Origin of the sequence: Hydrogenimonas sp. (genome assembly GCF_029932565.1) — a bacterium.
GTDB lineage: Bacteria > Campylobacterota > Campylobacteria > Campylobacterales > Hydrogenimonadaceae > Hydrogenimonas.
Genome location: NZ_JAOZPV010000002.1, coordinates 1 through 56565, shown reverse-complemented (window position 1 = coordinate 56565; position 56565 = coordinate 1). Strand labels below are relative to the sequence as shown.

The window sequence follows — 56565 nt, the reverse complement described above, 5'->3', positions numbered from 1 at the left end:
AATCCCAGCATTTCGCTGTAATTTCCATCCACATATTTCGCTACAGCGAGATCGTAGAGACCCTCACCCAGGTTGGCAAAGGCAAAGGCACCGTTTGCCATATCAACATCCGCTTTTGCGACCGCATTGTTGAAACGGGTCCCGTTCTCATCCGGAACCGGGGTGGTTTCGTCTGTCTCGTAGGTACCCTCTTCATAGGCGAAGACAACAAGTGCATCGCTCGTCGCATTGAAATCGCCGATATCGAGAATCTCTCCTTCGATGGCTCCCAGCGCCGCCATATCATCGAGATGGACGGTCGGTTTCAGCATCATTTTGCCATTCCCGGTCTCATGCAGTACATGGCAAAGATCGAAATCGGCTTTCAGGGTGACATTGGCATCGTGTGCGAGGTCGAAATCACCGGTCAGCTTGTATCCACTCTGTGCCCCACTCGGAACGAAGAGATTCTCTGTCGTATTGTCTTCGTACAGCACATAGGAGCCTTCATTGTATTGATGGCCCTGGTTATTTGCAACAGAATCGAGCAGCAGTCGAATCTGTGTATAGTGGCCGGCCGGAAGTGTCACGCCTGCAAGCCTCATACCTTCGTCGGTTCGCAGCTGAAGAAGATCGAAGGTGGCCGATCCGTTGAAATCCTGAGCGGTTATCCAGCCTGCCCCAGAGTGATGATACCTGATCTCACGAACATGCACGAAAATCCCCCGCACATCACGCATCTCCTCGCACTGACCTATCTCGCAGGACTCTTCCATGTCGGTCGTGTCAATCGAAACCTCATTGATACCATGGTGTACGGAGACGTTACATTTCATACCCAGTACTTCGGCGAAATCGTAGTCGATATACCTTGCCACGACCAAGTCGTATCGTCCCGCCGGAAGATAGGAGAGTGTGAAAGCCCCTGTATCCATATCGACCTTCGCACTGCTGACCGCTTCCGTAAAGAGCGAACCGTTTTCGTCGGGAATCGTCTCTTCGGGACGAAAATCGCCTCTTTCATAAATATAGACCACGACTCTTTCGAGTGCGGGGTCGAAATCGCCGATATTGGTGATATTCCCTTCGATCGACCCCGACAGGCTGTCATGGGCCACACGCAAAAAAGGCTTCAACAGATAACCGAATCCTGTACGCAGCACCGACTTGTGGAGATCAAAGTCGACCGTCGCTTCCACATGCCCGTCCGATATGATAACCGAACCTTTTACATCGATCTTTCCGCTGGGAACGAAAAGCGTTTCATTGTCATCGTTGTCGATCTCTATACGGCACTGCGAAGCATCGAGCCTGAAGCGCAGCTTATACGCACCATCCGGCAGTGTCGCATCGAGCAGTTTGATGCGCTTTCCGTCTTGAAGTTCGAGCAGATTCACCGTTCTGGGCCCGCTGAAATCCTCGAACTCCTGCCAACCACCTGTCCGTTTGTACTCGATGGAGTCGATCGTCACGTAAACAGCTGTCACATTCTCATCCAGGAGCGGCGCATCCGTCATATAGAGCGACACCGATCCGCTTCCGTCCGAGGAGCCGCCCCCGCCACCACACGCAACGAAAAAGAGTGCTGCCATAACCGAGAGCAGCGCCATCATCCATTTCCTCATACTCATCTCCTTTTACCGATTGCAGGATATCCTGTTTTGCCAATGCTATCACAAAACCGTTAGCGGAACGTTAGCGATAAAACGGTCCGGTCATTTGATGTATAATACGCTCAATATTTTTCCGAAAAGAGAGTCATGCCGATCAGGATCGTCGCCAAAAACAAGAAAGCCTTTCACGACTACGAAATCATCGAAAAACTCGAGGCGGGAATCGAACTGCTGGGAAGCGAAGTCAAATCGATCCGCATGGGACGCGTAAATCTGAAAGACAGCTATGTCCGCATCGTCAAAGGGGAGATGTGGGTTTTCGGCATGCACATCTCGTTTCTCGAAAGCACCAATCCGCACTACAAACCGGATGAAAAGCGGCCCAGGAAGCTGCTGCTGCATCGCAAACAGATCGACAAATGGTACGGCAGGGTCAAACAGGAGGGTCTGGCGATCGTTCCCCTGATGCTCTATTTCAACGAACGGAACAAAGCGAAACTGCAGATCGCACTGGCAAAAGGGAAAAAACTACACGATAAAAGAGAGGCATTGAAGAGAAAAACCGTCGAACGCGAAGCGCAGGCGGCGATGAAACAGAGATATTAGAAAATATCTCCAAACCAGCAGGTTTAATGTTTTTTCATCTGGAAAATTGTCCAGGTCGGTGCAATGCCAACAGCTGCGACAGCATATACGGTTGCGATAAGCTCCATCGGTGTCATATAACCACTCCTATTATAAAATTTTGTAATTGCATTATCTCTTCTCAAACCTTTATGTTCAATTAATTTTATCAATTCTTATCAATATTTTCAAAATTATTGTTTATTATAATTTTTAATAGAATATCAGCTTATGGAATGCCGACATTTCCACCACTGCCCTCTTCCAGACTGTATCGGGCCCGTTTTTATGTTTTTTTTTGGCACAATAAAGGAAGAGAGCGAAAACCTGTCTCAAGCAGCACCTGACACAGTGGGATGCTTGCATAGCGCCTGGTACGGCAGGGGAAGGAATGAGAGAGGTTCTATTGAAGGAGGTGAGATGTTTTCGACCATGCACAATCAAAAGAGGGCGGAAGAGCTGATAGAGGATGCGAAAGAGCTGATTGCCTCGATCGATGAAACATTCATCAATGCCAGAGAGCGGCTGAAAAAGAAGATCAGCGAGATCGATACAACACGCCTGCGGTTGATCAAACAGACGCTTGCAAAATTCCGTGAACGTTTCGAAACGATCGAAAACGAAAATCCTATCGAGCTGACCCCGGTATCCGAAAGGGCGCTCGCCGAACAGCTTCAGTCACTCTACGAAAAAGCCGATATCGAACCGGTGGAGATCAAAGAGGTGCGTAGAGGAAAGGGAGGGGCCTTTTTCGCTTCACTGATCGCCGTGGTTGTCATGGCTGCAGCAGCACTCATCATCGGAGCCGTCGGAACGGGCCAGCCTCTTGCACCGGAGACATTTATGGATATTTCCCGTCTGGAAAAGATTTTGACATGGCTCAGCGGTGGTGCCTTCGACCCGCAGATGGGCAGTCCGCTTTTCGGCGCGGTCGGTCTCGGTATCGCAGTTATCGCAGTCTGGATGATCACCTGGTCGATCATGATGGGCAAAGCGGCCAGACGCAATCTGGCTATAGCGGAAGAGGTTCATGCCGAAGCGGAAAAATATCATCAGAAAAAAGCCCATTATACCGATGCGATCGGCAGATTGCTCGAGGAACTCGATGCATTGGAGAACATTCTCTACACCTGCGATATCTATATGCAGGAGTTCAATGCCATTCTGCAGCGCATCATTCACACCGAAGGAAGGGACTTCGAAGCCTACAAAAACAGCTCGAAAGATATTGTCAAACGTGCCGCGGAATGTGAAGAATCCCTTGTACCGCTTCTTAACATCGCCATCGTAACCTCGGAAGGAACCCCTTCGAAGCAGCTTTCCATGGCCATCTCAAACGGTGAGCGTCTCGTTCTCGCATTGATTGAAGAGAGGCCCATCCCTGCGCCGGAGGAGCTGGTTTCGGTATCGGAGGAGCCCACCATGCCGGAATACGAAAAACCGGAAGAGGAAAAAGAGTCTCTAAAAATTGAAACGACAGATGCGTCACAGAAAATTGTCTGATGGCATGAAGAGAGAAGGCTTCTTTTTTTCCGAAGGCTCATCGCAGAAGAAGAGGAGTGATGTCTTTCGCCTTTCTGGGCTTGCTGAAATAGAAGCCCTGCATCTCGTCACATCCCATTTCGCTTAGAATCTTTTTCTGTGCAGCGGTTTCCACCCCTTCGGCAATCGTCGTCACACCAAGTGCATGTGCGAGTGCGATGGAAGCATTGACAATGGCGCGATCCGATTCGTTGGTTTCGATATCCATGACGAACGACCGGTCAATTTTGAGTTTGTCGACAGTGAACTGTTTGAGATTGGCCAGAGAGGAGTAGCCGGTACCGAAATCGTCAATGGAAAACTTGAATCCCATGTTCTGTAACTTTTCGATCGTCCGATAGCCCGATTTTTTCGAATGCATGAATGTGGTTTCGGTGATTTCGAACTCGATGGAAGCATGATCGATTCCATACTTTCCGATCATCTCCTCGACGAAACTGCTCCAATTTTCGTCCATCAGTTGTCGTCGTGAAAGATTGATCGCTACGAGTATATCTTTCACCCCTTTTTCGGTCCACTCCACTATCTGGCGGCAACACTCTTCGAATACCCATTTTCCGATTTTGATGATCAGGTCACTCTCTTCGGCAATCGGGATAAACTCCGCCGGAGGGATAAGGCCGATGATCGTCTCATTGACACGCAGAAGGGCTTCGACCCCGGTTACACGTTCCGTTTTCAGATCGAGTTGCGGCTGATAGAGTATATAGAAGTTCCCGTGACGCAATGCATCTTTCAGGGCACGTTCGATCATATAGTGACGCTTGACGTTGTTGTCGAGTGACCGGGAGTAGTATTGGAAGCGGTTTTTCCCCTTCTCTTTGGCCCGATACATCGCCATATCCGCAAACTGAATCAATTCATCCTTGTCGTTGCTGTCTTCGGGAAAGAGAGAAATACCGATACTCGCACCCAGTTCGTATACCTCATTGCCAACATGAAATGGCCGGTTGATTTCCTGGATGATTTTCTTCGCAATGTACATCGGTGCATCGATATGATCGACATTCTCGACAATCAGCAGGAACTCATCTCCGCCAAGCCGGCCAAAAATATCGCTCTCGCGCAGAATATTCTGAATACGCTGGGAACACTCCAGCAACACTTTGTCTCCTGCACTGTGGCCCGCCGTGTCGTTGATCTCTTTGAAGTTGTCGAGATCGATGAAAAAAAGCGCGCCGCCATACGCACTCCGCTTGCTCCGTTTCAGAGCCTCCTGAAGACGTTCGAAAAGCAGCATCCGGTTGGGCAGCTGTGTCAAGGCATCGTGGGTTGCAGTAAAATGAAGTTTTTCGCGTGATTTCTGCAACTCCGATATATCGGTCAGCATCGCGACACGGTGCGTTGCCTCCCCGCTCTCATTGAAGACGGTATCGATCGTCAGCCACGCAAGCAGATTCGGATGGTTTTCTCTCAATATCGTGACTTCACCATGGAAAAAATTTTTATTTTCAATCATTCTGACAATGTTGTTCATTGTCTCCTGGTCGAAAAAGCGGCTGAAATTCTCCATGCTGAAATCGGAAAGTTCGCCATCCTCGACACCGAGCATCCGGCTGAATGCATCGTTGACCTCAAAGTAGTTGCCATCGGTCGATGCGATCAGAATCCCTTCCGTTGCATCTTCGAAAATCTTCTTGATGACGTTGAGATAGTCGATCGATTTTTTCTCCGCCGTCATATCCCTGATGATTGTTATGGCCGTACGTTTGCCGCTCTCTTTCATATTGGTCGGCATGATACGGGCTTCGAAGAAGAGTCTTTCGTGTTTTACAATCATGGGATAGTTGATGATTTTCAACCGGTTTGTTTCGATCGCCTCTTTCGTCGCATCGAAAAACATCTTGGCGTACTCCGGCGGAAAGATTTCATCGATCTTTCTTCCGATCACCTCATCCCTGGGGAGGTAGAGAAGTTCGTCTCTTCCCTGCGAAAGGATATCGAGATATCTTCCATCTTCGTCAACGTAGAAAATTAGATCGGGAATCACTTTGATCAGTGCAGTGATACGCTGCTGATAACTCTCCTTCGATGCTTCGAGCAGTTCCTCCATCTCTTTTGACGAGATATCAAGAGAGCGTTCGAGCAGATAACGGTCTTCATCGTTGTTGACAAATGTATCGTCGAGTTTTTCGAGAAATTTGTGCCATTCGTCAATCGAAGGTGTCGTATCGGCCGCCAACCCGCTCTTTTTCAGGATTCGCCGAAGCAGTCGGTGCATATTATACTTCCCAGATCAGCGTCAGTGTCATCGTTTGGTTGTGCAGATCGCACTGCCCCGAATGCATCGGGGAAATTTCGCCATAGGAGTAAAAACCGATCTGACGTGTTCCTTCCGGAAGGACGTCGAGTGTCGCTTCCAGTTCCTCTTCCGTGCGTTGTTTCAGCAGCAGTTTTCTGCCGACGCAGCTGATTGCAATGCTGAGGGCATCCATTTTGACATCCTCTCCCTCCGCCATTGTTTCCGCCGCTTCGTATGCACCATCGATCAGCCGGTCGAAATTCGCCTTCATAAACGTCGCAAACCCTCCTTCCGGCATATCCCCGGCAAATGTAATCGACTGTTCCTCCTCGTTGACTGCCAGCACAGTACGCACCTTGATCTCTTCGCCATCCTTCGATTCACGTATCGCCAGGGGGAAAAGGAGTGCACTGGCCGGCAGTTCGTCGGCATGTTTTCCCAAATAGCGTTTGTACACTTCAAGTGCCGGTTCGTTGTTGAGTGTATAGAGAATATTTTTGTGAGAGGAGGTGATTTCCCGCTCGATTCCGAATTTGTCCCATCCTCCCTGATACCCGGATGCGATACGGAAGTGATCACCGTAAAAACCGATCGCACTGACCAGGCCCGATCTTGGATTACACTCGCTTTCAAGCACATAGGTGCGTTCGAATCGATCATCATCGCCGGCCAATCCTCCCGTCACAACGACATGTTCCGGCAGAACACTGTTCAGTCCCTGCGTCAGTTCCGTTCCATTGATCGTCAATCCTTCACTGATGATCAACACGGCTTTGAGGTCGTCGGCTGTGAGCGCCTGGGCAAGTTCCCTGCCGATTCTTTCGGATTCGTCCGGTGAAGCGATGGAGCGTTCGGCTTTTTTGACCCGGCTTTTCTCCAATTGAACGACCGCAACCACGAGTGAATCTTCAAAAAGTTCGTTGTCGAAAATTTCACCGGCACTCGAGCATCCGGCAACTTTTGATTTCGGATAGGCGCGGCATACTTCCCCGATGGCATCCTGTACACGCTCGTTGCGCCCCATTTCGCCAAACATCAGCACCATGGTCCGTTCGGAGTCGAGTGAGGTGTCGAACGGTTCGTTCCACCCATCCAGATAGCGATACATTCGGATTTTCATCTATTGTTCCTTCTCTACCAATCGATAATATTATTGTATTTTACAATATTGTGACAACTTACCGGCACAGCCCCACTCCGACTTCTCCTGTCCAATCTCGCATTTTGCACGACGCTGAAGCCGCAGACAGGGATATAGTGTATATATTTCAATAATATCGTATTTACCATTGAAATAGTTAAAATTCCTCTTCAAGCTTTACGGAGAAGGCAGAAGAAGGATTTTAACGATGGTTACCTTTTGGATAGGCATATCTCTCCTGTCCGTTGCCACTTTCGAAATGTTATATACCGTCTGCATACCCTCTTTGACATATCCGAAAATCGTGTAATGGCCATTGAGCCAGGGCGCCCTTCCGACAGTAATAAAAAACTGGCTGCGGTTGGTATTGGGTCCGGCATTGGCCATTGCAAGCATACCCGGACGGTCGAAAACGACATTGGGGGCAAATTCGTCTTTGAACGGTTTGTGCCAGATCGAATCGCCTCCCCGACCGCTTCCGGTGGGGTCCCCGCTCTGAATCATGAAGCCCCGGATAACCCGGTGAAAGGGTACACCATCGTAGTATCCCTCCTTCACATGTTTGAGAAAATTTTCACTCGCGAGGGGAGCCCAGTCGGGACGTATCTCCAGAACGATATCCCCCATCGTTGTCTGCATACGGACGAGAGGATGGTATTGGGATTCCGCTGGATCCGTCAGCGGGTTTGCCTGCAAAAAACAGACCGCAACAAGCAGTATGAAAAGAGTTCGTTTCATCAAAAACCTTACATTGTCTCAGTGAACATATTTTAGCAAAACTCATTGCGATATGGCATCTTGTCAATAGAGGTTAAAAAAGATAGTGTTGGGGAAACAGTGGAATATCCACCGTTCGTAAAAGGGAGAAAAAAAGAAGCCCCAAAGGGAATGGGGGCTTTTATTATTTGCGGCGAAGCTCTTTGATACGTGCCGCTTTGCCTCGGAGACTGCGGAGATAGTAGAGTTTTGCACGGCGCACACGACCGCGACGCACCACTTCGATACCTTCGATACTGTCACTGTAGAGTGGGAAGATACGCTCGACACCGATATTGTTCGCACCGATTTTCCGGACAATAAAAGTTTTGCCTGTTCCCTCTCCACGGATGGAGATACAGACACCTTCGAAATTCTGTACACGGGTTTTGTCACCCTCTTTGATGTTGACCGCGACGCGGACCGTATCGCCGGCTCGGAAATCCGGGATATTCTTGCTTGCCATCTGAGCTTGTTCGAAAGACTCAATATATCGATTTTTCATCACTTTCCCTTTGGGTAAATTTCAAATATCGTTCAGGTCGAAAATATTTTGTTTTGGCTAATGCCAGCCTTTTTTTCAGGGCGTTAATTTTACTATGGTTTCCCTTTAATAATTCTGAAGGAATACTTAAATTATGGAAACTTTTAGGTCGTGTGAACGACGGTGCCTCCAACAGGGTCGTTTCGAAACTTTCCGTCTCGAGCGACTCCACATTCCCAAGCACACCGGGAACGAGCCGGCAGACGGCATCGGCCATCACGAGCGACGGCAGTTCACCGCCGGTCAGTATATAGTCGCCGATCGAGAAAATCTCGTCGGCACACAGTTCAATCAGGCGCTCGTCGATACCTTCGTACCGTCCGCTCACAAAAGCCACGTGCCGCTTCTGCGAAGCCAGACGTCTTGCATCCGACTGCCTGAAAGGTTTGCCCACCGGGGACGTCACGATGATGTGCACGTCCGGTGACTCTTTTTTCAGATGGTTCAGCGTATCGTAGAGAGGCTGCGCCATCATGACCATTCCGGCCCCGCCTCCCGCTGCCGTATCATCGACTTTTCTGTGTTTGTCGGTCGTGAAATCGCGGGGGTTGAGGTAGTCAACCGAAATAAGCCCTTTCGCGATCGCCCGTTTCAGAATGGAGTCTTCAAAATAGCCCTCCATCAGCGGCTTGAAAAGCGTGACGAACGTAAACCGCATCAGCTCGCGTCCAGAATCGCTTTGGCTCCCTTTGTCAGAACCTTTTTCGCATCCAGATCGACCCGGTCAATGTAGCGATCGATATAGGGAATCAGAAAGCTTTTCGCAGCACCCTTTTCTACCAGTCTTGCCGCCGTCTCGACGACCAGATAATCGGTGCCGGCCAATCTTTCGATCTCATTTACGCTTCCCAGAAGTTCACCGGAATCCTCCACATCGAGGCCGATAATCTGATACCAGAAGTACTCGTCCTTTTTGAGTTTGCATGCCGCTTCGCCCATCTCTTTCGTCGTATAGAGATAGGCATTGGTCAGACTCTTCGCGTCGTCGACGGTATCGAAGCCTTCAAATCGCACGGTCCCGCGTTCCGCATTGTAAGAGCGGATGGTCAGATCGCCGCGGTCGCTCATGAATGTGGCACCCTTTTTGAACTGTTCCGGGAAATCGCACAGCAGATTGAGGCGCAGATCGCCGCGAAGGCCAACCGTTTTGCCGATTCGTGCAACCGGCAGTCTGTCGGCTTCCTTCACCTCTACTCTCCGGTCGTTCTGACGTTGACCCGATAGCTGATGCCGTCCTTCGCTTTGCAGCCACTGATCAGCGTTTTGAGCGCATTGATCATACGCCCCTCTTTTCCGATCAGCTTGCCGGCATCCTCTTTGTGCGCATAGATAATGATTTCATCGAAATTCTCACCGAGATTGTTGCGTTCGACAACGATATCTTCCGGATGAGAAGCGATCAGTTTCGCGAAATCACGCACAAAGATCTCGATCATCGCTTACTTGCCTGCGAGTTTCTTGACGCGCTCACTCGGCTGTGCACCGACGCTCAGCCAGTAGTTGTAGCGCTCTTCGTCGAGTTTGATCGTTTTCGGATCCGTCATCGGATCGTAGTATCCGATCGATTCGATCCAGCCGCTGTCGCGTCGCTTTCGGCTGTCCGTTACGACGATGCGGTAGAAGGGTCGTTTCTTGCGTCCCATGCGTGTCAATCTGATTACTGTCATTGTTTCTCCTTAAAATCTGTCTTTTTTCAATTGCTAAGAGGCACTGACCTAAACGAATGACGGGTTCGTTTAGGTCAGTGTCCCGAAGAGAACTAGCGTGGAAAACTGCCGCCCTGCATCTGGCTCATCATATTCTGCAGATCCTGCATCCCTTTTTTGCCCGAAAACTTTTTTGCCATTTTCGCCGCGTTTTTGAACTGTTTGAGCACCTTGTTCACTTCCATCTGGCTGAGCCCCGCACCCTGTGCCAAACGCCGCTTTCGGCTGTTGTTCAGCAGATCCGGATTCTCCCGCTCTTTCGGTGTCATCGAGCTGATCAGCGCTTTGATCTTTTTGATCTCTCCCGAATTTTCAAGATCGAGATCTTTGATGGCACCCGCCATTTTGTTCATGCCTGGAATCATGCCGATCAACGATTTCAAGGAGCCCAGCTTCTTCATCTGCTCGAGCTGTTCGAGGAAATCGTTGAAGTTGAACTGCCCTTTTTTGATCTTTTTGGCGACGCGCTTCGCCTCTTTTTCATCGATGACAGCCGATGCCTTTTCCGCCAGGGATTCGATATCGCCAGCGCCCATCAGGCGCCCAACGATCCGGTCGGGAATAAAAACTTCGAGATCAGGCATCTTCTCGCCCGATCCGATGAAGCGCAACGGCACACCGACCTGTTTGGCGATGCCAAGCGCAACACCCCCTTTGCTGTCACCGTCGTACTTGCTGAGAATGACACCGGTCAGTCCCAGCTCTTTGTTGAAGGCAGCGGCACTTCGCACGGCATCCTGGCCGGTCAGCGAGTCGGCGACATAGAAGATCTCGTCGGGCTGAAGAATCTCTTTGACCCGCTTGATCTCATCCATCAACTCCTGATCGATTGCCAGGCGTCCGGCGGTATCGACGATGAGAACGTCATAATTCCCCTCTTTCGCCTTCTCGAGAGCCCGCTTCGCCACTTCGACGGGATCGTTGATCGACTCATCGGCAAAAACGTCGACTTCGATCTGATCCGCAATCTGGCGAAGCTGTTCGACCGCCGCGAGACGCTGAAGGTCGGCAGCCGCCAGCAGCACTCTCTTTTTGCGGAGTTTGAGGTAGTAGGCGAGTTTTCCTGATGTCGTCGTTTTGCCCGACCCCTGAAGCCCCGCCATCATCACGACGGTCGGCGGCGTCGGGCTGTAGACGAACCCCTGTTTGCCGGGAGCTGTCAGAATTTCGGTCAGCTCTTTTTTCAGTGCTTTGAGAAAATTCTCTTTTCCGATTCCCTTGCGTTTTGTTTCACGTTCGACGACACTCAAAAGTTCCTTGACGACTTTATGGTGTACATCGGCCTTCAGCAACGACTTTTTCAGCTCGTCCAATGCACGCTTCAGGGCTTTTTCATCGTCTTTGAAGCGGATTTTGTTGATGGCATTCTGAAAACTGTTGCTCAGTGACTCAAACACGGGTTCTCCTACCTTTTATACAGGGTTCTACAAAGTGCGGAATTTTACCTTATAAAGACTTTAATTTTAATTAAATATAAGATTTTCCGCAATGCGGAAAATCTGTCATTTGTATATTGGTTATTGGTCATTAGGAGTGACTGAATCCTTTCCCAATGACAGCGTGCGAAGTGACCAATATTTTCTGTCAGCCTCCCGCCAGAACGTCGAATCCTTTGGGCTCGGGTGCGCGGAAATCGTAGCCCAGCAGCTTCATCTCCAGCGCATGCAGCAGCATCCGGTTGGTCTGGGCGCTCGTGACGCCGTACTGACGGTCACCGATGATCGGATGGCCGATGCTTTTGAGATGGACCCGTATCTGGTGGGTGCGACCCGTCTCGATGACGACCCGGAGTTTGGTTCTGTGCCCCGATATCATGACCGGCTCGATATGGGTGATCGCCTCCTTGCCTTTCCGGTCGACTTTGCTGTAGGCGTGGCCATTCTGTTTGATCGTCTTGAGCGGCTTGTCGATCGTCATCGGCTCGCTGACGATGCCGTCGACCCAACAGGTGTAGACTTTGTAGACGGCACGGGCTTTGAATGCCTCCGTGGCCTTCTTTTCGAACGCCTTGGTTTTGGCCAGAAGCAGCACTCCGCTCGTCTCCCGGTCGAGGCGATGAAGCAGCCTTCCGTCGGGAACCTCCCGCGCCGCTTCGTCACTGGTCAGAAAAGCCGGTTTGTTGAGTGCCGCCACTTCGTCATTCTCGTACAGTACATCGACTTTGTGAAGTTTCAGAACGCGGAACTTCGTGTCGACCGGCAATTCACCCCGGGCGATCGCCACCTTTTTGTTGCCTACATAGACGACGCCCCGGTCAATCAGCTCTTTTGCCTTTGAATTGGAGAGCCCCATCTGGACCGCCAACAGTTTATACGCTTTCTCTTTTTCCATCCTGTCCCATTTCCTCAACTTGCTTTTACAGCCATCTTGTGTTTCCGCTTTCGCATCGATAATATCCAGACTTCACCCATCCATCTCCCGGATGAACTGCATCAGCTTCTCCGTTTTCGGCAGACGGATACGCTTCCGTTTGGAGCTCTCCCCGGAAAGGAGAACGATGCCGCTTTTCGGTGCCTTGAAACATTTTCCCAGATATTTTACCAGCTCTTTGTTGGCTGCCCCTTCGACTGCCGGTGCCTTGACCTTCACCTTCAGCGTGTCGTCAAAAATACCGACGATTTCGTTTTTCGAGCTTCCCGGCCTGGCATTGATGAAAAGATCAATCCAACCATCCGTTTCATCATACCACATCGCGAATCCCTTTCAGAACCGGTTCGAGCGACAGAGGTGTCTTCAGTCGAAGCGGTTCGGCGGCAAGAGCCGCATCGAGCGCTTTTGTCAAATCATCCAAGTCGGAGAAGATCGCTCCCTCCACTGCGGAAAACATCGCCTGCTGATTGAAGATCTCATAGCCGCTGACAAGGCGGCAGCCGAACGGCAGAACCTCGGCAGGATTGTGTCCCCCGACCGGAGCGAAAGCACCACCCAGCACAACGATATCGCTGATCGCATACATATTTACCAGCTCGCCCATGACATCGACAAGCACGATATCGTACTCCAGCGAGGCCGTCTCGCTCCAGCGCCCGAATCGCAATCCGTGCTGACTCGATGCCTTCTCGAGCATCACGGCAACTCTATCGAACCGCTCCGGATGACGCGGCACGACAATAAGTTTCGCATCGGGATGGCGCTCTCTCCATGCGATGAAAGCCTTTACGATGCCCTCTTCTTCCCCTTCATGCGTACTGGCCGCCGTCACGACGATGCCCGCCGGCTTCGGATAGAGTTTTGTCGGTTTCGCCGGCTGGGCGAGTTTGATATTGCCCGTAACCTGTACGTTGACCGCACCAAGTTCCTCAAGACGTACCTTGTCCTTTTCACTCTGGGCGTACACTGCATCGATCTGGGAGAATATTTTTCTGTAAAACCAGCCGATACGCCGGTAGTTTCGATAGGAGCGGTCCGAAATTCTGGCATTGATCAGAAAGGTTTTGGCGCCACGCCGTTTCGCCAGATAGAAGAGAAGATACCAGAGTTCCGCCTCCATCACCACCAATGCTTTTTGCGGTTTTATCCAGAACCAGAGCAACGGTTCGAACGGAAGATAACGCACCGCTTTCGCCAATTTTTTCGCTTCCGAATATCCGGTCTGTGTCGTTGTCGTGAGTGCCGTTTCCTCTTCACCGAACGCCTCGATCAGCGGCTTCAGGGCACGCGTCTCTCCGAAACTGCAGGCGTGAAACCAGATTCTGTTTTCCGGAAGCGGCGGATTGCGCCAGAGAAAAAAGCGTGCCGGAATCGACTCGCGATACTTTTTTTTGAATGAGAAAAGGAGAATGAGGGGTAAAAAAACGAGATAGATCCCCCACACCAGAAGTGTGTAGAGGATTGTAAAGAGTGTGTTATTCAGCGGTCTCTTCTTCTTTCTGTACTTCGAGATAGAGTATGCGTCCGCAGTGCGGGCATGTCGTGATCTCTTCCCCTTTGATCACTTCGGCATAGGTCTTGTCGTTGATCTTCATGAAACATCCCATGCACGCCTGCTTGCGGACCGGCACGACAGCCGTGTTCTTCGCCCATCGGCGGATCTTGTCGTAGAACGCAAGAATTTTCTGGCTCATTTTCGAAACCAGCTCCTGCTTCTTCTTGAAAAACTCCTGCTTCTCCTTCTCGATTTCGGCAAGCTCTTTTTCGACCTCTTCCTTCAGCAAAGCGCTCTTCTCCTGCAGGGCCGCGAGTTCCGCCTTTTTCGTTTCGATCTCTTCGTTGCGCGTTTCGATCAGATTCTCGAGACGGCCGATCTCCTCATGGGCGAAATCGAGCTGCTCTCTGGCGATCTCCTCCTCGAGCTGCAGCGCTTTGATCTCTTTTTCCGTCTTCGCTTCGGCACTCTTCTTTTTGTTGGCATCCAGTTTGTCGGTCAGTTCCTGGATGTGCAGGTCGTTTTTCGCCTTTTTGAGTTCGGCATCCCGAATATCCTCTTCGAGTTCGAGAATCTCACGTTCGACACCGCTCTCCTGCTCTTCGACTTCGGCCAGTTTGGCACGCGCCTCCGCGATTCTTGGCTCGAACGCATCAATGGCCTGATCGATTTTGGATAGTTCTATAAGCTCTTCAAGATGCTTGTTCATGGATTGTGTTTCCTTATCAGATGTAGGTGAAGGGGTTGATTGATTGCGCAATTATAACCGGAATCGGCAAATTTTTCAAATGGGGTGCCATCGCATCGGCAAAAAACTTTTCACTTTCGAAATGGCCGATATCGGCCATCATGAGCCTTTTGGAGAGCGCTTTCATCGCGTCGTGAAACTTGATGTCGCCGGTCAGGAAGAGATCGGCATCGATGCTATCCATCAGGCTTGCACCCGCGCCTGTCGTCAACGCAATGCTGTGTATTCGCTCTTTCGTTCCGACAATCCGCATCGTGTCGAGACCGAGCCTCTCTTTGACCCTTTTGAGCAGTGTTTCGGTATGCCAGTCACCTTTTGCCGTGCAGACAAAACCCTCGCAGCCGGCCACGTCGAAGCCCAGAACGGTTTCGAAAACATACCGGTTCAGATGGGTCTGGTCGAAATTGGTGTGCATTGCGATCATCGTATGGCTCTTTTGTATCATGATACGCAGAAGATTGGCGGGGTATTCGCTCCAGACAAGCCGCTTGAGTCCCGAAAAGATCAATGGATGATGGAGAATGAAAAGCGTATGCTCTTCCGCCTCTTCGATCATCTGCAGATCGATGTCGACACTCAGTACAATGCGGCTTACCTCATCGCGTTCGCTTCCAAGAAGCAGACCGCTGTTGTCCCACGCCTCCTGCAGCTCGAAAGGGCTCAGTTCGTCGAGAATGCCGTAAATTTCACCGACCGTCACGCCGTTACACCTTTGATACGCGTTTCGCGTTCGGACTCCTGTGCCTTGTAGAGTTCCGCACACCCTTTGGCCAGATCGCGGATTTTCAGAATGTAGTTGGCGCGTTCGGTCACCGAAATCGCCTTTCGCGCATCAAGGGTGTTGAAGAGGTGCGACGCAATCATGCACTGGTCGTACGCCGGCAGCGGCAAACCCGCATCGAGACACCGCCGACACTCGTTCGCCGCCTCGTCGAAGTGACGAAACAGCATGGCGGTGTCGGCAATTTCGAAATTGTATTTGCTGAATTCGTATTCGCTCTCCTTGTGCACGTCGGCATAGGTGGTCACCTCCCCATCCTTCTCGTTCCAGACGATGTCAAAAACCGATTCGACACCCTGCAGATACATCGCCAGCCGCTCCGTTCCGTAGGTGATCTCGGCCGCGACCGGGTTGCATATGATGCCGCCGACCTGCTGAAAATAGGTGAACTGCGTCACTTCCATCCCGTCCAGCCACACTTCCCAGCCGAGCCCCCACGCGCCAAGTGTCGGAGACTCCCAGTTGTCTTCAACGAAGCGGATGTCGTGTCTGGAGAGGTCCAGCCCCAGGTATTCGAGGCTCTTGAGGTAGAGATCCTGAATGTCGTCGGGACTCGGCTTGATGAGCACCTGAAACTGGTAATAGGCGCCAAGACGGTTCGGGTTTTCCCCATAGCGGCCGTCGGTTGGACGTCGGCTGGGGGCCACGTAGGCGGCCCTCCACGGTTTGCTGTCCAGACTTCGAAGCAGTGTCGCCGGATGGAAGGTTCCCGCACCGGAGGGAATGTCGTAGGGCTGGACGATGTTGCAGCCCTGCTGGGCCCAGAAAGTCTGAAGTTTCAGAAGAAGGTCGGTGAATGTGATCATGTAAGGTCCAATGCTTTCTTGATTTTCGGTTCGTCGAATCCGCAGATCCACTGGCTGCCGATCAGCACAACGGGTACACCGCGACATCCATGCCGTTCGCAGTCTTTGGCTGCCTGCCGGTTGGTACTGATATCGATCGTTTTGAATTTGATGCCGTTTTTCTTGAAGAAGGTTTTGGCCCGCGTACACCAGACGCATCCCGGCGATGTAAACAGAACCACCTGCTTCTGTCGTTTCTTCGGTTTGGTTTCAGCCATTTGAACCTCCTTTTATCAAAATCTTTTCGCGGAATTATAACAAATATGATTTGTCATTCATTGTCGTCTGCTTCGCCGTCATTTGGCGCTATGGGCCGGCGATTGAGGCTTTCCCGCTATCAATGGGTAATACAAGAGACGAACGGCTTTCGGCTCAAGACTCCAAAGAGAGCGCGTTCATAATATACATCTCCAGATTGGCTCCGGTTACGCCGCGCTCGACCGCATCGTCGTAAAACTTCGCCACCTTCGCATGAAACGTCTCGAAGTCGTAATAGGGGAAATGGATCTCCCACGCTTTCCTGATCATCTTTTCGGCCATCTTTTCGGTCGACCACTGCTTGAAAATCTGCAGCACACCGAAAAAGAAAAGGGTAAACACCACGGCCATGACGATCGCGATGTGACAGTCTATCTTGGCAAGCAGTTTGTGGAAAATGAGCGCGAGAGGAATCAGAACGAGGTTCCAGACGACTATCATAAAGAGATAGGCTCGCCCAAGACGTAGTTTCATGCCGGGAATCTGCCCCTCCAGTGGCATATTGTCCACCAAGAGCTTGTTCGCCTTCATCAGCTCGTTGAACCGCATCGGATGTTTCGGCTGCGTAAAGAGAAACGGTAACAGTTTTTCGTCTATCACTTTTTCACACATGGTACTCCCCTTCGTAACAGATGATATCGCCCACCGCTCTACCCAGCGAAGAGGCCACGACATGACATTTGACTTTGAGCAGATAGAATGTCGGTCGAGTCGACTTGTCGTTGAGCGATTCGTAATTGCCCATTCCTTTTGAGATAATCAGATCGGCCTCTTCATAATGTTTTCTCATTGTTTCGTTGACTTGCGACAAATCGAGTCCCGGCGTCGTAACGCCACTGTCGATAATTTCGGCCACCTCGTCTATTCCCGCCTCGCTGGCTTCTTTCACCGTCACATCGTTGATGATCGGAACACCCCGTACGACATAGCCGAACCGAACATGAGGAAAGATCGTGTTGAATCTTCGCATCATCACTTTGTCGAACAGGTGCTCGCCCGCATTGTCCCCGATGACCAGTACATTCCGGGCCTGCGCCAGATGTTCCCGCAACCGGGCACTGTCATCGATGGCAAAAGGGGTTTCGAAAACTTTGGCCACCTCCTCTTCAAGATCGAACCGCTCCGTCGCAGCCAGGTCGATCACATTGCCGGCCACGGCCGCTTTCAAAGAGGCATGGAACATGTCGACACTCTTATCGATCATCGATTCGATGTAGGGCAGAAACGCCCTCGCATGCTCCGTCGCTTCCCGCTTGAAATCGCCATAGATATCGTCGGTATGCAGTATCTTCGCAATAAGCGGATAGACACGCGACGCCACCTGGGGCGGTGTCTCTTCGAACGACCATTCGGGTATCATGCAGCCGACTGCATCGAGCACCTCTTTTGTCGTTTTTTCATCGACATGCAGGGTTTCACAGACTCGAAGCGCCTGCGAAAAGATACAGGTAACACACTCCGGTGTCATCTTCATCGTTTCTCCTCCGCATGCTTCTCGACCATTTTTCCCCACATCAATTTGTATTTGCGTTTGACAAACTCCAGCTCCTCGCGCGTCGCATTGAGCTCGTTGGTCAATGTTTCGATCGTTCTGCGATCCTCGTCATAGAGCTCCTGCATCGACATCAGCGCCTCTTTGAGGAACTGGTTTTCATTTTTGAGCGCGTCGAGAGTCTCCTCTTTCGCATCGACCACCTTCTCGTGCATCGAAAGGATCGTACCGATTGTCTTTTCGACAAACTGAAGCCCCTCGCCGGACTGCATGTCGACCTTCAGTACCTCTCCCCGGGAAGGCTGCGCCGCCGGCAGTGTCTCCTGGGCATCGGCTTTGATAAAAATATCGCCATCCTCCTCTTTCGACTCCACCAGGCCGCTGTCTACCATCTCCAGCACTTCGTCGAAATCCTTGCCCGTCAGTTTCGCATAGGCTCTGATATTCAGCCAGGTACTCATCTATTTTTCCTTTTGCTCAAAGCTACTGATGCCAATCAAATGCAACTACCATTCCAATTTCTCGACCATGAAGCATTCAATCTGCCCGACTTTCAAAACGAATACCGGGAGACGATTTTTCAAGAGAGAAAAATCGTCCGAAATCCCCACAGAAATGCCGAAACGGCATTTCGGGAACCGGCGTGAAAGCGGGGCGGAAGGTTGGACGCGAGACCCTCACAACAGGGGGCATCGCCGGAAGTGTCACTTTGAAATCAACACCTCGATCTCCGCCGAATCGGTCTCCACCTTCTTCGCCTTCGCCAGACGATCCTCCGTCAGTTTCACCTTCAGTTCATCGTCGTCGATAGCCAGAATCTGCATTGCCAGATAGGCACTGTTGATGGCACCCGCTTTTCCGATAGCGAGCGTCGCGACCGGCATGCCGGCCGGCATCATAACGGTACTGAGCAGAGCATCCTCGCCGCGAAGATCGGACGAACTCATCGGTACACCGATGACCGGCTTGATCGTCGTTGCCGCCACGGCACCCGCCAGATGGGCCGCCATGCCCGCTGCAGCAATGAAAACGACGGCGCCGCGCTCTTCCGCCTCTTTGATATAGGTTTTCGTTCGGTCGGGGCTCCGATGGGCCGACGAGATGATCAGTTCATACGGAACACCGAATTTTTCCAGCGTCTTGCCGCACTCCTTCATGACCTCATAATCGCTCTTGCTTCCGATGATGATCGATACAAATCTCATGCTCTCTCCTGATTGTTGGATTGAAAACCGAAAATCAAACAATTTGATCTTCGGTTTTCAATTCATCTGTTTTTTCCTTCTCCTCCTTCGGCGGCCTCTCACAATATCTTCTCTCCTCAATCGTCAGCCTGAAATCTCCGAAATCTTTTTTGAGAACAAACCCCAGAAACCAGATGGAGGCAAATATGCCGACCCCCATGTAGATCAGATTGCCGATCAAGGTAATGAGCTGTTTGTCCATACCGAAAAATCCGGCGAAAAAGGCAAAGACCGTAATCAGGACAAGAGAACCGATGAAGGTGGCAACAACCGTGCGCCACTGCCATGCCCACCAGATGCGGATCAGCCGGTTCCGTGTCAACGTCTCATCCATGGAGAGGCTTTCGCAAAAATGTAAATGGCGGAAGAGGTGTCGGCAGCAGAATCGGATTTTCGTTGCCGCTGTGAATACACTCGTAGGTTTTGCCCGTCGGGGTCTCCAGTTTTTCCATCTTCAGCCACCAGCTCCCATCCGTTTTTCGGAATATCGAGCCGCGCTCGTTCTCGACCTGTTCAAGAATCGGCGCAGGCGACAGGATCTCCATTTCGTCACCTTCACAGACCCTGTCCTTGACCAGAAATGCGAGTCCCGCTTCGTCTACCAGTGCTTCGACCTGGTGGGTTCCCTCGCTGATCGAGCTCTCCAGACTCTGCGTCCCCTCACGTTCGAACGGACGGTGGATCAGATAGGCGTCGGTGAACCCGCGATGCTTCGTCGTATGGAGCTCTTTCTGGTATTTTTCGGCATCGAATCTACCGGCGTAGAAATCGTCGATCGCCTGCCGGTAGGCATGGGCCGTCACCGCCACGTAGTAGGGGCTCTTCGTCCGCCCCTCGATCTTGAGCGAATCGATGACACCCGATGCGAGAATCTCGTCGATATGGGAGGCCAGATTCATATCCCTGGCATTCATGATATAGGTCCCCAGCCCCTCTTCCTCTTCAAGCCGGAACGTCACACCCGTTTCCGGATTTTCGGCATAGAGTACATAGGGAAAGCGACAATCGTTGGCACAGCTTCCGCGGTTGGGCACACGCCCACTCTGCAGGGAGCTGATGAGACATCGTCCGCTGTAGGCGAAACACATCGAGCCATGCACGAAGACTTCGAGTTCGAGATCCGGCAGCTCCTGTTTGATCGCCTCCAGATCGCGCAGACTGATCTCCCGCGCCGCGATGATGCGGCTGACACCCAGATCGTAATAGAACTGCGCATCGAGCACATTCATGACATTCGCCTGGGTCGAAAGGTGGATCGGAATGTCGGGTGCCACCTCTTTGGACATTTTCACGAGTCCCGGTGTCGCGATGATGAAAGCGTCCGGCCCCATCGCCGCCATCCTCTCCATATGGTTGCGGTAGAGTTCGAGCTGTGAATTGAACGGAAAGCCGTTGATCGTCACATAGACCTTTTTGCCCAAGGCATGGGCGTAGTCAATTCCCTCCTGAAACGTCTCGTAGGTGAATTCTTTGCCGCTCCGAATCCGCAGCGAAAAGTGGCTCACCCCGCCATAGACGGCATCGGCACCATAGGCGAATGCGATTTTCAGTTTCTCGAGATTGCCGGCCGGCGAGAGAAGTTCCACCAATCTATTTGCCTCCGAACTGAGCGATCAACGCTTCGATATCGTCATTGGAGATCACCTCTTCCGTGCCGGTGTCCCCCTCGATATGACGTGCCGATTTGACACGCTTTTCATCTTCGATATTGCCTTCGAAGAGTGCACTCATGTAGCGGCTGAGCGCCCGCATGATATTGATGACACGCTCGATCTTCTGGCGGTGGATATCCTGGTACTGCATCGTATCCATCGCACCCAGAATCTGCGTATCGGCGCTCTGAAGCATCTCCACCGCCTCGTCACCCAGTTTTCTCAGTTCGGCCGCCTGGTCACCGGCCTGCGCGAATCGGGTGATATGGGGAAACTTTTTCTGTAAAGTGGTAAAAAGATTTTCGAAGTCGTCGGCGATGCTCTGCATCTTTCCGATCGCACCGATCGCACCCTCGACATCGTTGAGCACCACATCGAGCGCATCGAAAATCTCGCTCGCCTTCTCTTCCGAATCGCGTGTGACATCGTCAAGCTGGCTGACAACACGATGCTCTTTTGTCGCCGGTGGCGGCGTAATAACCTCTTCTTCGCCGCCATCCTCTTCCTCCTGTTCGTCAGCAGAAGAGAGATCGAGTTTTTTTTCGACCGGAGAGACATCGTCAGAAAGTGCCTCCGACTCCAGGTCGAGGTCGCCGGCCATCAACGCATCAAGCTCTTCTTGTGTCATCCTATCCCTTTTCGCATAAATCTGTCAGATTATATAGATTTATTCATTTAATTTCAATCCGGTTGACAACCGCGTAGAGTGTCGGTAGATAGAAGAGGTTCAAAATCGTTCCCCAGATGAGTCCGAAACCGATCGCAACGGCAATGGGCTGGAGAATGACCGCCTGGCCCGTCGCAAAGAATATCAGCGTGAAGAGACCGAGAAAGGTCGTGATCGAGGTGATGAGAATCGGGCGCAGACGAAGCGCGGCTCTCTGAAAAAAGGCATGGGTATCGTGTGTGCCATGCAGAAAGTCGAGCATGATGATACCGTCGTTCACGACAACACCGGCAAGGCCAAGAATACCGATAAGCGAAGGCATCGAAAGGTTGATCTCCAGCAGCAGGTGCCCTGCAAGCGCCCCCAGAATCGAAAAGGGGATCACCGACATCACCATCAGTGCATATTTGATTTTCGAAAAGATCAGCAGCAGTGTAATCAGAATCAGAAAGAGTGCGATGGCGACGGCGTGTTTCATCTCTTTGGCGAGCTGCCTGTTCTTCTCTTTTTCACCCATCAGCCGGATTTTTACCCCTTCGGTTTCGATGGTTTTCAGCAGAGGAGCGATCGCGTCGAGCACATCGTTGGCCGTCGTTTGACGTTTGTCGACTGTTGCGAAAACGGTTTTGACGACTTCGCCGTCACGTTTCTTGATCTGCATGAAATCACGTGACTTCACAAAGTCGACAATGTCACGAAGTTTTACGAACCGGCTGTCGGAAAGCGGATAGTCGAAATGCTCCAGACGCGAAATATTGTCTTTTCCGATCTCTTCGGTGCGTATTTCGACGACCCCCTCTTTGCCGAATGTCATCGCCTGGCGCCGTTCGAGAAAATAGCCCGAAAGCAGCCGCGCCACTTCCCCTTCTGTCAGCCCAAGCTTCTCGCCGTAATCATTGATGCGCATCTGCCACTCCATCTTGCCATATTGCAGATTGTCGCTGACACCTGTTACACCGGCGGTTGCGGCGAGCGCCTTTTTGACCCGTTCCATCGCCTTGATGATTTTCTCGTCATCGTTGCCGGAAAAGTTGATTTTGATGTCGTTGCGTATGACACCGATGTGGCGCTGACGGACTCCCAGTTCCTCGAGACGATAGCGTGTTCGAAAGGGTGCGATGATCGTTTCGATCTTCCCGGCGAGCTCGTAGGTCTTGAGTGTACGCCGTTTTTCGGGATCGCGAAAATCGAACGAAAGATTGAGAATGGGGTTCAGATATTGGTTGATCCAGTCGGTATCGACCAGATCGTAGAGCTCCAGGGTGATGTAGAACGATCCGTTGTCCTTTTCGTTTTCACCACCCATCGTCGTACGAGAACCGGCGACGGCGGAGACCGATTTCATACCCAGTTCCTTCCTGTGCTTCAGCAGCGCCGCTTCGATCTCCCTGGCCACTTTGTGTGTCGTTTCGATCGGGGTATTGAGGTCGGTACGCCCCGTAACGTAAATGTAGCGGCTGTCGAATGAAGGGAAAAACTGGAAATGGGTCTGTTTGAGCATCATGACCGTCGCCAGCGGAATACCGAGCACAAAGAGCGCCAGAAAACTCTTTTTGTGGCGGACAATGAACATGAGCGATCGTTCATACTGCTTCTGAAGCGGTCTCCACTCGACCATGCTTCCGCCCTTTTTCAGGAACTCTTTGGTATGCAGGGGAAGAAAAAGGAAGCTTTCGATCAGTGAACCCAGGAGCACCATGATGACGACAATCGGAATCAGAATGATGAAATGGGATATCTCACCGGAGAGGAGGAAAAGGGGCAGGAAGGCGACCACCGTCGTTACCGTCGCCAATGTAACAGGCAGCATCATTTCACGTACTCCGCGCAGCACGGCAGCGTGACGCTCCATCCCTTCGTCGAGATATCGCTGGATATTCTCCGCAACGACCACCGCATCATCGACGACGATTCCGATCACGATCAATGCACCAAGAAGGGATACGATATTGATCGTATATCCCATATAGTAGATAAAAAGCAGACCGATGGCGAACGAAAAGGGAATACCCATCGTCACGATCGCCGCGATTCGGAAGTTGACAAGCAGTGCCATCGTGATAAAAATGAGTATCAGCCCGAACATGATATTCGAAATGATGACGTCGAGTCGTTTTTTGATCGGAACCGACGAGTCGTGGTAGATATTGAATATAAGTTCCGGATACTCCTTTTCCAGTGTTTCGACAAAACGTCCGAGCTCTTTGGAGAGGACAATCGCATCGCCCTCGGATGCTTTGTAGACTTTCAGTGTCACATTGTCGAGTGTATTGAAAGAGGAGAGTGTCGCCGTCTGGGAGAGCCGGCGTGTCACCTCCGCCACATCCCCCAGGCGGATCGTTTTGCCATCGACACGAAGCAGCGCGTTTTCCCATGCCTTCTCCCCTTGCCGGCCATGGACAGTCGAGAGAAAAATATAGTTGCCCGGCTGTTCGATATTGCCGACCGGATAGATGTATGAGAGATTCGAAATGGCGTTGAGCAGCGTTCTCTGGCTGATACCGTATGCTGCGACGGCCTCGGAATCGATCCGTATCAGGATCTCTTCGTCGGAATCGCCATAGATTTTCACCTCGGCGATACCGTCCATATGCATGATTTTGCTTTTTACACTCTTCGCCACATCGATCAACTCTTCACGATTCAACGTTTTGGACGAGAGGGAGAGCGAAAGCAGATCCTGCTTGCGTATCAGCAATGTCGCCACCGGTTCGACCATATCGGCCGGAAGATACTGGCGATTCGCCGCAATGGCATCCTTGACCTTGCTCAACAGATCGATCGGATCGGCATCGTCCGTCAGAGTCAGAATGATATCGAACCGTCCCGGAACGATGATCGTCTCGGTCGTTTCGATGCCGCTGATCCCTTCGATGGCATCCTCGATATCCCGGACTGCCATCTTGTCGAGAATCTTCGCACTCGAACCGGGATACCCGCCGGAGACGTCGATCATATTGAGCGTAACATCGGGAAAGAGCTCTTTCGGAATCTCCCGATAGGCATTGATACCGGCAAGGAGAATAAAAAGCAGAAGAACATAGTTGAGCCGTTTGTTGGTAAGGAAATATTCAATGATTCGCATCTGCCCGTTACGCTCCGGAATTTGATGCCATTATTGTAGCAGAGAGGAAGAGCAATCTGTTATGAAAAGAGGTTCGGCACGAAACGTGATATAATTTAACGCATTATGATTATGAAGGATGCGGACATGAACATATCATCCCAAAGTGCCTATCAGCATCTGGCCCAGTATCAACAGCCGGTGGCCATTCCGGGAAAACCGGATCTCATAACCATACCCGAATTCGAAAAGCCGGAACTTTCGCCGGAAAACAGACTCAAGCTACAGGATCGTATCGCTGAAAAGATCGATGACGTCAAAACGGGTCTGCAGGAACAGAGAGATGCTTTACGGGAATTGACGGTCGGGTATATCGGAACGCAATCGAAAAAGACACAATGGGAGATCTATATGAGTGTCACCACCGAGGCCGACATGGATTCAGACGCACCAAGCGGCATCGAGTTCTATCAGACACTTCGGGATATTCAAAAACAGAACAATGTCGTCAAGGCGTATGCAGCCTATCAGGAAAATGCATTGGAAGCATAACGGATGGATAGCCGGGAAATCCTCGAAATCGTCGCAGAAAAAACGCCGTCCGAATATATCGGAGAGATGCAGGAGACGATCAGCAGTATGGTATGCAACGAAAACCAGCCGATGCCACTCTCCGAGAAAACACTTTACGAGGCATTGGCGCTGAAAGGAGAGTTTCTCGTCCTCAAACTTACGTACGACGATGTCAGACAAGAGCTGAAGGAACAGAAAATCCGACGCAAAATCACACAGTCGCTCAGTATCGTCGCAGTCTACGAAGATGCGGGTCACTCTCTGGATGATATCGAAAATTCCATCAAGTATATCCATGATCTGGTCGATGAAAAACAGAATTTTGTTTTCGGGATCAAACGGGTCGACTCTCTTTCCGAATTTCCCGTAACCATTCTTTTCAGCGGTATTCTGCCGATCAATCAGCTGGAGCTTTACATCGGTGAAGAGATCGACCGCCTCATCCATTCCGACGACGACTATTTCATTCCCCGTTTCAAACAGGTTCGTGACGAGATATCGGAAGTGATCGGCATCCCGATCCTGCCACTCGATCCGAAAACCGACTCCTCACTGAATCCAAGCCGAGCCAGATTGGTCGACGGCACCAATGGACATCTCATCAGTGAGTTCGAAGTTGACCCCTTTACCGATAAAGAGGGGCTTGAAATCTATCTTCTCAAATTTTTCTACATCTATAAAAAACTGGGTGACGACATGCGAAATCGCATGACCTCTCACTCCTGATCGCCCTCCTTTTTCTCGAGTTTCTGAAGCAGGTCGTCAAGTCGACTCAGATTTCCGAAATATTCGCTTTCGCTCATATCACCGGCCCTGTATCGTGCATAAAGAGCCCGGATCCTCTCTTCCACTTTTTCAAGCGTTACATCTGCTCCGTCTCTCTTTTCTCTTTTTTTCTTCTCGTTCCGCATGCCGTTGTCATTGCCGTTCTGCTCCATCTGGACTCCTTCTGGAAAGGTAAAACCATCGAACCTCTTCTTTTCCGAAAGGTGGATATGCGTTGGTTCTTCACAAATCATTGTAAGCATTTCCAGTGAAAAACGTAATAGCATTTTCGAATGCTTTTCTGTATCGAAAATGACCAGAACCCATCTCAAACATCCCTATAGGTGGTAACAGCAATGATTTTGTTCCAGGTCGAGGCGGTACGACGAAGATGTGGCCAAAGCCACATCGGGGAGAACCAACGACGAATCGGGACAAAAACACGCTGCCCGAAGGGTGGCACGCAAAAAGCACACTGGTTTCGTTGAAAAGCTTGAATGTAGCTTCGGCTACACCCTGCACTTTTCGCCTCGCCATCGCACTTTTTGCGTGCCATTCCCGCCTATGGGGATTGTTGGGATAGGTTCTAGAACCCATCTGAAAATTCCGCTATAATCGCGGCATGAATGCATATCTGGAACTTGGAACCGTCAATCGTCTGAAAATCGTCCGTGAAACGCCACACGGTCTCGTTCTCGCAAGCGAAAAGGAGAAAGAGGTCCTGCTTCCGAAGCGTTACGTTACGGAAACGATGAAAATAGGAGATACACTTGATGTCTTCCTCTATACCGACAGTGAAGAGAGAATCGTCGCAACGACGGAGCGTCCCCGTGCGATGCTGGGCGAAGTGGCCGAGATGGAAGTGGTGGATCTCACTCCCCATGGCGCCTTTGTAGACTGGGGATTGCCAAAAGACCTCTTCGTCCCCAGAATGCTCCAAAAAGAGCCGATGCACAGAGGAGAATGCCACGCGATTCTGGTGACGTACGACGAAAAGAGTCACAGGCTGGCAGGTACACAGAAATTCGACCGGCAGCTCGCCAAAGCCTCATCCAAAACGCTGAAACGGAACGAGGCGGTTGACGCCTACATCTTCGGCAAAACGGAACTCGGCTACAAGGCGGTGGTGAACCGGCGCTACGAAGGGCTCATTTTCCATTCGGAGGTCTTCGGTCCCCTTGCCGTTGGCGACACTGTCACTGCTTATGTCAAGCAGGTTCGCGACGACGGCAAAATCGACCTCCTGACCCGCCCCATCGGCAAAAAGAGTGACAATCTGGCCGCCGACAAGGTGATGGCCTGGCTGCACGACCACAACGGAATGCTGCCGCTCAATTACAAAAGCGATCCGGAGCGCATCAAGGAGTTGCTGGGACTCAGCCGAAAAAACTTCAAACGCGCTCTGACAAAGCTGATAGAGGCAGGAAAAATCGAGGTCAAAGAGAACGGCACCTATCTACGAATGAAGAATGGAAAGTGAAGAATGAAGAATTTCGGACGCGGCTGCGCCGCTTCCATTGGTTGAAGGAATTACGATGAGCCTTTTTCAAAAAGAGAAAAACTCAACGCTCAACACTCAGCACTCAACACCCGGCGCCCGAACGGGCGCCCTCGTCATCGACCTGCACAACCACACGGCACGCTGCAATCACGCAGAGGGTTCGATCGATGACTACATCGAAAAAGCGATCGAAGAGGGGATCGATATTTTCGGTTTTTCCGACCATGCACCGATGGATTTCGATCCACGCTACCGTATGGGCTTCGACGAGATGTCCGCTTACGAAACCGACGTCAAACGGGCGCGCGAAAAGTACACCGGCACGATCGACATCCGGCTCGGCTACGAGGTCGACTGGCTGCCGGGCCATATGGACAGGAGAGTGCTCGCCTCCGATGTCGACTATCTGATCGGTTCGGTCCACTTCATCGACAAGTGGGGATTCGACAATCCGGAATTCATCGGAAAATATGAAGGTGCCGACATCGACGGTATCTGGCAGGATTACTTCGACCTGGTCGAAGCGATGGCGAAGGAAGGGAAGTTCGACATCGTGGGGCACCTGGACCTCATCAAAGTTTTCAAGTATGTACCGAAAACCGACGTTCGGCTGATCGCCGAACGCGCGATGGATGCCATCAAATCAGCCGATATGGTCATCGAAATCAACGCGGCGGGATACAGGAAACCGATCGGCGAAGCCTACCCGAGCAGGGAACTGCTGATCATGGCCTACGAACGGGAAATTCCGATCACTTTCGGATCCGATGCCCACAATCCCGAACAGGTGGGATACAAGAAAGAGGAGCTTCACAAACTCGCCAAGTCGGTCGGCTACACCAAAGCGGCCCATTTCAGAAACCGCGACCGGGCGTTTGCCGCGTTTTAGTGGTAATTTCCGAAAAAGAGATCGAAAAATATCCGGAACGAATAGTTGGGCCGGTAATCGTACTGACGATGGAAATTGACGGCCGGAATCATCTCGACATAGAGCCATTTGCGCCAGACACTCCGCCGATAGCCGAATGCCGTGGTGTAGTTATAGATGCCCGGAAAGGTTTCCGTTTTCGTCGACTCTTCCGGCGTATACTCATATTTCGTATTCCCTGCGAACGTCTGGACGATACGCATACCGCTGTGTCTCGTCATACCCCAGTTGTAAGTGAAACCCAGGCCGTAATACATCCCTTTCCTGTGCGCACGCGTTCCGCGACTGAGCTGGATCCTGAACAGTGTATTCTCCCACGGTTCTGTATCGAGATAGAGGTTGGTCCGTTCGGAGAGGTCGTATTTTTCCGAGTATTGGAAGGTTTGAACCGGTTCGACGACCCAGTTTCCGGGTTCGAACACCATGCTGTATCTCGCCCGTACATAAGGATGAAGGCCGCTCAAGCCGAGAGAGTATTTCGAATGGATTCCGAAAGCGCGGGGAGCGAAATAGTTGATTCCGATCTTTGGGGAAACCTCTTCCTTTTCCGGGTCGTCGGAACTTTTTTTGACAAGATTTTCTGCATTGTCTTCATTCAAATCTTCGATAAAAAGGCGCAATCGTTTTTTTGTCCGTGACAGAGGGAGGTGGACCCGGACATGGAAATTGGTTTCGTCGGACTCCAGGGACCGGACCGACGTATCGACGCGCAGCCGAATATAGGTTTGGGATGTTTCGTTGAGATATTTCTGCGTCTGAAAGAATCTGTCGCTGCTCTCCCTCTCCTTTTCCAGAGGAGTTTCATCACTCCGTTTCGTTGCATTCACCTCCTCGCCAAGCAGATTGACAAGGGTTTGATCTATTTTGTCCGACCATTTGACAACCTGATCGGAGAAGCTATCGTGGTACTCGTCTATGAATGTGGCGTTTTCATCCGTCGTATTGGAATCGGCCGAAAGGTGTAGCGTGAGAAGAGCGAGAAAGAGAAGCCGGCCGATCGATACAATCCATCCCGTTTTTTCCATATTCAATCATAACAGGTTTGGGGTCAAATCAAGCTTGTTTTTTGCCTTTCGAAATATTTTTTGCAGTGCCTAAATTTTAATCAACTCTTTCACCTGCCTCTTACCTTTATTTTGTTACAATACCCGATATTTTAAATTTTCCAAGGAGAGAAAATGGGCAAATTTGTCAACAATGTCGACGAGTTCTACCGCTTTTGCGAACAAAACGACGTCAAGTTCGTGGATCTGCGCTTCACGGATATCAAAGGCGCATGGCATCACCTGACCTACCTTCTGAGCGCTCTCGACAAAGATATGCTGACCAACGGCCTTCCGTTCGACGGAAGCTCCATCGAAGCGTGGCAGCCGATCAACAAATCCGACATGATCCTCAAGCCGGATATCGAAACGGCGTTTCTCGATCCCTTCACGGCCGATCCGACGATCATCGTCTTCTGTGACGTCTTCGACATCTACAAAGGGGAACTTTACGAAAAGTGCCCGCGTTCCATCGCGAAGAAAGCGCTCAAGTATCTGGAAGAGAGCGGTGTCGGCGACGTCGCCTTCTTCGGACCGGAAAACGAGTTTTTCATTTTCGAAGATGTGCAGATCAAAGACGAGATCAACGAATCGTTCTATCGTGTCGACAGCGAAGAGGGCGAGTGGAACGACCCGAGCCGCAACGACGATTTCGGCAACATCGGCCACCGCCCCCGCACGAAAGGCGGCTACTTCCCCGTCGCCCCGACCGACAGCATGGTCGACCTGCGCGCCGAGATGATGCAGGTCCTCGAAGAGGTAGGGCTGGAAGTGATGCTCGGACACCACGAAGTGGCGCAGGCGCAGGGCGAGATCGGCGTCAAGTTCGGAACGCTCCTCGAAGCGGCCGACAATGTCCAGAAATATAAATATGTCGTCCGCATGGTCGCCCACCTCAACGGTAAAACGGCCACCTTCATGCCCAAACCTCTTTTTGGCGACAACGGAAACGGTATGCATGTCCACCAATCGATCTGGAAAGACGGCAAAAACCTCTTCTACAAGGAGGGCGAATACGGCAACCTGAGCGAAACAGCGCGCCACTATATGGGCGGCATCCTCAAGCACGCCCAGGCGGTCGCGGCCTTCACCAACCCCTCGACCAACTCCTACAAGCGTCTGATTCCCGGTTTCGAAGCCCCGTCGATTCTGACCTACTCCAGCCAGAACCGCTCCGCCTCGATCCGTATTCCCTACGGAGCCGGCGAAAAAGCGACACGTATCGAAACCCGTTTCCCCGACAGCTCCGCATGCCCCTATCTCGCCTTCACGGCCCTGCTGATGGCGGGAATCGACGGCATCAAGAACCAGTACGAGCCGGTCGGCCCGATGGATATCGATCTCTTCGAACTCACCCTCGACGAAATCCGGGAAAAAGGTATCGAGCAGATGCCACACACTCTGCGCGAAGCGGTTGAAGCGCTGCTCAGAGACAACGACTTCCTGAAACCGGTCATTACCGACAAATTCGTCGACGCATATCAGCACTACAAATTCGAAACACAGATCTGGCCGGATGAAGCACGCCCGACAGCATTCGAATTCAAAACGACCTACTCCTGCTAACCTCTTCCGCGCCTTTTCCGGCGCGGGAGTCTCCAATTTCAATTTATTTTCGTTAACATTCTATTGATAGAGGATTGATGATGCTCGTCTATAATTCTCCCATTCATTTCGATGCGGGAGTCCTCTATGTTATTGAGAGTTATCGCCATGCTTTCCGCCATCATTCTGACGATTGGTTCGGCCATGCAGCAGGCGAAATATGATGAGAACAATGCCAGTCAAAACCGGCTCGAGAAAAGCGTCACTATAAAATAGCGTATAATTAACGCAGAGCATTCACCAAAAAGGTCACGCATGATCAATGTACTTATGATTGAAGACGATATCGATATCAGTTCGCTTTTGACAAAATTTCTATCGCAATACGGCATGAACGTCGAAAGTGTCGAAACACCGAAAGCAGCACTGAATGCCCTGGAACTCGACCATTACGACCTCATCATACTCGACCTGACACTTCCGCAGATGGACGGCTTGGAACTCTGCAAACTGATCCGAAAAGATTACGACATACCCATTATCATATCGAGTGCGCGCAGCGATCTGACCGACAAAATCATCGGACTCGAGTATGGCGCCGACGACTATCTTCCCAAGCCCTACGAGCCCAGGGAGCTCGTCGCACGGATCCAAACGGTCCTGCGCCGCTACCGCCCGACTCTCCAGACCGAAACGAGCGATTTCGAGCTCGACGAAGGCAAAATGCAGATCTTTTTCAAGGGAGAAAAACTCGATCTGACGACAGCCGAATATGAGATTTTACGACTCTTTCTGCTCAATCCCGGTACTGTCCTGACACGTGACTACCTGGCCAACAATGCCGAATCGATCTCCTGGGAGAGCAGTGAACGAACGATCGACGTGATCATCAGCCGTATCCGCAACAAACTGGGAGACAACCCCAAACAACCTCGCTACATTCACTCCATACGCGGTGCAGGATACAAATTTACGCCGTGAACCGCCAATCGATATTTTTCAAGCTCAACCTCTTCTTTCTTTTCAGCGTCGTCGCCCTTATTGCGTTTTTCATCATGACGATACGGGAGTTTCGGGCACAGGAACTCCATCTCATCGAAAAAAAGGTGCTGCACGATGAAGCCGAAATACGAAAAATCATTCTCGAAGAGGGGGATCCCGAAAGAAGATTCAAGGCACGCAAATACAAACTTGTCGAATATCCGGAGGCGATCAAGCCCGACCTCAAGCCGATTTTCGTCAATCCGCCCGGTTCGTTTCCGCTGATCGTCTCGGAGCGAATTCAGGATGGGCGGCTCAGAATCTATCGTGATGATGAAAATCTCTATTTTGAACTGGTCGGCCCAAAACACTCCACGATGATCGCATCCCCCATTGACATCTATCGCCCCAAATGGATACCTCTCCTTTTCGGAAGCATGATCACCATACTGATTCTGCTCTACTGGACGATGCTCCGCAGTCTCAAGCCGCTCAAAACACTGGCGGAACAGATCCGGCGCTTCGGCGAAGGGAACATGAACATTTCGACACGCTCGGAAAAACGGGACGAAATCGCCTTCGTCGCCAACCAGTTCGATGCGGCAGTCAAAAAAATCCGCGCAATGAAAGAGGCCCGTACACTCTTCATGCGCAACATCATGCACGAACTCAAAACACCGATCACGAAGGGAAAACTGAGTGTCGCACTGATGGATGCCGGGGAAGAAGAACAGGTACTGCGGCGTGCTTTCGACCGCATGGAACACCTGATTCAGGAGATGGCGGAAGTGGAGATGATCACCTCCCAGTCGCTCGATCTGGTTTTTGAAAGCTGTGATTTGAAACGGATTGTCGAGGATGTTGCGAAACTGCTTTTCATTCAGGAGATACACACCATCAATTTTGCCTGTCCGCCCTGTAACGTGAAAGCCGACTGCAAAATGCTGACAATCGTTCTTAAAAACCTGATCGACAATGCCATCAAATACTCAATGGACAAACGGGTCGATCTATGCTGTAAGAACGGCAGGATCGAAGTGATCAACCGTGGCGAACCCCTTTCCAAAAACTTCGAAGAGATTATCGAACCCTTTGCAAAAGGGGGACCGGACCACTCCAAAGAGAGTTTCGGTCTGGGCCTCTACATCGTCAAATCGATTCTCGATGCCCATGGTGCCGAACTGACGTACCGATACAAAAAGGGACGGCACCACTTCATCATCACCGGCCTGAAACGGAGCCGGTGATTCTACCCGATCGCTCTGGCGATCAGCCTGTTGAGGCGGGCATTGAAATCGGCAATATCGTCGACCTCGATACCTGCCGCCATCTTCGCCTCGTCAAGCACAACATGCGCAATGTCGCGTGTAACCGTTTCGTCGTTTTTTTCGAGAAGCTTTTTGAAGATCTCGTTCTCCGGATTGATCTCCATAATCGGCTTGGGTGTCGGCACCTCCTGACCCATCTGACGCAGAATCTGCTGCATCGCGATATCGGGGTCACTCTTGTCGAACACCACACAAGCGGGTGAATCTTTCAATCGACTGGTCAGGCGGATATCCTTGACACTCTCGCCCAGCTCCGCTTTCATCGCCGCTATGATGGAGGCATACTTCTCTTTCGTTTCGTCGCTGACTTCTCCCTCCTCTTCGACATTGGCGATATTCTCGAGCGGCGTACCATCATACTCCGTCACCGTCGGCATGACGATCGCGTCGACTTCGTCGTCGAAGAGAAGCACCTCGATATCTTCTTCTTTATATTTCTCCAGCAGCGGGGAGTGGCGGAGCAGGTTTTCATCCTCTCCCATAATGAAGTAGATCTTCTCCTGCCCCTCTTTCATCGTCTCCTTGTACTCTTTGAGCGTGACATATCCGTCGCGTTTGCTCGACTTGAAGAGCATCAGATCGAGCAGTGCGTCACGGTTTTCGAAATCGCTGTAGATTCCCTCTTTGAGCGCTTTTCCCATCTCCATGAAGAAGTTTTCGTAGGCTTCTCGATCTTTTTCGAGCAGCTTTTTGAGTTCGCCAAGAATCTTTTTGATGCTCGCTTTTCTGATCTTCGAGAGAATGATGTTCTCCTGGAGAATCTCCCGGCTGACGTTGAGCGGCAGATCCTCGGCATCGATGATGCCCCGGACAAAACGGAGATAGGTCGGCAGAAGCTCGCGATCCTCGTCGGTGATGAAAACCCGTTTGACATAGAGTTTCACGCCCGGCTGATAGTCGACCCGGAAGAGATCGATCGGCGCTTTTTTCGGAATATAGAAGAGCGTGTAGTACTCCAGCGTTCCTTCCGCACGGGTATGGATCCATAGCAGAGGATCTTCGCTGTCGTGGCTGATTTGTTTGTAGAACTCTTTGTAGTCCTCCTCTTTGAGTTCGCTCTTGGAAAGGCGCCAGAGCGCCGAGGCTTTGTTGATCTGCTCCTCTTCCCCCTTTTCGTTTTTCAGGTAGATCGGAAAGGGGATATGGTTGCTGTATTTCTCCACGATACTTTTGATGCGCCAGTCACTGGCGAACTCGTCGGCATCGTCACGTAGATGGAGCGTGATATCGGTGCCGTACCCCTCTTTCGCTGTCTCCTCTATCTCATATTCGCCATGCCCTTCGCTGACCCATCTCCACGCCTTCTCTTCGAGCGGCTTGCGGCTGACGACTTCGACCTTCTCGGCAACCATGAAGGAGCTGTAGAACCCGACGCCGAACTGCCCGATCAGATGGCTGTCCTTTTTCGCGTCGCCCGTCAGGCTCTCGATGAAACTCTTCGTACCGCTTTTGGCGATGGTCCCCAGGTTTTCGACCATCTCCTCGTCATTCATGCCGATTCCCGTGTCGCTGACCGTCAGAATCTTCTTCTCCTTGTCGTAGGAGACGACGATTTTCGACGGCAGATCGAGCTCTTTGTATCTCTCGTCGGTCAGTTTCAGGAATTCGAGTTTGTCCAGTGCATCGCTGGCGTTGGAGATGAGCTCCCTCAAAAAGATCTCTTTGTTCGAATAGAGCGAATGGACCATCAGGTGAAGCAGCTGGTTCACTTCCGTCTGAAATTCGTGTTTCGACATGGCAAAACTCCTCGTTTTTTTGATGGAATTTTACAATGTTGATATTAACAATGTCAAGTTTTGTCATGCTCAACAATTCAATGTTGGAGCACAACAGAAGATATGGCATCCTGTTCTCTTTTATCAGCGATTACTCCGCATTAATTTGTTATCATGTACAAATTTTCAGGAGGTGGCTCATGAGAGAACGGTTGAAACTGCTGACAGCTCTTTTGGCGGTGGTATTGATGTTTTCCGGTTTTTTCGGTGGGGACAAGAGCAAAGAGGAGATTAAAAAAGCGCGACAAGAGATTCAAAAAATGAGCCGCGAAACACTTCAGTTGCTCTACAAACATGCACCGGAAGCACGCAGCCGGATCAAACACGCCTATGGATATGCCACTTTTTCGAATGTCGGCATCAACGTATTCCTGTTATCCACAGAAAACGGTTCCGGACTGGCGCACAACAACAAAACCGGCAAAGATATCTATATGAAGATGTTTTCGGGTGGCGTCGGACTCGGACTCGGTGTCAAAGATTTCCGTATCGTCTTTATCTTTGACAACAAAAAGGTTTTCGATGAATTCATCAACAGCGGATGGGAAGCGAATGCGCAGGCCGATGCCGCGGCAAAGGCGGAAGAGAAGGGCGGTGCGGCAAGCGGTGCCGTCACGGTAGCACCCGGTGTACATATCTACAAACTGACCAAAAACGGTCTGGCACTGCAGGCAACGATTCAGGGCACCAAGTACTGGAAAGACGACGAGCTTAATTAAGGTTTGAGCGTTATCTGTCCGAGACAGCTGGCACGGGCCAGCTCATTTTTGAATGGAAGCGGCAAAACCGCTTCCATCATTCTTCCTTCAACTCCCCTGCCGGACTGACGAACTGGTCATTCAGTTTTCTGATAGCCGCTTTGCTGTAATCCATAATATGTTCGAGTTTCTCGGCGGCACGGCGGCTCCAGCCTTTGAGCCAGATACGCAGAATCGGGCGATACCACTTGGTATTCTGTTTGATCGCTCTGGCAATCTTTTCATCTTTTTCCAGCCAACGTTTCAACTCCTTCTTCGCAAAAAGTTTCCGGTATCGGAAATGAAGAAACAGAACCACCGCAATGAGAACACCATAAACCACACCGATCATGGCCGACGAGGGGGGAATGATGCCTGACGCAAGCAATCCCCCTGCGCCACCGGCGAGAAGGGCGACAGTGACGATATCGGCCATCATTACGCGCCGTCCCCAACGATTGAGTGAATCTTGCAACAACGGCAGTTTGTCGTTGACGATCTCTTTGGCGAAATCCTCCAGTGCTTTGGAGATACGATAGGCCCGCTCGATTTTGACCCCCTCCATTCGTCCGATGATCTTCTCCATATCCTCGTCTCTCTTTCGTCTCAGCCGCTCCTCCACAGCCTGATCCTCGATCGGATTGGCCACCTCTTCGTTGTAGATGGCAAAAAAGTTCCCCGAAATCAGCCCCTGCTGCGAAAGCGCCCTCTGCCACGCTCCGATGACATCTTCGAGGTTGTCTTCACGTGCCGTCGTATCGATCTGATTCAGGATATAGAGGATCTTGTCGCTGTCGCGTTTGCCTACCGTCGCCCCCACCAGATGCTGCAGTGTATCACGCATGGCGCCCGGTTCTGGATGGCGTGCATCGAAGAAAATCAGTACCAGATCACTCATCCCGATAATATGGTCGGTAATGCGCAATATCGAATCGCGTTGTGCATCGGCGTCGAAACCCGGTGAATCGATAAGAATCTCTCCTTTGATCGCATCCGATTTGACCGTTTTGAGCTGAAGATAGAGGTTGACGCGGTTGCCTTCCCCTTTCTCCACCTTCTCGACCTCTTCGCTGATATTGTAGAAGGGGAAACGCGGATCGGCGTCGAGGGCGAGGCCCGGCAGCGTCATCGGTTTTTCATTGGTGCCGTAGGTGATGACGGTAAACTTGTCATCGACCGCCTGGTTGCCGCTCTCCTGGACTTTCACACCCAGATAGCTGTTGATGAATGTCGACTTGCCCGCGGAAAAGGTTCCGAGCACCGAAATGAGTGGCCACCAGGAAATATTGGCGGTGTAACTCTCTTCGGGAGTCAAAAATCCCAGTGCATGGGCAGTTTTGTCCAACTCTTCATACTGTTTGATGACATCGAGCAGGACGGGATTCTCTTCGCTCAGGTGCTGCTTCAGTTTTTTGTATCGTTCTTTGGGTGTCATGGGTTATCCTCGTTTAGAAAATGATCTCTTCGTCGACCGGAGCGGCCTCTTCTGCAGGCAGCGGTGACAGGTCGGTATAGAGGGCGTCACGCCCGTTGCGTTCGGCATGGTAGACTCCTTCGGGCTCTTCGAATTTGCGCTTGTACTCCGGATGCTTCCTGACCAGTGCCTGGTAGAAGACCCGTGTTACCGGTGCGGCGGTACGGCCGCCCGTTTCACGCTTCGGAAGCGGTGTATTGTCGTCGTTACCGAACCAGACAATCGTTTCAATATCCGGTGTAAAAGAGCAGAACCAGGTATCCACGCTGTTGTTGGTGGTTCCCGTCTTACCCGCCACATCCAATCCGGGAACCCTGGCATTGCGTCCTGTACCGCGTTTGACGACATCCCGAAGCATATCGACAAGCAGATAGGCCTGGGGTTTGGCATAAACCTCTTTGCTTCTGCTCTCGATGTGCTCCACCATTTTACCGCTGTCGTCGTATACCGCTACAACCAGCCGGGGTTCATGCAACGTTCCCATATCGGCGAACACTGTATAGAGTCTCGCCATCTGCAATGGCGAGAGTGCGATATTGCCGAGTGCAATGGAAAGGTTGTAGGGAAGATCCCGGATTCCGAAAATCTCCAGTTTTTTGTGCAGTGTCGAGATGCCGATTTCACTGGCCAGATTGATCGTCGCCAGGTTGCGTGAATGGATCAGCGCTTCCCGCAGAGTAATCATCCCTTTGTAATCTTTTTCATAATTTTTCGGTTGCCACAGTTTTTCGGTGTCTCCTTCATCGAAACGGTAGGTCCTCGCGATATCCGGAACCCTGCTTTCCGGGTTGTATCCCAGATTGAGTGCCGTTTCATAGATGAAAGGCTTGAAAGCGGAACCCGGCTGACGACGCGATGAAACGGCACGGTTAAACGGGCTCTGTGTATAGTCCACACCGCCCAGCATGGCGAGAATATCACCGCTCCGTCCATCAAGGACCACCATGGCGCCATTGAAGGTTTCGGAGATGTTATCATCCGATGCGTGTCTCTTCCAGTAGGCATCGTAGCCGAATTTGAGCGCTTTGCGCGCCATCGCCTGGTACTCGAGATCCACCGCCGTATCGATTCTGTACCCCCCGGACCGGATATCGGGATATTTCGCCTGGAGCTGATTGACGACGGCATCGACGATATAGGGTGCCTTGTTCTGGGTCAGGGTGTCGTCATAGACTTTCGGAGCTGCCTTGATCTCCCGCATGTAGGTGGCCTCATCAATCCAACCGAGTCTCTTCATGCGTTCCAGGACCCGGTTGGCCCGGGCCATCGCATTGGCATAATGGCGCGTCGGATCGTACGCGCTGGGTGCCTTCGGGAGACCGACCAGAATCGCGATCTCCTTTAGACCCAATTTGTCGAGATCCTTGTGGAAATAACCAAATGCGGCCGTCCGGATACCATAATATCCATGCCCGAAAAATATGGCGTTCAGATAGCGTTCCAGAATCTCTTCCTTTGTCAACTCCTGCTCGAGGCGTATCGAAAGGAGTGCCTCCTTGATCTTTCGTTCGAGTTTCTTTTCGCGTGTCAGCAGTGTCGATTTGACCAGCTGCTGCGTCAATGTCGACGCTCCCTCCACCATCTTTCTCGCTTTGATATCTTTGATGATCGCACGGAATATCGCTTCCGGATTGACTCCATGATGCTCGAAAAAGAGAGTGTCTTCGATCGCGACAAGCGCTTCGACAACCCGTCCGGGAATTTCGTTATAGGGGACATAGATACGGTGTTCTCTGTCGAAAACATTGGCGAGCAGTTTGCCGTTACGATCGAATATCTGTGTCGTTTTCGGAGGATTGTACCGCACAAGCGGTTCGACCTGATGCCCGATTTCGAAATAGAGATAGACGAGGTACCCAAACAGCAGAGTCCCTCCGATTATCCCGAAACGAATCGACCACTTCGTAAAAAATCTAATCAACTTCTAAACTCCCGATTTGCAAAATTGGCTTCGATCAGCGCGCTTGTATAGGGCGAAACAGGGTTGCCGAGAACCTTTTCCGTTTTGCCGCTTTCCATCACGCGACCCTCACGGATAACCGTAATGTCACTGCAGAGTTTCGCCGCTGTCGAAATGTCATGGGTCACGAAGAGCATTTTAAAGCCGAGTTCACGCTGAAGATCCAGCAGAAGCTCTACGATCACGCTGCGAAGCTCGGCATCGAGCGCCGTCGTCGGCTCATCGAGCAGCAACAGTTTCGGTTCGGACGAAAGCGCCATCGCGATGACGACACGTTGCAGCTGTCCACCGGAAAGCTCCGGCGGGAAACGGTCGATCAGCGCCTTTTCGAGCCCAACCTGTTCCATCATCTCCGGTGCTTTCTCTTCCGCCACGATCCACTGATCCTTTATTGTCGTCAACGGCGACAGCGCGGTAAAAGGATTCTGCGGCACATATGCGACCGTTCTGCCGCGTTCGAGTGCGAAATCGCTTTCACATGCCAGATGCGCCTCGAAACCCTTCGGCAGCATGCCCAGTAGCGCCTTGAGCGTCAGACTTTTGCCGCTGCCACTCTCGCCGACGAGCGCGAGAGAGCGCCGGATCGTAAAGGCGATATCGACAAAAACTCTCTCCTCTTTGCGTATTTTCAAAGAGCTGCACCGGAACTCACGCATGCAGCAGTCCGTCGAGTGTTTCGAAGAGTTGACGGTACCGCTTCGGTTTGACCGAAGCACGCAATATGATCCGCAACATCGGCTTCGCAACAGTCGGTGGACGGATCGCTCCGATCTCGTAACCCAATTCTCCGAGTTGATCGCGCAGACGCAGTGTCGTTTCGATATCGGGCATCGGTACCGGTACGATCATCCCTTCGGGACGCCATTTCGCAAACTCCTCCGCCACGTTTCGGAGCCGTGCGATTCTGTCGAACAGTTTGTTACGCTTTTCGGCTATGAAATTGAACCCTTCATGCGCAAGTGCGATATCGAAAAGCGATGGAGCGGTGGCGTAGATCAGTGGTTTGGCCCGGTTGTGAAGAAACGATACGATCTCGTCGGAGGCGAGGATGTAGGCACCGTAACTGCCGTAGGCTTTTCCGAGTGTGCCCATTTTGATATGCCGCCCATTCGGGACAATGCCGTAATGGTCGAAAACCCCCAGCAGATTGGGGCCCACCGTCCCGCTGCTGTGCGCTTCGTCGACGATCATCAGCGCATCGAACCATTCGGCAATATCGAAAAATTCCCGTTTGACCAGGTCACCCTCCATCGAATAGACTCCCTCGACCGCGATGATGCGTCTCCCTTCCACCGGGGTATCGGAAAGCCTTTCAATCAGATCGGCCGGATCGTTGTGCCGGAACGTGACGATCTCGCCCTGAACCAGCTTCGTCGCCATCATACCGCTCGCATGATACCGTTCATCGACAAAGAGCACATCGCCGCGCCGCACCAATGCCTCGATCAATCCGAGATTGGCGAGAAACCCGCTGCCGGCCACCACCCCGGCCTCGAATCCGTTCGCTTCGCAGAGCCGGTATTCGAAATTGCGGTGGATGGGATGATAGCCGCCGACAAACAGCGAGGACTTCGGAGCGTGCCACGGATATTCCGAAACCCGCTTGCAGGCACGTCTGAAGAGCTTTTTTTTGTGGGCGAGACCGAGATAGTCGTTGCTGGCCATATCGACGGCATCCGGATCCGCCATGATCGGACGGCGAAAGCGTCCCGAACGCTCCAGCGCTTTCAGTTCTTTTTCATACATGCGACCACCCTTTCGGGCTGAAAATTATCGACCATCGACTACTCCTCCAGCCACGGCAGCAGTTTTTCCACCGTCAATCCCATGGCACAGCTCTCGTAACCCCGCACGCTTCGGATATAGGGTTTGCAGAAACCTTCCACCATGCAGGCGCCCGCCTTTCCGCGCCACTCCCCGCTTGCGATATATCGCACCATATCCGTTTCGTCGAACGGTGCGAAGGTATAGACCGTATCGGAGAGATCGATAAACATTTTTTCTTTCGACTTGTAGACCATGCAGGTGATGATGGCCACGTCACTGCCGCTCTGCATCCGGAGAATCCGGCGTGCATCCTCTTCGTCTCTCGCTTTGCGAAGTATCTCTCCGTGCGCCGTCACCACCGTATCGGCACAGAGAATCGGCGTATCGAGCCCATATTCTGTTTCGCAGGCCTGCATCTTTCCCATTGCGGCATGATAGACGAAGTTTTTCGGTACCGCATGATCCAGCGCCTCTTCGTCGAAATCGCATCCGGCCTGTCGGAATGCGATCCCATGGCTTCGCAAAATCTTCGCCCGCGTTTCGGAACCGGAACCCAGAAGTAACATCCTAAAAGCCCCTCAGATAGATGCCCAGCACCAACGCCAGTACCCCCAGCGCGATATTGACCGGAAGCATCAGATTGGGAATCGGCGCCATCATCGCCCTAGCCCCTGCGAGATCACCGGAGACGAAACGGCGCTCGGCCACGTTGCGCCGATAGACCATGAGGGCGTAGTTGGCCGTCATAACCAGCCAGACACCCGCTTTCAGATAGAGGACAGTCGCCAGTCCCGTACCCGGTGCCCAGATCGCCACACCCATCACGCCTCCCGTCAGAAGAATCAGAACGACGAAGGGAAACACCAGTGCGAAGAGGTTGCGGACAATCTCCAGCGTACGGGCCAGCCGGATCTTGTCATCTTCGATATGCTGCAGTCCGGGATGGACTGCCAGCCGCATGCCGATCATGCCCCCGACCCAGACGATCGCGCCCAGTACATGGAGAAAAACAAGGAAAAAGGCGTAGTTGTTGAAGATCTCAACGGCAATCTCTTTCATCGTCTCCTCCTTTTTCCTGTCGTGAACGGTGCACGGTAAACGGACACATTCTGTTCATCCCGCTACAATGTCTCTTTCAGATATTCCATCGCCCTGATTTTCGCTTCGGCGATTTTGGAGGGCTCTTTTCCCCCCGCCTGGGCGAAGTCGTCGCGGCCACCACCTCCACCGCCAAGAATCGGAGCGATCGCTTTGACCCACGCACCGGCCTTGACGGAGGTGTTCTTCTGCCCGGCGGCGATCAGTACCTTCTCCCCTCTCTTCTGGAAAAGCATCACAGCCACTTTCTCGTGGGCGTTTTTCAGATCGTCGATCATCGCCTTGATGTCGCCGCCCTCCACCTCGTCGACGACGACGGTGATATCGCCGATCTTCTCGCTTTTCACATCGCTCGTTTTGGCTTTCTGCGCCTCCTTGAGCTCGTTTTTGAGTTGCCTCACCTGTTCCTGAAGCTTCGCAATACCCTGCAGCGGATCTTTGGCCTTGAGCTCGGTCGTGATATGCGCAAGTGTGCCTCGCACCTCTCTGACCTGTTCGTAGGCGGCATGGCCGCAAACTGCCTCGATACGGCGTACCCCGGCACTGACGCCGCTCTCCTTGGTAATCAGAAACATACCGATTTCCGCCGTATTTCGGACATGCGTCCCCCCGCAGAGTTCGATGCTTTTCTCCCCAAACGTGACGACGCGCACCCTGTCGCCGTACTTTTCGCCGAAAAGCGCCATCGCCCCTTTCGCTTTGGCCGATTCGATATCCATCTCCTCCACTTCGCCTTCGATGCCGCGCTCGATCTTCTCGTTGACCCACGCTTCGACCGCCGCGATCTCTTCCGCGCTCATCGCTTTGGGATGGCTGAAATCGAAACGGAGCCGGTCCGCTTCGACAAGCGAGCCCGCCTGCGTGACATGGTCGCCCAGAATTTCACGCAATGCACTGTGGAGCAGGTGGGTGGCACTGTGGTGTTTGGCGATCTCGTGGCGCGCCGTGTCGACGACCGTTTCGACGAGATCGTTTTCGCAGATCTTCGTTTTCGCTTCGATTTCGGAGAGATTGATCTCAAAGAATTTTTTCGTATCGACCACGTCGGCGACCGTCGCGCCATCCTCCATATTCCGAATCATACCCGCATCGCCGGTCTGGCCGCCGCTTTCGGCATAGAACGGCGTGATATCGAGCATCACCCAGCCCTTCTCACCCGGTTCGAGACATTTGACCCGGGCGAAACCGTCATTCAGTACCGCCAGCACCCGGCTCTCGGCTTTCAGGTTATCGTATCCCACGAAAGTGTTATGGCCGAATTCGTCCAGCAACGCTTTGAAATCACCCTCGACCCTCGTGTCGCCGCTCCCTTTCCACGCCGCTTTGGCGCGTTCGCGCTGCTCCTGCATCAGCCGCTCGAATTCGGCAGTATCGACGTCAAGGCCTTTCTCTTTGAGCATGTCCTGCGTCAGGTCGAGAGGGAACCCATAGGTGTCGTAGAGCTTGAAAGCGACAGCCCCGCTGAAAAGCCGTTCGGTGTTGGCGAGCTCTTTTTCGAAGAGTTCGATGCCTGCCGCGATCGTCGCGAAAAACCGCTCCTCTTCGAGCTGCATCATCTGCCTGACCCTCTCCCTCTTCTCGTTCAGATAGGTGTAGTGGCCGCCCATGATGGTGACCAGTGTATCGACAAGTCTGAACATGAAGGGCTCGCGCAGGCCCAGCATATAGCCGTGACGGACAGCGCGGCGCAGAATGCGCCGCAGCACATATCCGCGCCCTTCGTTGGAGAAGTTGACCCCCTGCGCCAGCAGAAAGGTCGTCGAACGCAGGTGGTCGGCGATGACACGGTAGCTTGCACCGCTTTCGTATATGTAGGGTCTGCCCACCAGTTCTTCGACGGCACGGATGATCGGCATGAAGAGTTCGGTGTCGTAGTTGCTCCGTTTCCCCTCTTTCACCGCAACTACCCGCTCCAACCCCATGCCGGTATCGATGGAGGGCTTCGGAAGCGGCGTCAGGTTTCCCTCCTTGTCGCGTTCGTACTGCATGAAGACGAGGTTCCATATCTCCAGGAAGCGGTCACCGTCTCCCCCCAGGTAGTCTTCCGGGCCGCTGAAATGCTCTTCGCCCTGGTCGAAGAAGATTTCGCTGCAGGGCCCGCAGGGCCCCGTGTCGCCCATCTGCCAGAAGTTGTCCTTGTCTCCCATGCGCAAAATCCGCTCTCTGGCGATATGTTTCGCCCAGATAGCCTCCGCTTCGTCGTCGCTCTCGTGCACGGTAACCCAGAGTTTGTCGACCGGAAGCCCCAGGATATCGGTGACGAACTCCCACGCGTAGGCGATGGCATCCTCCTTGAAGTAGTCCCCGAAGCTGAAGTTTCCCAACATTTCGAAAAAGGTGTGATGGCGCGCCGTGTGGCCGACGTTTTCGAGATCGTTGTGCTTGCCGCCCGCACGGATACAGGTCTGGCAGCTTGCGGCTCTCGGAGGGTTGGGAACCGGCACTTCGCCGGTAAAGATGTTTTTGAACGGCACCATCCCCGCATTGGTGAAGAGGAGTGTCGGATCGTCCGGAACCAGCGGCGAGCTTTCGTAAATCGTGTGCCCCTTGGAGGCGAAATAGTCCAAAAAAGCCTGTCGAATATCCATCGAAAATAACCTTGTTTTGATAAACTGATGTTACGCAGTTTTTATAGTGGATAGATTTTATCCAAAAACTTTTGAAATTTCGGTTACTGGAGAAAAGAAGAGAGTTATTACGCTTTTTTCGGCCCGCTTTTCGATGCCGCTGCAAAGGATTCGATCACACCCACGATCAATGGCGTGAAGTAGGCGATGGTTTCCGGTGCGACCGTCTGCCAGAAAAGCGAGGAGCCTGCCCGCTTGAGATCTCCTTCGTTCAATGCGCGCAGAAGTTCCGACATGTCGATCCCGGGATCGGTCTCCCGGACTCTCGCTTTCGCCTCCTCGAGAGAGAGGGTTCTGGGGGCGTACCGCCCTTTTACGATCGCATCGAACCGCCTTCTCGCTTCGGCACGGCTATCCATTGCTATGGCCTCATCTTCAAAGCGGCAAGGGCGAAGAGGATTGCACAGATCAGAAGCATCGTGGCGGCGACAAAAGGGGCCGACGTTTCGGAGAGGTAGATGGCAACAACCCGGTAAACACCCCATATCGCAAAACCGAGCGCTCCCAGAAGTGCTGCGACTGCGCCCACGATCCAGCCGACCATCCAGCCGCCACGATAGAGAGTGTGCCGCAATGCGTTACGTTGCTCCTCCATGAATCGCGCCGCTGACTCCTGGAGCGCGCGGCTCTCCGCCTCCAGAAGATCCATCAGCGCGATAACGAAGTCGGATATGGTTACCTTGCTCATCCGCTCTTACCGCCCAGAACCTTGCCCAGCAAAAAGCCGATTCCGGCGGCCACGAGAAGGGTTCCGACCGGATGCTCTTTCTGTTGCTGTTTGATCATTTCAATCGCTTCTTCACCCTGCGCCTTCACCGCTTCGAGCTGCTCGAGCTGTTCTTTCGGAATTTGCGAGACAACCTTTTCTTTCACCTCATCGACCGAGCTTCTGATCTTCTCCTCCCCGATCTTTCCAAGCGTCTCGGTCAGTTTGAGCAGATCTTTTTTCAATGTTTCGATCTCTTTTCTGAGGGCTTCGACATCTTTATCCGCCTGCGGTGCGTCTGTCGCTTTCTGTGGCATGGCATCCTCCTTCTTTTCATGTTTTCCATTATTATAGCCCAAGACGAAGATTTTGTTACAATGACGACAAATTTTTTTCAGGAGAAGAGCGTGCAGGCAATCGATGTCAACTCCGACGAATTTCAGGCTGAACTCGAAAAGACCTGGAAATTCGTCGACAAGGTCAACAAGCAGTTCGGTTTCGTCCAGAACCCCGACCAGGAGATCAACGAGGGCGTCGCGATGGGACTCGCCCGCAACAAACTGATCTACGGAAAGCGTTACTGTCCCTGCTTCATGGTGATCGGCGAGACGCCGGAAGAGCGCAAGAGCGCCGACAACCGCATCTGCCCGTGCAAACCGGCGCTCGAAAAAGAGATCCCCGAACAGGGCTACTGCCACTGCGGCATCTTCTGCACGCCGGAGTATGCCGACCGGCACGCCAAAGAGGAGGCGATCGAAGAGGCGGTGCATCTGCATTCGCGCGGCCTGACCCGGGAGGAGGCGCAGATACTCGTCGAAAAGAGTCAGCTCGACGGCGACGAACTCGAAGCGCTACTGGAAGCCAGGGATCTGGGCATGGTTGATTTCGAGCTGATCGACGTCCGCGAACCGATGGAGTTCCAGATGGGTCATATCAAAGGAACCGACGCACTCTGGCCGACCTCGCAGTTCTATGACTGGTTCGAGAAGATTCAGAACAAGAAAGAGGAGCGCATGATTCTCTACTGCCATACCGGCAGCCGAAGCTACCAGGTTCAGCATGTGTTGCAGGCACAGGGTTTCAGACAGATCGGCAACCTGACCTACGGTATTATCGCGTTCAACGGGGAGATCGAACGCTAAGGGCAACGGAGAGTTTGCCCTTTCAGACGTTGGCAATCTTTTTGATTTGCCGATCGTGCCAGCCACTGAAAAAGAGCAGTGCCACGATCGCGCCGATCAGTGCGAACATCATATCGGACTGGGTATCCCACTCATACCCCTGCATCGCCAGAAACGCTTCCGCCGCCTTGCCGCTGACCAGCGCCACCCACCATTCGATCAACTCGTAAAAGGCACTGAGTGCGAGAGCGAAACAGACGACAAAAAAGTTCATCCATCCTCTTTTTGGAATGATCTTCAGACGGATGATGATTTCCCTCGCAATCAGCGCCGGCACGAATCCCTGGACAAAATGCCCCAGTTTGTCGTAATTGTTGCGGGTAGTGCCGAAAAGATGGTCGAAAAAGGGGACTTCCGCGTAGGTATAGTGGCCGCCGATCATCAGAACAGCCATATGGATCAGGATGAGCCAGTAGAGCAGCGGTGTCAGCCTGAATGAACGATACGTTCCTGCAAGCACGAGAAACCCGATGAGCGCCGGTGCGACTTCCAGCACCCATGTCAGACGATCTTTCGGTTCATACCCCGACCAGATGAGAAGAGCGAAAAAAATCGCGAGCCAGAGAGATTTCATCATCTACTGATACTCCACCGGAGAGAGCAGTCCTATCGCGACGAGAGAAACGATCGTATATGCCACGGTGGCCCATTTCCAGATTTTTTCATTCGTCGAAAACTGCACGAGAATCAGAAAAAGCCCCATAAAGAATTCCAGTACATTCCCCGGTATCCAGAGCGGGACATTGAAAAGGAGCGGATTGCTGAAAAAGGCGAGGAAAAAGAAAGAGGCGAGTGCCACGAGTGCCCAGCGCCCGTCGTCCAGGAATTGCTCCCATGCATCGCCGCCCTGATCGTCCGACGTCTTCGGCACGATCAAAGCTCCCGAAACAAAAAGAAGAAGCGCCATAAAGAGCAGCATCGCAAATTTGAATGCCGTCCAGGATTTGATCAGAAGATCGAGTTCGAAACTGGCCCAGATAAACTGCATCTGCCAGAGAAACACCAGACCGGCCCATACCAGCGGTATCCAGTGAAGTTGGATTTTATGACGTAAACGGAATGTCTGGACAGCATCGTTCAGCAGCTGGGTGATACCCAGACCGATGATCAGCAGGAGTGCGGCGACCACATACTCGAAAATCCTCATAATCCGTCCGATCCGACAATCGCATCGACGATAATCTGTGCACCGTTCGGTTTAATGAGAGATATGAGATTTTTGGATACGGATGCAATATCGCTTTCGAGGATCTTCAAGACCGCATCAACTTCCAATGCTTCCTGCCGAACAACCCAGCCGGCATGACGTTCCACAAGGTAGCTTGCATTGTGGTACTGATGGTCACCGGCAGCATAGGGGTAGGGAACGAACAGTGTCGGTATCCGGTTGGCGGCCAGCTCCCAAAGCGTACTGGCACCGGCACGGCTTATGGCAAAATCGGCATCCGCAATCTTTGTATGGAGTGCTTTGTCGAAGGCGAACACATCGGCATCGATGCCGAGTGATGCATACCCTTTCCTGATGCGATCATAGTCGAGACGGCCTGTCTGATGCATGATGGCAATACCACGTTGCTGCAGGTGCGGAGCTATCTCCAACGCGAACGCGTTGATGGCTCTGGCACCCTGGCTGCCGCCGAGGAATATGACGCTCTGCACCTCTCTGCGGAGCCGGGCAGTCTCGAAAAAGATATCGGCAACCGGATAGTCGATCCGATCATCCCCGTAGGATGAGAAAAATCGTCTGGCAAACGGTTTCAGAAGCCGGTTGAGGCGCCCGCTGACGGCATTCTGTTCATGAATGTAAAAGGGAATACCGCCAAAGAGTGCGGCGAACGATGCCGGTGCTGCCGAAAAGCCACCGACGCTCAACACGGCGTCGATTTGGTGCTCTTTGATAAAATGTCGGGCCTGCATCACTGCTTTCAAAACCTGTAGCAACGATGCGATTTTGCCAAAACCCTTTTGATTGACGACACCCCGTGTCGGCAGAAAGAGCTTCCCGGCAAACTCCCCATCCTCACCGAACCAACTCCTGTCCTGTCCGCTTTCGCTGCCGATATAAAAGGGCCGGATACCGCGCCTGAGAAGTTCCTCCTTGACGGCACGTACGATCGCAAGGTGTCCGCCTGTACCGCCACCGGTCAACAAGATCGAGTGTTGAGTGGATCCGCTTTGCGGATCTATCGGTTTCTCACTTCCCACTTCCCACTTCTCTCTATTTGAGCGTGGCATACCGCTCTTCCAGCGATTCCAGCAATTTTTCGTAAGTGATGTCGGGGTTTCGGGCAAGAATCTCCTGCATCACCACATTGTCCTCTCTGCCGTCCCACACCTTTCTGTAGATACCCTCTTTGTATCCGTGCATCTGTCTGAACTGGTTCAGGGCGTTTTTTCCGATATAGAGACGGTAGAGCTCATCGAAATTCATGCCCACTGCATCCACACACTCCCAGAATTGTTCCAGCAGCTCTTCGTGGTAGGCATCGTCGTCGGTTTTGATCAGTGCCAGAGCCATCAGGTTTTCGAATGGCTCCAGCAGCGTTTCGATGCGGGCATTGTCCGCTTCGCTCCAGGAGTTCGGAAGCCTGACGGCGCCCTCTCTCATCGTCGCCAGTGCCAGCTTCGCCGCCGCCTCCGGAGAGCGGAACCGCAGAATGTAGCTCATGACAAAATGCCAGATATCGACCATTTCGATCTTGATATTTTCCAGATCGATGCCACCGGCGATATTTTTCCAGTGCTTCCAGCTGAAGCTGTCGATCAGCTCCGCACTCTCCATGACGATGCACCGTTTCCAGTTGATCACCTTCCCCTGCTTCGTCACCCCTTCGCGCCATTTCGGCCCGTTGGTATCGTCGTTGAGCCGATTCTGCAAAACGAACATCTCCAGCATCTTTTCATACTTCCTGCTTCCCACTTCTTACTCCTCACTCAATTTTCATAGTCTCGCCTTCTTGCTCATCGAAAGCGCCAGTCCTATCCCGATCGAAAGCGCTACAATCTGGGACCCCCCGTAACTGAGAAACGGCACCGCGATACCCTTGAGGGGAATGACACCGCTGATTCCCAGCGCATTGATCAGAAATGCAAAGCCGATAATCATCGCCAACCCCGAACAGTAGAGGTAGTAGATGGTATTGCCGACCCTTCCAGCGATTTTGAGAAGCCGGTAGATGACAAACATCAGCAGCATGACAACCGCAGTCACACCGACCACCCCGATCTCCTCTGTCATACCGGCCAGGACGAAGTCGGTATGGACTTCACTGAGAAAGCCGAGTTTCAGGACACCGTTGCCGAGACCTACACCGAAAAGTCCGCCATGATGGATGGCATGCAGGGAATTGCTCACCTGATAGGGCTCTTCGACGAGATTGACTTTTGGAACGGCATGGGCCCATTGGGGAAAGAGTTTCGCAATACTGTTCTGCAGCATGAACCACCACCCTTTGAATCGTTCGATCCGGTGGGGGGATGTAACGACGAATGCCGCGATCGCAAGAATGCCAAGAAGAATGGAGAAGCCGAAGATACGGATGCTGCTTCCGGCGAAAATCATCATGAAAAGCAGGGTCGCGGCGAGAACGACCACCTGGCCCAGATCGTTCTGGAAAATGGCGATGATGAACATGATGGCGGCGAACACGATGATGTATGGCAGCAAAAGCAGCAGCTCTTCCTTGAGGGTATAGCGTGTATCTTTCGAACGGGCGGCATGTTTGGGAAGAACCCTGCGGGAAAAACTCCATGCCAGGAAAAAGACGAATCCCACTTTGAAAAACTCGACAGGCGCGAGAGAGACGGGCCCAAGCCGGATCCACCGTTTCGCCCCGCCAATCTCTTTGGCAATCTGTTCCGGCAGAAACGGGATGGCAATCATCAGCAAAGCGGAGGTGACAAGCAATATGAAGCCAAGCCATATAACGATTCTGTCGGGATTCTGTCGGGCGATAAGCCACATCAGAACAATTCCCACCATGCCGGCGGCAAACTGGCGCAAAAGGAAATGGTAGGGTGCCGCATTGTAAAGGAGTACAGTATATGCCGAAAGTGAATAACTGAAAACGATGCCTATGACAATCAGGGTTACAGCGGCTAGGAAAAGAGGGCGATCGATCATTCAGTGTATCTTTTGAAATATTGTGTCGTCATAAAATATTTGTTATTATATGTAATGTTAACTGATACTAAGGTTTGTTTTTCATACTTTTTTCGAATTTTCGTATACTCCTTTTTATTGCTTCTTGCGGCAGGATGTGAATCCCATGTCCACAAAGAGAAAAAAACGCTGGAAGAGCCGAAATTCATCCGCTATACCGTCAAATCCTATCAGCAGACGATGCAGATTCTGAACAACCTGGGTTATACGCAGGAACGCTTCAAAAAGGGAATGAAAAAGATTCCACGGGTTGAACTTACGCGTATTTCCAGCCGCTGGTCGAATGAGTCGAAAAACATCCCGATCGAAGAGAAAAAAAGTCTTTTTCTCCGTTTACTGGCATCGGGGGCGCTTCAGGCTCTTGAAGAGATCAAAGAGGAACGCACCAGGCTGCTCGATATCCTTCAAAAAATCTCCAAAGCCCCGATTTCCCGTAAAGAGAGCCACTGGTTACGAAAACTGGCAAAAAAATACAAGGTTATCAAAAAGAGAAGCGATATTCTGACTCCGGAAAAACTGGAAGAGCTGAAAAAACGCGTCGATATCGTACCGCCCTCTTTGATCCTCGCCCAGGGAGCGGTCGAAAGCGGATGGGGCACGTCCCGTTTCGCAATCCGGGGAAATGCCCTCTTCGGCCAATGGAGTTTCAGCAAAACGGCTCTCAAACCCAAAGAGCAGAGGAGACAGCTTGGCAATTACGGTCTGGCAACATTTAAAACACCGCTCGATTCGATTCGATCCTATCTTCTCAATCTCAATACCCATCCCGCTTACAGGAGTTTCCGCAATTTGCGGAAAAAACTCCGCGATGAAGGCAAACTTCTGAGCGGTCCCGTACTGGCGGAGACGCTCGAAAGCTACTCCGAACGTGGCAAAGACTATATCGATGAGCTGCTGAGTGTCATTCGCATAAACAATCTCGCCTGGCTGGATCGGGCAAAGCTTGGCGACAACTCTCCAATCATCATCCATCCGGACGCATAGCCCCACACTCCGATAGGGAACGATTTTTGCTTGCAGTATGGCAATATTTCGTTCAAGGACACATCGATGGAAATCAGCCGCGTTCACGGATTGATGAAAGATGCACTCGATTACCGGGCCGCACGGCAGGATATGATCAGTTCCAATATCGCCAATGTCGATACACCCTACTACAGGGCACGCGACATCTCGTTTGAAAACATACTGGAAAAAGAGCGAAACCATCTCTTTCCTGCGATCCGCTCCCATCTCGAGATGGCAGTGACGAACGAAAAACATCTGCATCCGGCAGAGTCGGCGGATGCGGAAAAAGCACAACTGTTTTTCCGTGACGGCCACATGGTCCGCAACGATGGCAACACGGTGGACCTGGATGTGGAAACAACCGAAATGGCCAAAAATACCGTCATGTACAATGCATTGGTTGCCGCACTCAAAAAAGATAGTGCAATCTTTCGCAGCGTCATCGACGCATCGGCCAAAACGTAAGAGATAAAAGGGTATCAACATGGCATTTCTCAGCAGTTTCGATATCAACGGATACGGCCTCTCCGCCCAGCGCTTTCGTGTCAATATCATCAGTTCGAATATCGCCAACGCCAACACAACGCGAACCGACGAAGGAGGTCCATACCGACGGCGCGAAGTGGTTTTTAAAGCTTTCAATTTCGATAAAGTTTTACAGAGTAAAATAGAAAATGATTCAGAGTTTCTGCCCTATTCCGATCCGCTGGATGAAGGGGTGGAAGGGAAACGTGTCAAACCTTCCGTACTGGGTGTCGTTGTCGACAAGGTGGTTCGGGATGACAGCGAGCCGAGAATGAAATACGATCCGTCCCATCCCGATGCGAATGCGGAAGGGTATGTTGCCTATCCAAATATCAACCCGGTGATCGAAATGGCCGATCTTATAGAAGCAACACGAGCCTATCAGGCCAATGTAGCGGCGTTTCAGAGCGTCAAAGCGATGGCGACCAGCGCCATCGATATTCTAAGAGCGTAAGGATGTGAAGAGAATGGATAAGAATGTGCAGGGTGTCAACCAGCTTTCGACCAGTGATCTTCTCAACAAAAAAAGCAGTGCCAAAGTAGAAGGGTCCGAGTTTGGCGACGTGCTCAAAGAGACGTTGAACGAAGTGAACGAACTGCAGAAAGAGGGCCAGAAAGCGATGAGCGATATCGCGACGGGACAGGTCAAAGATCTTCATCAGGCCGCCATCGCGATCGACAAAGCCGAACTCAGTATGAAAATGATGCTCGAAGTACGCAACAAGGCGATCAATGCGTACAAAGAAATTTTACGAACCCAGATCTGATTTCATCATAAACCCAAACTGACGTGTCGCCACTTTTTACATCCAACAGCGAACTCGACAAACGAATCGGGAAAAAGACCAAGCTTCTCATTCTTCTGCTTCTGCTTTCCGTTGGCGTATTGGTCTTTATCGGCTCGATTTTTCATACCTCCGTCGACAACAGACATATTCCAAAACTCATTATCAGCGAAACCAACCGGGCATTGCGCGGAAGCATCGTCAGCAAAGAGGGATTCAAACTCGCTTTCAGCCAAAAACTCTACAAGGCGATGATCAATACCAAAAACATCGATCCCGACAAAAAAGAGCTCTTCATCAAGCTTTTCAGCATCTACAGCGGCATACCTGCCAGAACCATCGAAAAAAGGTTGAAAAAGAGGGGAAATGTCGTACTCTCCTACTCGATCGACGCAAACCGTGCGAAATATCTCAAAGAGCTCGCACGCAAACTTCGTCTCCTGAATGTTTTCATCCCCTATCAGACCAAAAACGGGCGCATCATCAAATATGGACTCAGCATCACGGAGAGCGGTGAATCACGCATATTTGCCTATAAAGACATCCTGACACCTGTGTTGGGATACATGCGCAAAAAAGAGGAAGATGGATTTACCCGACCCGCGGGCGTCAAGGGTCTCGAAAAATATTATGAAGAGGAGCTTCGTCCCATCCAGAACGGCTTTGTCAAAGGTGAACGCGACATCGGCAATACGATCATCCTGAACGCGAACAGTTTCGTCCGTCCCGCCATCGACGGCATGACAATTCATCTGAACATTTCCATCGGCCTCCAAAAAGTACTTGAAGCACTACTGGACAGTGCAAAAAAAGAGCACAACGCCAAGGAGGTGATCGCCTGCATCATGGAATCGAAAACCGGCCATATCGTTTCGATCGCGACATCCAACCGCTACAATCCGGACAGCATCCGCAAAAAAGATTACCCTTCGCTCAATGTCGCCGCAGCCGAATATACCTACGAGCCCGGTTCGGTCATGAAACCGATCACCTTCGCACTCCTTCTGAAACAGCACAAAGTCAATCCGATGGAAATAGTTCGAACCTGGAACGGCCGTTACAAACTCGGCAGAAAAATCATCACGGACGAACACAAAGAGGCGTGGATGAGTGCCGAAAACGTCATCGTCTACTCTTCCAACATCGGTATCGCCCAGCTTGCCCAACGCCTCGACGGCATCGATTTCGTCGAAGGGCTCAAAGATTTCGGCTTTACTCAGAAAACCGGCATCGACCTTCCCTACGAACATACCGGCATCATGCCGCACGTCACCCAGATGGAGAGTGAAATCTACAAAGCGACCGTCGGATACGGGTACGGCATGCGCGCCACTCTGCTTCAGTTGATACGCGCCTACAACGTCTTCAACAACCGGGGTCGACTCGTCGAACCAAAAATTGTCGCCGATATCGTCGATCCGATGGGAAAACACTATTCTGTAGTCCAGAACGAAGAAGAGCGGCAGGTGATTCCGCCGGCCACCGCCTACAAAATGCAGAGGATTCTGGAAAAGGTCGTCATCAAGGGAACCGGTACCAAAGCGCAGGTTCCCGGCATCCAGGTCGGCGGCAAAACGGGGACGGCACACATCGCATCCAGACGGGGCGGTTACGCGAAACTCTACAACAGCTCGTTCATCGGCTTCGCCAACGACAAAACCCATCGCTACACGATCGGTGTTCTGGTCAGGGAGGCGAAAAAACCCTACCACTATTTTGCGGCGATGTCAGCCGTTCCTGTGTTCCGTCAGGTCGTCGAACTGTTGATCGAACAGGGTGAACTGGTGCCCGATCCGTCACTCGGCATCTATCCGAAACTTCGAAAAAGAACCCATTAAGGGCACCTCTAAAAGCCCTTAAATCCAGATATTATCGATCAGGCGTGTCGCTCCCACTCTGGCGGCCACAAGAATGATCGTCTTCTTTATCTCCACCTTCCGAAGCGGCCGGAAGTCGCGGTCGACGATGGCGATATACTCCACATCGATCTCTTTCATTATATCCTTCATCGCCATTTCGATCGCATCCGCATCGGTCTCTCCCGCCATGATCAGGCGGGACGCCCGTTTGAGCGAACGCGATATGCTGAGCGCCCTCTTCCGCTCTTCGGGCTTCAGATAGATGTTGCGGCTGCTGAGCGCCAAACCATCCTCTTCGCGTACCGTATCGACGGGAACGATCTCCAGCGGCATAAAAAAATCTTCGACCATCTTCTGGAGAATCCTCAGTTGCTGGGCATCCTTCTTTCCGAAATAGGCCCGTGTCGGCTGTACGATGTTGAAGAGTTTCATCACCACCTGCACGACCCCGTCGAAATGTCCCGGACGCCTGTTCCCCTCCAGCACGTACCCGAGATAGGCCGGAGCTTTGAGTTTCACCTCGTCGCCATGATACATCGTTTCGATGTCGGGCATGAAGAGTACGTCGACACCGGCCAGTTCGCAGATTTTCCGGTCTGCCTCTTCGCGCCGGGGATACTTGTCGAGATCTTCGCCCGGAAGAAACTGGGTCGGATTGACGAAGATGGAGACGACGACACGGTCGTTTTCGGTACGGGCTCTCTGTATCAGCGTCAGATGGCCCTGATGCAACGCACCCATCGTCGGAACGAAACCGACACTCCCTTCCATTTTCTCTCTGAGGGCTTGAATTTCTTCAATATTTTTGATAATTTGCACTGGAAGCCTTTTGGGTATAATTCCAATAAATTTTATAACAATTATAGCAAGGACAGAGAGTGGACAGTTACGAATTTTCCGAACTGATGAAAAAACTTCAGACCAAAATCGAAAACATCAAAAACATCATCAAACCCGACGAGATCAAAAAACGGCTCGACGAAATCGCAAAAATGGAGATGCAGGAGGATTTCTGGAGCGACGCCAAGAAGGCTGGCGACATCCAGAAAGAGAAAAACCGCCTCGAACGGATCCTCAAACGCTACGAAGAGGCGGAAAGTGCGGTGAACGACGCGTTGGATCTCTTCGAGATGGCGACGGAGGAGAAGGACGAAGAGACGCTGGAACAGCTCTTCTCCGAAGCGCCGGAGATCGAGGAGCGGGTCAACAAGGTGGAGATCGAAGTGATGCTCTCCGGCCCCCACGACGCCAACAACGCCATCGTCTCGATCCACCCGGGCGCCGGCGGCACCGAGAGCCAGGACTGGGCGAGCATCCTCTACCGGATGTATCTGCGCTGGGCGGAGCGCCACGGCTTCAAGGTCGAAGTGCTCGATTACCAGGAGGGGGACGAGGCGGGCATCAAGGATGTCAGTTTCATCATCAAGGGCGAAAATGCCTACGGCTACCTGAAGGTCGAAAACGGCATCCACCG

Annotated in this window: 62 protein-coding genes; 18 read left to right on the top strand and 44 right to left on the bottom strand. The window is 51.9% G+C overall.

The annotated features are described in order from the left end of the window. Nucleotides 1-1604: DUF4382 domain-containing protein (locus tag Q1K24_RS00720; protein ID WP_300364637.1), on the bottom strand; the 1604-nt coding region annotated here is incomplete at its 3' end. A 135-nt stretch (nucleotides 1605-1739) separates the two neighbouring features. Between Q1K24_RS00720 and smpB the strand changes: the two genes are divergently transcribed. Then, complete coding sequence (smpB, locus tag Q1K24_RS00715) at nucleotides 1740-2198, top strand: SsrA-binding protein SmpB (RefSeq protein WP_300364635.1); 459 nt, start codon at nucleotides 1740-1742, stop codon at nucleotides 2196-2198. 438 nt (nucleotides 2199-2636) lie between these two features. Further along, nucleotides 2637-3719 carry a hypothetical protein gene (locus Q1K24_RS00710; RefSeq protein ID WP_300364633.1) on the top strand — a complete coding sequence of 361 codons (1083 nt, stop codon included), beginning with the start codon at nucleotides 2637-2639 and terminating at the stop codon, nucleotides 3717-3719. Nucleotides 3720-3756: 37 nt separating this feature from the next. Here Q1K24_RS00710 and Q1K24_RS00705 read toward each other — a convergent pair whose 3' ends face one another. The 24 genes from Q1K24_RS00705 to Q1K24_RS00590 form a co-directional block, all read right to left on the bottom strand. Beyond that, the gene (locus Q1K24_RS00705) at nucleotides 3757-5979 is read right to left on the bottom strand and encodes an EAL domain-containing protein (protein ID WP_300364631.1); all 2223 of its coding nucleotides are present in this window, start codon (nucleotides 5977-5979) and stop codon (nucleotides 3757-3759) included. A gap of 1 nt (nucleotide 5980) precedes the next feature. Next, on the bottom strand, nucleotides 5981-7120 hold the full coding sequence (locus Q1K24_RS00700) for an FIST N-terminal domain-containing protein (RefSeq protein WP_300364629.1): 1140 nt from the start codon (nucleotides 7118-7120) through the stop codon (nucleotides 5981-5983). Nucleotides 7121-7318: 198 nt separating this feature from the next. Next, nucleotides 7319-7879: a peptidylprolyl isomerase gene (locus tag Q1K24_RS00695; RefSeq protein WP_300364627.1), complete on the bottom strand. Its 561-nt coding sequence runs from the start codon at nucleotides 7877-7879 to the stop codon at nucleotides 7319-7321. A 163-nt stretch (nucleotides 7880-8042) separates the two neighbouring features. Beyond that, nucleotides 8043-8402 (bottom strand): 50S ribosomal protein L19, encoded by a 360-nt coding sequence (rplS, locus tag Q1K24_RS00690; protein WP_300364625.1) that lies wholly within the window; start codon nucleotides 8400-8402, stop codon nucleotides 8043-8045. Further along, on the bottom strand, nucleotides 8383-9099 hold the full coding sequence (gene trmD / locus Q1K24_RS00685; protein WP_300364623.1) for a tRNA (guanosine(37)-N1)-methyltransferase TrmD: 717 nt from the start codon (nucleotides 9097-9099) through the stop codon (nucleotides 8383-8385). Before trmD ends, rplS begins: the two co-directional genes overlap by 20 nt. Beyond that, the gene (gene rimM / locus Q1K24_RS00680) at nucleotides 9099-9629 is read right to left on the bottom strand and encodes a ribosome maturation factor RimM (protein ID WP_300364621.1); all 531 of its coding nucleotides are present in this window, start codon (nucleotides 9627-9629) and stop codon (nucleotides 9099-9101) included. The genes trmD and rimM overlap by 1 nt, the downstream gene beginning before the upstream one ends. A 2-nt stretch (nucleotides 9630-9631) precedes the next feature. After that, nucleotides 9632-9877 (bottom strand): KH domain-containing protein, encoded by a 246-nt coding sequence (locus Q1K24_RS00675; RefSeq protein ID WP_300364619.1) that lies wholly within the window; start codon nucleotides 9875-9877, stop codon nucleotides 9632-9634. 3 nt (nucleotides 9878-9880) lie between these two features. Beyond that, nucleotides 9881-10108, bottom strand: coding sequence for a 30S ribosomal protein S16 (gene rpsP, locus Q1K24_RS00670; RefSeq protein ID WP_300364617.1), 228 nt, complete (start codon nucleotides 10106-10108; stop codon nucleotides 9881-9883). Between the two features lie 92 nt (nucleotides 10109-10200). Continuing rightward, a complete protein-coding gene (ffh, locus tag Q1K24_RS00665; RefSeq protein ID WP_300364615.1) occupies nucleotides 10201-11544 on the bottom strand; it encodes a signal recognition particle protein in 1344 nt (447 codons plus the stop codon). Nucleotides 11545-11731: 187 nt separating this feature from the next. Next, complete coding sequence (locus Q1K24_RS00660) at nucleotides 11732-12478, bottom strand: RluA family pseudouridine synthase (RefSeq protein WP_300364613.1); 747 nt, start codon at nucleotides 12476-12478, stop codon at nucleotides 11732-11734. Nucleotides 12479-12550: 72 nt separating this feature from the next. Beyond that, on the bottom strand, nucleotides 12551-12838 hold the full coding sequence (locus Q1K24_RS00655; RefSeq protein WP_300364611.1) for a DUF167 domain-containing protein: 288 nt from the start codon (nucleotides 12836-12838) through the stop codon (nucleotides 12551-12553). Then, on the bottom strand, nucleotides 12828-13979 hold the full coding sequence (gene waaA, locus Q1K24_RS00650) for a lipid IV(A) 3-deoxy-D-manno-octulosonic acid transferase (protein ID WP_300364680.1): 1152 nt from the start codon (nucleotides 13977-13979) through the stop codon (nucleotides 12828-12830). Before waaA ends, Q1K24_RS00655 begins: the two co-directional genes overlap by 11 nt. 13 nt (nucleotides 13980-13992) lie before the next feature. Then, complete coding sequence (locus tag Q1K24_RS00645; RefSeq protein WP_300364609.1) at nucleotides 13993-14721, bottom strand: C4-type zinc ribbon domain-containing protein; 729 nt, start codon at nucleotides 14719-14721, stop codon at nucleotides 13993-13995. A gap of 16 nt (nucleotides 14722-14737) precedes the next feature. After that, the gene (locus Q1K24_RS00640; protein WP_300364607.1) at nucleotides 14738-15460 is read right to left on the bottom strand and encodes a Nif3-like dinuclear metal center hexameric protein; all 723 of its coding nucleotides are present in this window, start codon (nucleotides 15458-15460) and stop codon (nucleotides 14738-14740) included. After that, nucleotides 15457-16347, bottom strand: a complete 891-nt coding sequence (gene glyQ / locus Q1K24_RS00635) for a glycine--tRNA ligase subunit alpha (protein ID WP_300364605.1) — start codon at nucleotides 16345-16347, stop codon at nucleotides 15457-15459. Before glyQ ends, Q1K24_RS00640 begins: the two co-directional genes overlap by 4 nt. Beyond that, nucleotides 16344-16604, bottom strand: coding sequence for a glutaredoxin family protein (locus Q1K24_RS00630; RefSeq protein WP_300364603.1), 261 nt, complete (start codon nucleotides 16602-16604; stop codon nucleotides 16344-16346). The genes glyQ and Q1K24_RS00630 overlap by 4 nt, the downstream gene beginning before the upstream one ends. A gap of 154 nt (nucleotides 16605-16758) precedes the next feature. Next, nucleotides 16759-17256, bottom strand: coding sequence for a hypothetical protein (locus Q1K24_RS00625; protein ID WP_300364601.1), 498 nt, complete (start codon nucleotides 17254-17256; stop codon nucleotides 16759-16761). Further along, the gene (locus tag Q1K24_RS00620) at nucleotides 17249-18118 is read right to left on the bottom strand and encodes an ARMT1-like domain-containing protein (protein WP_300364599.1); all 870 of its coding nucleotides are present in this window, start codon (nucleotides 18116-18118) and stop codon (nucleotides 17249-17251) included. The genes Q1K24_RS00625 and Q1K24_RS00620 overlap by 8 nt, the downstream gene beginning before the upstream one ends. After that, nucleotides 18115-18597, bottom strand: a complete 483-nt coding sequence (locus Q1K24_RS00615) for a DUF3972 domain-containing protein (protein WP_300364597.1) — start codon at nucleotides 18595-18597, stop codon at nucleotides 18115-18117. Before Q1K24_RS00615 ends, Q1K24_RS00620 begins: the two co-directional genes overlap by 4 nt. Before the next feature lie 243 nt (nucleotides 18598-18840). Next, complete coding sequence (gene purE, locus Q1K24_RS00610; protein ID WP_300364595.1) at nucleotides 18841-19341, bottom strand: 5-(carboxyamino)imidazole ribonucleotide mutase; 501 nt, start codon at nucleotides 19339-19341, stop codon at nucleotides 18841-18843. Between the two features lie 34 nt (nucleotides 19342-19375). After that, entirely contained in the window at nucleotides 19376-19714 is a 339-nt protein-coding gene (locus Q1K24_RS00605; RefSeq protein ID WP_300364593.1) for a hypothetical protein, read from the bottom strand. After that, a complete protein-coding gene (locus Q1K24_RS00600) occupies nucleotides 19707-20969 on the bottom strand; it encodes a peptidase U32 family protein (protein WP_300364591.1) in 1263 nt (420 codons plus the stop codon). The genes Q1K24_RS00605 and Q1K24_RS00600 overlap by 8 nt, the downstream gene beginning before the upstream one ends. Before the next feature lies 1 nt (nucleotide 20970). Further along, nucleotides 20971-21660, bottom strand: coding sequence for a chemotaxis protein (locus Q1K24_RS00595; protein WP_300364589.1), 690 nt, complete (start codon nucleotides 21658-21660; stop codon nucleotides 20971-20973). A gap of 43 nt (nucleotides 21661-21703) precedes the next feature. Further along, entirely contained in the window at nucleotides 21704-24784 is a 3081-nt protein-coding gene (locus Q1K24_RS00590) for an efflux RND transporter permease subunit (RefSeq protein WP_300364587.1), read from the bottom strand. Nucleotides 24785-24910: 126 nt separating this feature from the next. Here Q1K24_RS00590 and Q1K24_RS00585 point away from each other — a divergent pair, with 126 nt between their 5' ends. Next, on the top strand, nucleotides 24911-25315 hold the full coding sequence (locus Q1K24_RS00585) for a hypothetical protein (RefSeq protein ID WP_300364585.1): 405 nt from the start codon (nucleotides 24911-24913) through the stop codon (nucleotides 25313-25315). 3 nt (nucleotides 25316-25318) lie between these two features. After that, on the top strand, nucleotides 25319-26062 hold the full coding sequence (locus Q1K24_RS00580) for a hypothetical protein (RefSeq protein WP_300364583.1): 744 nt from the start codon (nucleotides 25319-25321) through the stop codon (nucleotides 26060-26062). Here Q1K24_RS00580 and Q1K24_RS00575 read toward each other — a convergent pair. Next, a complete protein-coding gene (locus tag Q1K24_RS00575) occupies nucleotides 26053-26274 on the bottom strand; it encodes a hypothetical protein (protein WP_300364581.1) in 222 nt (73 codons plus the stop codon). The two genes, Q1K24_RS00580 and Q1K24_RS00575, sit on opposite strands and share 10 nt — an antisense overlap. A gap of 449 nt (nucleotides 26275-26723) precedes the next feature. Here Q1K24_RS00575 and Q1K24_RS00570 point away from each other — a divergent pair, with 449 nt between their 5' ends. Together Q1K24_RS00570 and Q1K24_RS00565 are read left to right on the top strand one after the other, a co-directional pair. Then, nucleotides 26724-27581: a S1-like domain-containing RNA-binding protein gene (locus Q1K24_RS00570; RefSeq protein ID WP_300364579.1), complete on the top strand. Its 858-nt coding sequence runs from the start codon at nucleotides 26724-26726 to the stop codon at nucleotides 27579-27581. A 55-nt stretch (nucleotides 27582-27636) separates the two neighbouring features. Then, the gene (locus Q1K24_RS00565) at nucleotides 27637-28491 is read left to right on the top strand and encodes a histidinol-phosphatase (protein ID WP_300364577.1); all 855 of its coding nucleotides are present in this window, start codon (nucleotides 27637-27639) and stop codon (nucleotides 28489-28491) included. Here Q1K24_RS00565 and Q1K24_RS00560 read toward each other — a convergent pair. Beyond that, the gene (locus Q1K24_RS00560) at nucleotides 28488-29555 is read right to left on the bottom strand and encodes a hypothetical protein (RefSeq protein WP_300364575.1); all 1068 of its coding nucleotides are present in this window, start codon (nucleotides 29553-29555) and stop codon (nucleotides 28488-28490) included. The genes Q1K24_RS00565 and Q1K24_RS00560 overlap by 4 nt on opposite strands. 153 nt (nucleotides 29556-29708) lie before the next feature. On the opposite strand from Q1K24_RS00560, the gene glnA reads away from it, so the two are divergent. The 4 genes from glnA (at nucleotide 29709) to Q1K24_RS00540 (ending at nucleotide 33346) form a co-directional block, all read left to right on the top strand. Continuing rightward, nucleotides 29709-31139, top strand: coding sequence for a type I glutamate--ammonia ligase (gene glnA, locus Q1K24_RS00555; protein WP_300364573.1), 1431 nt, complete (start codon nucleotides 29709-29711; stop codon nucleotides 31137-31139). 126 nt (nucleotides 31140-31265) lie between these two features. Next, the gene (locus Q1K24_RS00550) at nucleotides 31266-31394 is read left to right on the top strand and encodes a hypothetical protein (RefSeq protein ID WP_300364571.1); all 129 of its coding nucleotides are present in this window, start codon (nucleotides 31266-31268) and stop codon (nucleotides 31392-31394) included. A 39-nt stretch (nucleotides 31395-31433) separates the two neighbouring features. Then, nucleotides 31434-32099, top strand: coding sequence for a response regulator transcription factor (locus Q1K24_RS00545; RefSeq protein WP_300364569.1), 666 nt, complete (start codon nucleotides 31434-31436; stop codon nucleotides 32097-32099). Next, nucleotides 32096-33346, top strand: coding sequence for an ArsS family sensor histidine kinase (locus tag Q1K24_RS00540; protein WP_300364567.1), 1251 nt, complete (start codon nucleotides 32096-32098; stop codon nucleotides 33344-33346). Before Q1K24_RS00545 ends, Q1K24_RS00540 begins: the two co-directional genes overlap by 4 nt. Before the next feature lie 2 nt (nucleotides 33347-33348). On the opposite strand, the gene htpG is transcribed toward Q1K24_RS00540, so the two are convergent. Beyond that, a complete protein-coding gene (gene htpG / locus Q1K24_RS00535; RefSeq protein ID WP_300364565.1) occupies nucleotides 33349-35163 on the bottom strand; it encodes a molecular chaperone HtpG in 1815 nt (604 codons plus the stop codon). Nucleotides 35164-35342: 179 nt separating this feature from the next. Here htpG and Q1K24_RS00530 point away from each other — a divergent pair, with 179 nt between their 5' ends. Next, complete coding sequence (locus Q1K24_RS00530; protein ID WP_300364563.1) at nucleotides 35343-35921, top strand: hypothetical protein; 579 nt, start codon at nucleotides 35343-35345, stop codon at nucleotides 35919-35921. Nucleotides 35922-35997: 76 nt separating this feature from the next. Here the strand turns inward: Q1K24_RS00530 and Q1K24_RS00525 are convergent, their stop codons facing one another. The 10 genes from Q1K24_RS00525 to Q1K24_RS00480 all read right to left on the bottom strand — a co-directional run bounded on the left by Q1K24_RS00525 (nucleotide 35998) and on the right by Q1K24_RS00480 (nucleotide 45888). After that, nucleotides 35998-37374, bottom strand: coding sequence for a dynamin family protein (locus Q1K24_RS00525; protein ID WP_300364561.1), 1377 nt, complete (start codon nucleotides 37372-37374; stop codon nucleotides 35998-36000). Between the two features lie 13 nt (nucleotides 37375-37387). Further along, entirely contained in the window at nucleotides 37388-39334 is a 1947-nt protein-coding gene (locus Q1K24_RS00520; protein ID WP_300364559.1) for a transglycosylase domain-containing protein, read from the bottom strand. Further along, a complete protein-coding gene (locus Q1K24_RS00515; RefSeq protein WP_300364557.1) occupies nucleotides 39331-40029 on the bottom strand; it encodes an ATP-binding cassette domain-containing protein in 699 nt (232 codons plus the stop codon). The genes Q1K24_RS00520 and Q1K24_RS00515 overlap by 4 nt, the downstream gene beginning before the upstream one ends. Beyond that, nucleotides 40022-41119, bottom strand: coding sequence for a pyridoxal phosphate-dependent aminotransferase family protein (locus Q1K24_RS00510; RefSeq protein WP_300364555.1), 1098 nt, complete (start codon nucleotides 41117-41119; stop codon nucleotides 40022-40024). Before Q1K24_RS00510 ends, Q1K24_RS00515 begins: the two co-directional genes overlap by 8 nt. A gap of 38 nt (nucleotides 41120-41157) precedes the next feature. Beyond that, entirely contained in the window at nucleotides 41158-41706 is a 549-nt protein-coding gene (maf, locus tag Q1K24_RS00505; protein ID WP_300364553.1) for a septum formation inhibitor Maf, read from the bottom strand. Between the two features lies 1 nt (nucleotide 41707). Continuing rightward, entirely contained in the window at nucleotides 41708-42199 is a 492-nt protein-coding gene (locus Q1K24_RS00500) for a hypothetical protein (protein ID WP_300364551.1), read from the bottom strand. A 62-nt stretch (nucleotides 42200-42261) separates the two neighbouring features. Then, a complete protein-coding gene (gene alaS, locus Q1K24_RS00495; RefSeq protein ID WP_300364549.1) occupies nucleotides 42262-44826 on the bottom strand; it encodes an alanine--tRNA ligase in 2565 nt (854 codons plus the stop codon). A gap of 107 nt (nucleotides 44827-44933) precedes the next feature. Further along, nucleotides 44934-45224, bottom strand: coding sequence for a hypothetical protein (locus tag Q1K24_RS00490; RefSeq protein ID WP_300364547.1), 291 nt, complete (start codon nucleotides 45222-45224; stop codon nucleotides 44934-44936). A gap of 2 nt (nucleotides 45225-45226) precedes the next feature. Beyond that, nucleotides 45227-45553 carry a hypothetical protein gene (locus Q1K24_RS00485; protein ID WP_300364545.1) on the bottom strand — a complete coding sequence of 109 codons (327 nt, stop codon included), beginning with the start codon at nucleotides 45551-45553 and terminating at the stop codon, nucleotides 45227-45229. Beyond that, nucleotides 45550-45888, bottom strand: coding sequence for a hypothetical protein (locus Q1K24_RS00480; protein ID WP_300364543.1), 339 nt, complete (start codon nucleotides 45886-45888; stop codon nucleotides 45550-45552). The genes Q1K24_RS00485 and Q1K24_RS00480 overlap by 4 nt, the downstream gene beginning before the upstream one ends. Nucleotides 45889-45948: 60 nt before the next feature. Here Q1K24_RS00480 and Q1K24_RS00475 point away from each other — a divergent pair, with 60 nt between their 5' ends. After that, nucleotides 45949-46713, top strand: a complete 765-nt coding sequence (locus Q1K24_RS00475; protein ID WP_300364541.1) for a ferredoxin-thioredoxin reductase catalytic domain-containing protein — start codon at nucleotides 45949-45951, stop codon at nucleotides 46711-46713. Between the two features lie 22 nt (nucleotides 46714-46735). Here the strand turns inward: Q1K24_RS00475 and Q1K24_RS00470 are convergent, their stop codons facing one another. From Q1K24_RS00470 to Q1K24_RS00450, 5 genes are read right to left on the bottom strand one after another with little or no spacing between them, the layout of a single operon-like run. After that, the gene (locus tag Q1K24_RS00470; protein ID WP_300364539.1) at nucleotides 46736-47329 is read right to left on the bottom strand and encodes a DUF2238 domain-containing protein; all 594 of its coding nucleotides are present in this window, start codon (nucleotides 47327-47329) and stop codon (nucleotides 46736-46738) included. Beyond that, on the bottom strand, nucleotides 47330-47899 hold the full coding sequence (locus Q1K24_RS00465) for a hypothetical protein (protein WP_300364537.1): 570 nt from the start codon (nucleotides 47897-47899) through the stop codon (nucleotides 47330-47332). Further along, nucleotides 47896-48987, bottom strand: a complete 1092-nt coding sequence (gene murG, locus Q1K24_RS00460; RefSeq protein WP_300364535.1) for an undecaprenyldiphospho-muramoylpentapeptide beta-N-acetylglucosaminyltransferase — start codon at nucleotides 48985-48987, stop codon at nucleotides 47896-47898. Before murG ends, Q1K24_RS00465 begins: the two co-directional genes overlap by 4 nt. Next, nucleotides 48971-49672, bottom strand: a complete 702-nt coding sequence (locus tag Q1K24_RS00455) for a dUTP diphosphatase (protein ID WP_300364533.1) — start codon at nucleotides 49670-49672, stop codon at nucleotides 48971-48973. The genes murG and Q1K24_RS00455 overlap by 17 nt, the downstream gene beginning before the upstream one ends. A gap of 21 nt (nucleotides 49673-49693) precedes the next feature. Continuing rightward, complete coding sequence (locus tag Q1K24_RS00450; RefSeq protein WP_300364531.1) at nucleotides 49694-50875, bottom strand: FtsW/RodA/SpoVE family cell cycle protein; 1182 nt, start codon at nucleotides 50873-50875, stop codon at nucleotides 49694-49696. Nucleotides 50876-50992: 117 nt separating this feature from the next. On the opposite strand from Q1K24_RS00450, the gene Q1K24_RS00445 reads away from it, so the two are divergent. From Q1K24_RS00445 to Q1K24_RS00425, 5 genes are all read left to right on the top strand, one after another. Continuing rightward, nucleotides 50993-51898 (top strand): glucosaminidase domain-containing protein, encoded by a 906-nt coding sequence (locus tag Q1K24_RS00445; protein ID WP_300364529.1) that lies wholly within the window; start codon nucleotides 50993-50995, stop codon nucleotides 51896-51898. Nucleotides 51899-51964: 66 nt separating this feature from the next. Then, entirely contained in the window at nucleotides 51965-52387 is a 423-nt protein-coding gene (gene flgB, locus Q1K24_RS00440) for a flagellar basal body rod protein FlgB (RefSeq protein ID WP_300364527.1), read from the top strand. 19 nt (nucleotides 52388-52406) lie between these two features. Further along, on the top strand, nucleotides 52407-52901 hold the full coding sequence (gene flgC, locus Q1K24_RS00435; protein WP_300364525.1) for a flagellar basal body rod protein FlgC: 495 nt from the start codon (nucleotides 52407-52409) through the stop codon (nucleotides 52899-52901). A gap of 13 nt (nucleotides 52902-52914) precedes the next feature. Continuing rightward, nucleotides 52915-53214: a flagellar hook-basal body complex protein FliE gene (fliE, locus tag Q1K24_RS00430; RefSeq protein ID WP_300364523.1), complete on the top strand. Its 300-nt coding sequence runs from the start codon at nucleotides 52915-52917 to the stop codon at nucleotides 53212-53214. A 23-nt stretch (nucleotides 53215-53237) separates the two neighbouring features. Continuing rightward, entirely contained in the window at nucleotides 53238-55070 is a 1833-nt protein-coding gene (locus tag Q1K24_RS00425) for a penicillin-binding protein 2 (RefSeq protein WP_300364521.1), read from the top strand. 18 nt (nucleotides 55071-55088) lie between these two features. Here the strand turns inward: Q1K24_RS00425 and panC are convergent, their stop codons facing one another. Beyond that, nucleotides 55089-55910: a pantoate--beta-alanine ligase gene (gene panC, locus Q1K24_RS00420; RefSeq protein WP_300364519.1), complete on the bottom strand. Its 822-nt coding sequence runs from the start codon at nucleotides 55908-55910 to the stop codon at nucleotides 55089-55091. A gap of 59 nt (nucleotides 55911-55969) precedes the next feature. Here panC and Q1K24_RS00415 point away from each other — a divergent pair. After that, on the top strand, nucleotides 55970-56565 hold a 596-nt coding region (locus tag Q1K24_RS00415), incomplete at its 3' end, for a PCRF domain-containing protein (protein ID WP_300364517.1).

Coding starts and splice junctions, on each gene's coding strand:
- Q1K24_RS00500 (WP_300364551.1), bottom strand. CDS start 42,199: ATGAAAGAGATTGCCGTTGAGATCTTCAACAACTACGCCTTTTTCCTT.
- Q1K24_RS00515 (WP_300364557.1), bottom strand. CDS start 40,029: ATGCGTGAGTTCCGGTGCAGCTCTTTGAAAATACGCAAAGAGGAGAGA.
- Q1K24_RS00695 (WP_300364627.1), bottom strand. CDS start 7,879: ATGAAACGAACTCTTTTCATACTGCTTGTTGCGGTCTGTTTTTTGCAG.
- Q1K24_RS00570 (WP_300364579.1), top strand. CDS start 26,724: ATGAATGCATATCTGGAACTTGGAACCGTCAATCGTCTGAAAATCGTC.
- Q1K24_RS00705 (WP_300364631.1), bottom strand. CDS start 5,979: ATGCACCGACTGCTTCGGCGAATCCTGAAAAAGAGCGGGTTGGCGGCC.
- Q1K24_RS00595 (WP_300364589.1), bottom strand. CDS start 21,660: ATGACACAAGAAGAGCTTGATGCGTTGATGGCCGGCGACCTCGACCTG.
- Q1K24_RS00625 (WP_300364601.1), bottom strand. CDS start 17,256: ATGTGTGAAAAAGTGATAGACGAAAAACTGTTACCGTTTCTCTTTACG.
- Q1K24_RS00580 (WP_300364583.1), top strand. CDS start 25,319: ATGGATAGCCGGGAAATCCTCGAAATCGTCGCAGAAAAAACGCCGTCC.
- Q1K24_RS00630 (WP_300364603.1), bottom strand. CDS start 16,604: ATGGCTGAAACCAAACCGAAGAAACGACAGAAGCAGGTGGTTCTGTTT.
- Q1K24_RS00660 (WP_300364613.1), bottom strand. CDS start 12,478: ATGGAAAAAGAGAAAGCGTATAAACTGTTGGCGGTCCAGATGGGGCTC.
- Q1K24_RS00675 (WP_300364619.1), bottom strand. CDS start 9,877: ATGATCGAGATCTTTGTGCGTGATTTCGCGAAACTGATCGCTTCTCAT.
- glyQ (WP_300364605.1), bottom strand. CDS start 16,347: ATGATCACATTCACCGACCTTCTTCTGAAACTTCAGACTTTCTGGGCC.
- Q1K24_RS00560 (WP_300364575.1), bottom strand. CDS start 29,555: ATGGAAAAAACGGGATGGATTGTATCGATCGGCCGGCTTCTCTTTCTC.
- rplS (WP_300364625.1), bottom strand. CDS start 8,402: ATGAAAAATCGATATATTGAGTCTTTCGAACAAGCTCAGATGGCAAGC.
- purE (WP_300364595.1), bottom strand. CDS start 19,341: ATGAGATTTGTATCGATCATCATCGGAAGCAAGAGCGATTATGAGGTC.
- Q1K24_RS00655 (WP_300364611.1), bottom strand. CDS start 12,838: ATGTGGTATGATGAAACGGATGGTTGGATTGATCTTTTCATCAATGCC.
- flgB (WP_300364527.1), top strand. CDS start 51,965: ATGGAAATCAGCCGCGTTCACGGATTGATGAAAGATGCACTCGATTAC.
- Q1K24_RS00545 (WP_300364569.1), top strand. CDS start 31,434: ATGATCAATGTACTTATGATTGAAGACGATATCGATATCAGTTCGCTT.
- maf (WP_300364553.1), bottom strand. CDS start 41,706: ATGTTACTTCTGGGTTCCGGTTCCGAAACGCGGGCGAAGATTTTGCGA.
- Q1K24_RS00530 (WP_300364563.1), top strand. CDS start 35,343: ATGAGAGAACGGTTGAAACTGCTGACAGCTCTTTTGGCGGTGGTATTG.
- alaS (WP_300364549.1), bottom strand. CDS start 44,826: ATGGATATTCGACAGGCTTTTTTGGACTATTTCGCCTCCAAGGGGCAC.
- Q1K24_RS00615 (WP_300364597.1), bottom strand. CDS start 18,597: ATGAGTACCTGGCTGAATATCAGAGCCTATGCGAAACTGACGGGCAAG.
- Q1K24_RS00710 (WP_300364633.1), top strand. CDS start 2,637: ATGTTTTCGACCATGCACAATCAAAAGAGGGCGGAAGAGCTGATAGAG.
- flgC (WP_300364525.1), top strand. CDS start 52,407: ATGGCATTTCTCAGCAGTTTCGATATCAACGGATACGGCCTCTCCGCC.
- Q1K24_RS00585 (WP_300364585.1), top strand. CDS start 24,911: ATGAACATATCATCCCAAAGTGCCTATCAGCATCTGGCCCAGTATCAA.
- Q1K24_RS00475 (WP_300364541.1), top strand. CDS start 45,949: ATGACGACAAATTTTTTTCAGGAGAAGAGCGTGCAGGCAATCGATGTC.
- Q1K24_RS00620 (WP_300364599.1), bottom strand. CDS start 18,118: ATGAAGATGACACCGGAGTGTGTTACCTGTATCTTTTCGCAGGCGCTT.
- Q1K24_RS00510 (WP_300364555.1), bottom strand. CDS start 41,119: ATGTATGAAAAAGAACTGAAAGCGCTGGAGCGTTCGGGACGCTTTCGC.
- fliE (WP_300364523.1), top strand. CDS start 52,915: ATGGATAAGAATGTGCAGGGTGTCAACCAGCTTTCGACCAGTGATCTT.
- Q1K24_RS00565 (WP_300364577.1), top strand. CDS start 27,637: ATGAGCCTTTTTCAAAAAGAGAAAAACTCAACGCTCAACACTCAGCAC.
- Q1K24_RS00645 (WP_300364609.1), bottom strand. CDS start 14,721: ATGAACAAGCATCTTGAAGAGCTTATAGAACTATCCAAAATCGATCAG.
- Q1K24_RS00490 (WP_300364547.1), bottom strand. CDS start 45,224: ATGGATAGCCGTGCCGAAGCGAGAAGGCGGTTCGATGCGATCGTAAAA.
- htpG (WP_300364565.1), bottom strand. CDS start 35,163: ATGTCGAAACACGAATTTCAGACGGAAGTGAACCAGCTGCTTCACCTG.
- Q1K24_RS00485 (WP_300364545.1), bottom strand. CDS start 45,553: ATGAGCAAGGTAACCATATCCGACTTCGTTATCGCGCTGATGGATCTT.
- Q1K24_RS00450 (WP_300364531.1), bottom strand. CDS start 50,875: ATGATCGATCGCCCTCTTTTCCTAGCCGCTGTAACCCTGATTGTCATA.
- Q1K24_RS00605 (WP_300364593.1), bottom strand. CDS start 19,714: ATGGATGAGACGTTGACACGGAACCGGCTGATCCGCATCTGGTGGGCA.
- trmD (WP_300364623.1), bottom strand. CDS start 9,099: ATGCGGTTTACGTTCGTCACGCTTTTCAAGCCGCTGATGGAGGGCTAT.
- rpsP (WP_300364617.1), bottom strand. CDS start 10,108: ATGACAGTAATCAGATTGACACGCATGGGACGCAAGAAACGACCCTTC.
- Q1K24_RS00575 (WP_300364581.1), bottom strand. CDS start 26,274: ATGGAGCAGAACGGCAATGACAACGGCATGCGGAACGAGAAGAAAAAA.
- Q1K24_RS00465 (WP_300364537.1), bottom strand. CDS start 47,899: ATGAGGATTTTCGAGTATGTGGTCGCCGCACTCCTGCTGATCATCGGT.
- Q1K24_RS00700 (WP_300364629.1), bottom strand. CDS start 7,120: ATGAAAATCCGAATGTATCGCTATCTGGATGGGTGGAACGAACCGTTC.
- murG (WP_300364535.1), bottom strand. CDS start 48,987: ATGCCACGCTCAAATAGAGAGAAGTGGGAAGTGGGAAGTGAGAAACCG.
- Q1K24_RS00590 (WP_300364587.1), bottom strand. CDS start 24,784: ATGCGAATCATTGAATATTTCCTTACCAACAAACGGCTCAACTATGTT.
- Q1K24_RS00470 (WP_300364539.1), bottom strand. CDS start 47,329: ATGATGAAATCTCTCTGGCTCGCGATTTTTTTCGCTCTTCTCATCTGG.
- glnA (WP_300364573.1), top strand. CDS start 29,709: ATGGGCAAATTTGTCAACAATGTCGACGAGTTCTACCGCTTTTGCGAA.
- smpB (WP_300364635.1), top strand. CDS start 1,740: ATGCCGATCAGGATCGTCGCCAAAAACAAGAAAGCCTTTCACGACTAC.
- Q1K24_RS00525 (WP_300364561.1), bottom strand. CDS start 37,374: ATGACACCCAAAGAACGATACAAAAAACTGAAGCAGCACCTGAGCGAA.
- Q1K24_RS00550 (WP_300364571.1), top strand. CDS start 31,266: ATGTTATTGAGAGTTATCGCCATGCTTTCCGCCATCATTCTGACGATT.
- Q1K24_RS00480 (WP_300364543.1), bottom strand. CDS start 45,888: ATGCCACAGAAAGCGACAGACGCACCGCAGGCGGATAAAGATGTCGAA.